Raw genomic sequence first — 56,517 nt, 5'->3', positions numbered from 1 at the left:
GGGCTCGCAGCTGGGCGTCATTCTGGCCGCCATCGCCATGACGATCCTGCCAGAGCTGGCACGCGAGTTTCAGGAATACCGCATGCTGATGTTCGGCGGCGTCATGGTGCTGATGATGCTCTGGCGTCCGCAAGGATTGCTGCCGATGAAACGTCCCCACCTGGAGCTGAAAGCCTCATGAGCGAGAACCTGTTGGATGTATCCGGGCTGATGATGCGCTTTGGTGGATTGCTGGCGGTGGACGGCGTCAACCTGCAGGTGAAGCCGCGCCAGATCCATTCGGTGATCGGCCCCAACGGCGCCGGCAAGACCACGGTATTCAACTGCATCAGCGGTTTTTACAAGCCGACGGGGGGCGAGATCCGCTACCGTGGCAAGGCGATCCAGGGCATGACCGGCCATCGTATCTCGTTGCTCGGTCTGGTGCGCACCTTCCAGCATGTGCGCCTGTTCGCCAATATGACGGTGATCGAAAACCTGCTGGTCGCCCAGCACCGCCATCTGAATACCAACTATTTTGCCGGGCTGGTCAAGTCGCCCTCTTACCGCCGCCGCCAGCGCGAGGCGATGGACCGAGCGGCGCACTGGCTGCAGCAGGTGGATCTGCTGGAATTTGCCAACCGCGAGGCGGGCAATCTCTCCTACGGTCAGCAACGGCGGCTGGAGATCGCCCGCTGCATGGTTACGGAACCGGGGCTGCTGATGCTGGATGAACCCGCCGCCGGGCTCAACCCCAGGGAAACCTCGGAGCTGGATCAGTTGATCCTGCGCCTGCGCGAAGAACAGGACATCTCGGTGCTGCTGATCGAACATGACATGGGGCTGGTGATGGGCATTTCCGACCATATCACCGTGATCAACCAGGGCGCGCCCCTGGCCGAGGGCACCCCGGAGCAGATTCGCGCCAACCCGGCTGTGATCAAAGCCTATTTGGGAGAGAGCTGATGCTGAAGCTGGATAACGTCTCGACCTTTTACGGCAAGATTCAGGCGCTGCATAACGTCTCATTGGAGGTCAACCAAGGCGAGATCCTGACCCTGATCGGCGCCAACGGCGCGGGCAAGACCACGCTGATGATGACCATCTGCGGCGATCCGCGCGCCCAAAGCGGTCATATCGCGTTTGACGGCCGGCCGATCCAGCAGCTGAGCACCGCCGACATCATGCGACAGGGCCTGGCGGTGGTGCCCGAAGGGCGGCGCATCTTTGCCGGCATGACGGTGGAAGAAAACCTGTTCATGGGCAGTTTTTTCCGCAGCAGAAGCGAGGCATCGGTCCAACTGGACCATGTGCTGACCCTGTTCCCACGGCTGAGAGAACGTTTTCATCAGCGTGGCGGCACCATGTCCGGCGGCGAGCAGCAGATGCTGGCCATCGGTCGGGCGCTGATGAGCCAACCGCGCCTGCTGCTGCTGGATGAACCCTCGCTGGGGCTGGCACCGATCATCATTCAACAGATTTTTGAGATCATCGAGCGGCTGCGCGACGAGGGTGTCACCGTATTTCTGGTGGAACAGAATGCCCATCAGGCGTTAAGGATTGCCGACCGCGGATATGTACTGGAGAATGGCCGTATCGTGATGAGTGGCAGCGGCGATGCCCTGCTCAACGATGACAGTGTTCGTAAGGCTTATCTTGGCGGTTAATGGACGACTCACATGCGCTTACTGGTCATCTCCCTGCTGGCTCTTTTTGTCAGCCTGATTTTGCTGATTGTCGGCAACTCCTTCCTGATCACCCTGCTGGGCCTGAGATTCAGCCTGCTGGGTATCGATCCTTCCACCATCGGCATGGTGATGGTGTGTTATTCGGCCGGTTTCGTGCTCGGCTCGCTCTACGCCGACCGGGTGGTGCGGCGCGTCGGCCATATTCGTGCCTTTGCCGTATTTGCCGCGCTGGCCGGCATGGCGGCGCTGATCTATCCGATGACCTACAACGTCTGGCACTGGGGGCTGCTGCGCGGCATCGGCGGTCTGAGCATCGCGGCCCTGTTCATTACCATTGAAAGCTGGTTCAGTGCCGTGGCCACCAACAGCAACCGTTCGACCATTTTTTCGCTGTACCAGATTGCAGCCTACTCCGCCGCCGCACTCGGCCAGCTGTTGATCGGTAACGGCAACCCGATCAACTACGCCCTGTTTTCGCTGGCGGCCCTGTTCATCGTTGCCGGCATCATTCCGCTGTCGCTGTCACGCATGAAATCACCGGAGATTCCGGAGCATACCGAGCACATGTCGTTGCGACAACTGGTCCGTCAGGCACCGCTGGGCGTCATGGCCGCGTTCACCGGCGGTATCTTTCTGGGCTCCTTCTATGCCCTGGTGCCGCTGTTTGCCAACCTGACCGGCATGAAAAACCAGGATGTCTCGATTTACATGTTTGCCTCCATTCTGGCCGCCATGCTGGTCGCCTGGCCCATTGGCTGGATCTGTGATCGGGCCCGCCGCAGCTATGTACTGCTGATCGTGCTGGTACTGGCCAGCGGCGCCTGTGCCGCTAACGTGCTGGTCATCGATCTGGAGTTCCGCTGGCGCCTGCTGGCGCTGTGCGTGTGCATGGGCCTGGCATCCACCGTGTACTCCATCGCCGTGGCCATCACCAACGACATGATGGACAGCAGCCAGATCATCGCGGCCAGCTCCGGCCTGCTGCTCAGCTACGGCGTGGGCAGCGTCGTGGGGCCGCTGCTCAGCTCGACGCTGATGGAACAGTTCGGCCCGGCCGCCCTGTTCCAGACCCTGGCAGCCGCACTGGTCTTGATGGCAGGCTATACCCTCTACCGCCAGTATCAGGTGCCACCGCTGCCAGTGGAGGCCCAGGAACACTTCGTGCCGGCGATTCCGGATGTGCATGCCATCTCCGATATCGACCCGCGTAATGACGAATTCGTGGACACACCAATCGAGGAACTGTTTCATTCCGACCCGGCAACGGTCGATGCCGGCAATGAAGGCGAACTGATGCCGGCACAGGCCGAGGCCGAGGCGGTGGCCGAGCCTGAGTCGGGGTCAGAGCCAGATGATACCGTGCAGGCTCAGCCCGAACGGCCGGATGAAGAACCCCCCGGGCGCAGCGGCAACTGACGCTGTTCCACACACAGAAACCCCGGCCCCGTTGACGTGAAGTCCCAGCGTGACACCTCCAGCTGCGAGCGGCCGGGGGACCACTCAACCAGGTTGAACGAGTTGGCCTTGTGGTCCCGTACCCGATGCGAAACGGCCGTCCCCGCCTGGCCGGTCCAGCAGTGCTCGGGGACACCGGGGTAGCGCTGCGACAGCTGCGCAAAAAAGGGATAATGAATATGCCCGGCCAAGTACAGCTGCATCCCCGCCGCTGCCCAGCAGCGCATGGCGCTTTCGGCCCCGGCCGCGATATTGGCCTCGTCCGACGCCAGCACGGCATCGACCGGATGGTGTCCCACCACGATCTTGACGGCCGCCGAGCTGGCCTTTAGTCGAGCCGCCACCTGCCGTACCATGCGGGTACTGAAGCGACCATCCACGTGCCGGGTCGGACTGGTGGTGTTAACCCCCAGCACCAGCAGCCCCGGCGCCTTGAACACCGGCGCCAGTTCATGTCCGAAGCAGCCCCTGAAATGACGGTAGGGACTGTGCAGACGCTGCCAGAGGTTGAACAGCGGCAGGTCGTGATTGCCCGGCACCGCCAGAATCGGAACGGGCGGCAGCCGCTGCAGGAAGCGGCGGCAGGCGGCAAACTGACCCGGCCGCGCCCGCTGGGTGATATCACCGCTGAGCATCAGCAGATCCGGCTTCAGCCGCTGCAGGCGATCGATCAGGGCCCGCACGACTTCAGGCCGCTCGGTGCCAAAATGCAGGTCGGACAGCTGAATCAGGCGCATTCGTCGCCCTCCACCGGCAGTACGCAGGTATAGGCGTCGGCTTCCACCTCCAGGGTCAGCGGCGAGGGGCAGCGGTGCAGTTCGCCGTCCACCGCCAGTGTCAGTCGGCGACGGCGGGTACTGACCTGCAGGCGCTCGGTGGCAAAGACATCCAGCTCCTGCAGTCGCTTCAGCTCACCGCGCAGCGTGGCCCACAGGTAACGGCACAGTGCCCGGGTACTGTTGGAACGGATCACGAACACGAGCATGCGGCCCTGTCGAATCTGTTCCACTTCCGGCAGATCAAAATTGGCCAGCTGGGCCGGACTGACACTGGCCAGCAGCATCGGCGCCGTTTCCACGCGGCGCTGGCCATCATGCTCCAGCAGCAAGCGCCGTCCGCGCGCCCGCGTCAGAAAGATCCAGATGCCGCTGAGCAGCGAGACCAGGCGGTTGCGCCCGGTCACGGCGCTGACCTTTTCCCGCGCGGCGATAATACGCGGGTATACCCCGATGCTGGCACTGACACAGAACGGCAAACCGTTAACCCGCGCCAGCGCACAGGGCCTGATACTGCCTTCCCGGAGCAGCGCCAGCGCCGCATCCGTCGCCAGCGGAATGCCGCGGTCACGCGCAAAAAAATTGAAGGTGCCGCAGGGAATCACGCCCAGGGGGACATCGGTTCCGGCCAGCAATCCCACCGCCGCATTCAGAGTGCCATCGCCACCGGCCACCACCAGAATCGCGCCCTGTCGTGCACAAAATTCGATCTGCTGGCGCATCTGGGCATGCAGGTCACGACGCGGCTGCAAGCGCACCAGCGCCAGCAGCTGCGCGGCCGGCAATCCGGCGCGAATCCGTGCTTCCAGTTCAGCATCTCGCCGCTCCCCCGCCGCATGGTTAATGATCACCACGAAGCAGCGCCCCTTATCCCGGCTCATGGCTATACTCCTCAGTGAATATGGATTGGTTGACCGGGGAACCTGGTGCCGACCTTTCAGTCAAAGCTGTGTTCATTTTCAAGGAGAGTCACCATGTCAAAATTCCACTCACGTTCAGGTTATCTTACCTCGGTACTGGCAGCCACGGTGCTGCTGTCCGGGTGCAGCACCCTGAGCGGCCCCGCCAGCCACGAAGTTTCCGGCCAGGCTCTCTACCGTGAACGCATCATGCTGCCACCACAGAGCCATCTGGAAGTGAAGGTACAGGACGTTTCCCGCGCCGATGCACCGGCCGAAGTACTGGCCACGCTGGCGCGCGGTGACCTGGCGGCACCGCCGTATGATTTCAGCTTCACGATCCCCGCCGAGCAGATCGAACCCGGCCACCGCTACAGCGTTCGTGCGGCCATCTACAACCAGGACCAGCTGCTGTTTACCACCGACCAGCACTACCCGGTCCTGGCCGGTGAAGACGATACCCAGCTGATGCTGGTGATGAAGCGCGTGGCACGCGAACAAGCTCGCGCCACGCTGCAGAACACCTATTGGAAGCTGATCAGCCTCAACGGCGAACCGGTACAGGTTGTCGAGGGCGAGCGCGAGCCGCACCTGATTCTCAAGCAGGGCAACCGTGTTCAGGGCTTCTCCGGCTGCAACCAGTTCATGGGGCAGTTCGACCAGCAGGACGGACAGCTCAGCTTCGGTCCCATTGCCGGCACCATGCGTGCCTGTGTGCCGAGCATGACCTACGAGCGCCCCTTCCTGCAGCTGATGCAGGGACAAGTCGACTGGTCCATTGAAGGCGAGACCCTGCAACTGAACAACCCCGAGCAGAAAATTCGCGCCCGCTTCAAGGCCATTTACCTACAGTAAAAATGTGTAAGCCTTTCCCTGTGGCCACGACCCTGTCGTGCACGTCCACAGGGAGTGGCTGCCCCCCACCATCACCCTGAATCAGGCCGATCGCCTGGGACCGGCAGCAGCACGCGGCTGCCCAGGATCGCATGCCAACCACAACGTCTGTCTGTTAGTAGACACCTGCAAACCCTCTGCAGAGGGTTTGCAGGCCTCAATCCACAAAAAATGCATTTCCCCTGTAAGGAATCCATCGACTCACCGACTCACTGACAGCATCGATCAAAACGACCTGTGAATAGCAGCAGGTCGACACGGGGTGCTGTCATTACAACAACGAGGTGAACATCATGTCCAATCACACTAAACCCGCCCTGGCCGCTGTCGGCACCGCCCTGCTGCTGGGCCTGAGTACGGCAACCACCGCATCGGTCGCCGGGACGCCGGTCGCCGGGACGCCGGCCTTCGAAAATCCCTTTGCGGCGCAGCCGCTGACCGGTGGCTATGCTCAACTGGCTGAAGCCAAGTGCGGCGAGGCCAAGTGCGGTGGCGAAACACGCCCCAAGGCGGATACCGAAGGCAAGTGCGGTGAAGCCAAGTGTGGCGCCGAGGGCACCCCCAAGGCTGACACAGAAGGTAAATGCGGTGAAGCCAAGTGTGGCGGCAGCCAATAAGCCTGAATGCCTGCGCCCCAATGCACGGGTCGCGGGCACCGCCACGGGAGCACACCATGCATCAACACTTCTCTCATGCCTTACAGGGCACCGGCCTCGGGCTCAGACGCGCCATGCTGGCCGAGCTGCCGGACACCGACCTGAGCGACCTCGACTTTTTTGAAGTCGCGCCGGAAAACTGGATGCAGCTGGGGGGACGCCTGGGCAAGGCTTTGCGAGCCCTGACCGAGCGCCACGCCTTCAGCGCCCATGGCCTGTCACTGTCGCTGGGCGGGCCAGAGCCGCTGGACATGGATTTTGTCGATCAGGTCGGCCGATTCCTCGATCAACACGGCATCCGCCTGTACAGCGAACACCTGAGCAGCTGCAGCGACCATGCCCAACTGTATGACCTGATGCCGATTCCCTTTACCGCTGACGCGGTCCGGCATGTGGCGGCCCGCATTCGCCAGGTGCAGGACCGGTTGCAGCGGCGCATCGCCGTTGAAAACGTCAGTTACTACACCCCGCTCGCCGGCGAGCTGAGCGAAGCCGAATTCATCAACGCCGTGGTAGCTGAAGCCGACTGCGACCTGCTGCTGGACGTCAACAACCTGTACGTCAACAGCATCAACCAGCGCTACGACGCCCACGACTTTTTGCAGCAGATGCCCGCCACCCGCGTGGTCTGCCTGCACATGGCGGGCCATTACCAGGAGGCGGACGACCTGCTGATCGACACCCACGGTGCCGATATCGTAGACCCGGTATGGGCACTGCTGGACCAGACCCTTGCCCGTACCGGACCGGTCGCCACGGTACTGGAGCGGGATTTCAACCTGCCCCCACTGGCGCAGCTGCTGCACGAGGTGCGCCGCATTCGCCAGGCACAGCAGCAAGGAGTTACGCATGACCGCCGCCGAGCCTGAGACCGTGCCTGAAGCCGCCTTCATTCAGCGCCAGCGCCGCTTTGCCGACCAGATCCGCAACCCGGATCAGCCCCTGCCCGCGGGCATCGACGCACGCCGGATGCACGTCTACGTGGAGCTGTTTTTCAACAACATCAGCGGTTTTCTGGCGGGCGCCTTTCCCGTGTACCGCAGCCTGTGCACGGATGCCATCTGGCAGGCTGAGGTGCGTCGCTTCATGCGGGAATACGCTGCCTCAAGTCCCCTGTTTCGCGACCTGGCGCTGGCCTATCGGCAGTATGTGGATAACCTGCGGGCGCCGCAGCCGGAGGACCCGCCGTTCCTGGGTGAACTGCTGCATTACGAATGGGTCGAGCTGGCACTGGATATCGCCGAGGACGACCCCTTCAGTGCGGCAGACCCCGTCTGCGCCGCACAACTGCTGAACGAACATCCGCACCTGTCCCCGCTGGCCTGGCCACTGCGCTATGACTGGCCCGTACACCAGATCAGTCCGGACTTCTGCCCCGACACTCCGCCGCCACAACCGACCTGGCTGCTGGTCTACCGCAACCGCGCCGACGCGGTCCGCTTCATGGAACTGAACGCGCTCAGTGCGCGCCTGCTGGCCCTGCTGCAAGTCCAGCCTGTGCTGACGGGGCTCGAGGCGCTGCAACAGCTTGCCGCCGAACAGCCCGACCTGCCGGATGAAGCCGTCCTGCAGCATGGCCTGGCCCTGCTGCAGCAGTTCTGGCAGGACGACATCCTGCTGGGTACCACACCGGTCCCGCCCACTCATCCCGACCGCATTCCGCGAGGAGGTTGACCATGAACCGCCTGACGACTGCCTACCGTCCACTGCAGGGAATTCTGCAGCAACTGCAGTGGGGGGACGGCCTGGCGCCCCTGCTGCTGCGTCTGTACCTGGCTCCGGTGATGCTGCAGGCCGGCTGGAACAAGCTGAGTCATTTTGAGGAAACGGTGGCCTGGTTCGGCAACCCCGAATGGGGGCTGGGTCTGCCGCTGCCCGAGCTGATGGCTGCGCTGGCCGCCGGCACCGAGTTTTTCGGCGGCCTGCTGCTGTTGATTGGTCTGGCGGTACGCTGGATCAGCATCCCGCTGATGATCACCATGCTGGTGGCCGCCCTCAGCGTACACTTGGACAACGGCTGGCTGGCCATTGCCGACCCGTCCAGCTGGCTGGCCAATGAGCGGGTGATGGAGTCGGCTGAACGGCTGGCACGCGCCCGTGCACTGCTGCAGGCGCACGGCCATTACGATTGGCTGACCGGACGCGGCAGCCTGGTCATTCTCAACAACGGCATCGAGTTTGCCGCCACCTATTTTGTCATGCTGCTGAGCCTGTTCTTCACCGGTGCCGGTCGCTTTACCAGCGTGGATTACTGGCTGGCCCGCCGCACCGGGCTGGGCGTGCACACGCCTTCAGCCTGACAGCGGCAGCAGGTTGGCCAGCCCCAGCAGCCAGAGCACCAGGTTGATGCTGAGAAACGACAGCCCGGTGGCGATCACCAGCGCCGGTGCGCAGAGTGCCGATTGGCCGTAGCGCTGGCTGATCAGTGACAACACGCTGGCCATCGGCATCGCCGCCATGATGATGGCGATAGCCTGCATGGTCGGGTCAAAATCCGGCAGCAGCCAGATCGCCAGCGCCACCGCCGCCGGGTGCAACAGCAGCTTGAACAGTGTCATCTGGCCGATGTCCCGGATCTGCCCCTGCAGCGAGGTGCTGACCAAACTGCCCCCGATCACGAACAAGGCCACGGCCGCGGCCGAACGTCCCAGCATGCCCACCACCTGATTCAATGCCTCCGGCAGCTGCAGCTCCAGCACCGAGACCAGCAGCCCGGCCGCAATGGCCAGCACCAGCGGGTTGGTCAGGGTGCGCCGCAGCATGCCCAGGGTATTGCGCAGGGCGCCGCCCTGACCGCTGAAGAAATCGGCCAGCAGCAACCCCAGCGGAATCAGCAGCAGCAGGTCCACCAGCATGGTCAGCGCCACGGCCACTGCCGCTGCACTGCCGAAGATCTTGCCAGCCACGGCCAGACCGATGAAGGCACTGTTGGCCAGCGTCGACCCCAGGCCCTGAAAGGCGGATGGCCAAAGCCCCAGACCCCGGCCGCGCCAGCTGAAGGCAAACGTGGCCACCAGCAGCACCAGCGACCCCAGGGCATAGGCACGCAGGTATTCAAAATCCAGCGACTCGCTCACCGGGCGCGAGGCCATGGACTGGAACAGCAGAGCCGGCAGGGCCAGCTTGATGACATAACTGCCCAACGATGGTAGCGCTGACTCACTGACCCAGTCCGCCCGCACGGCCAAATAGCCGATGGCCATCAGAATGAATACGGGGGTGGTCAGCAACAGGGTCTGCAACATGGGCGGTATCCGTAACAGGCAGGAGAATGATTCAAGCTGCCATTTTGACAGTTTGCGCAACGCTCTGTGGCGACATTTTTTCACCGCTGGGTTTCATTTTATTCACGGTTGACGCGCTTGCCGGGATACCGGATGATCAGAAGCTCGTTATCAAGGATTTGTCATGCAGCTGACGTTCAACGCTCCCATCATCATCCGACGTGCGGACACTCGATGTGCACCGCCGGTGATGCGTTGCGCGCTGATGCTGCCCTGCCTCTGATCGTTTTCATTCATTTTCCAAGGCCGCAGCATTGTTCTGCGGCTTTTTGCGTTGAGCAGTGCACGCCCGAGACATGGAGTAGTGTGATGTCCGTCCCCCTGTCGTATCTTGCCGTGGTGCTGGTCTGGTCGACCACGCCCCTGACCATTGCCTGGAGCAGCGAATCGGTCGATCCGGTGCTGGCCGGTGGCCTGCGCATGGCCATTGCCGCCGTGCTCGGGATTCTGCTGTTGCGTATGCTGCGCATCCGCCTGCCGCTGCACCGCCAGGCCCAGCGCACCTATGCCAGTGCCTCCATCGGGGTGTTCGGGGCCATGTGCTGCACCTATATTGCCTCGCGCTACGTGCCTTCCGGGCTGATCTCGATCATGTTCGGGCTGGCGCCGATTCTGTCGGCCGTGATGGGCCAGTGGCTGCTCGATGAGCCCCGTTTTGGCGCCTACCGCTGGGTCGCCTGCCTGCTGGCGTTCAGCGGCCTGGGGGTGATTTTTACCGATGACGTGGCACTGGGGCCGCAAAGCCTGCCGGGACTGCTGCTGTTGCTGCTGGCGGTCAGCCTGTTCAGCCTCAGCGGCGTGCTGGTCAAGCGCTGCGGCAGCCAGGTCAACCCACTGGCGCATACCGTCGGTGCCCTGCTCTGGTCCCTGCCCGGCTTTGCCCTGACCTGGTGGCTGATGGGCGCTGCGCCGCTGGAGGTGGACCCGGGCAGCCGCTCCTTCTGGGCCATTCTGTACCTGGCCCTGTTCGGCTCGCTGCTGGGCTTTGTCTGCTACTTTCACGTGCTGCGTCACCTGCCGCCCAGTACGGTGGCACTGGTAACCCTGATCACGCCGGTTTTCGCGCTGATGCTGGGCCACCTGCTCAATGACGAGCCGCTGACCCCGGGCCTGTGGCAGGGCTGCCTGCTGGTGGTCAGCGGCCTGGCGCTGTTTTTCTTCGGCCACCGGCTGATGCCCGCCCGCCGCTGACCACGCCCCATACCCCGCAACCCGGGGCGCATGGGGTAGAATGCCATACTCTTTCACCGCAGCCGGAGACCAACCGTGAACCTCTACCTGCAAACGCTCGGCTATACCGCCGACATTGTGGCCCCGATCTTTTTCATCCTGTTTCTGGGCTACCTGCTGCGCCGGCTCAAGCTGATCGACGATGCCTTTGTCGCGACCGGCTCCAAGCTGGTGTTCGTGATTACCCTGCCGACCCTGGTATTCATGTCCATCTCGCGGATGGATTTTCACGCCGTATTCAACCCGCACCAGCTGGGTTACGTGCTGGTGGCCATTCTGCTCAGCTTCGGGTTGATTTGGTGGCTTGCCGCCCGTTTCATCCAGGCACCGGAAGATCTGGGCGTATTCATCCAGGGCGCATTCCGCAGTAACTACGGCATCATCGGTCTGGCCGTCAGTTTCAACCTGTTCGGCGAAGCCGGCCTGGCCCAGGCCTCGCTGCTGCTGGCGCTGGTTATCCCCCTGTTCAACAGCCTGTCGATCATCTGCTTGAGCGTGCCCATGCGCCGCAGCGACATGAAGCTGAGCCGCACCCTGGTGGAAATACTGAAAAACCCGCTGATCCTGGCCGTGCTTTTTGCCCTGCCGGTTTCCTGGTTCGGCGTTAAACTGCCGGACGTAGTCGCCAAGACCGGCACCTACTTTGCCAACCTGACCCTGCCGCTGGCCCTGCTGACCATCGGCGCCTCTCTCAACCTGAAGAGCCTGCATGACACCTCAGCCCAGGCCTTCTGGGCCACGGCGCTCAAGCTGGTCATCCTGCCGCTGGTGCTGACCTTCGGCGCCTGGCTGTACGGCTTTGACGGTGAGGCGCTGGCAATCCTGATGGTGCTGTTCGGCTGCCCCACGGCCGCGGCCAGTTTCGTCATGGCGCGCGCCATGGGCGGTAACCACCAGCTGGCGGCCAATATTGTGCTGACCACCACACTGGGCTCGGTGCTGACCCTCAGCGCCGGTATCTATCTGCTGCGCCTGATCGGCATGATCTGAGTCGGGCAAGAGAGGGTAAAACCGGATATGTTGAAATCACTGTTCGATAGCCGTCACGAGCGCCTGCTCAAGGCGATTGCCGCCACCGAAACCGATAAGGTCGCCGCGCATCTGGGCAAACTGGACGCCGCGCTGCTGATAGCACCTGGCCGTGAGGGCGAGCACGCCCTGGAATGTGCTCTAGCATGTGGCGAGCCACGCATTCTGGAACTGCTGCTGCAAAAAGCTGCCCGCCCCCTGCCGAATGCCCGCTGCGGCACGCCCTTGGTGTGCTTGGCCCTGCAGCAGGAACACAGCCTGGCACTGCTGACGCTGCTGCTGCAGGCCGGGGTGGACGCCAACCTGGAACACCGGGGCCAGCCGCTGCTTCACCTGTGCGTGGAATATTGCGAGCCGGAGCGGCTGATGCTACATCTGAGCCGCCTGGTGCAGCATGGTGCCGACCTCAATCGCCGCAATGCCGACGGGATGACGCTGTTGCAGCGGCTGCTGCCGCTTGGTGATCAGGCACTGCTGCAGTTTCTGCTGCAGTCCGGTGCCGCGTGTGACGAGACCTGGCTGGAGGCCGTTGAGGACGCAGCGCTGGCCACCCGCTTGAAGCAGGTGCTGGAAGACCAGCGCATTCGACAGCTGATGATGGGGCGATAGCCGGCCGTTTCAGGCCCGCGGTTCAACCCCCAGGCGCGGAATCTCGATCGCCGGGCAACGGTCCATGACCACTTCCAGCCCGGCGGCCTCGGCGCGCTCGGCGGCATCTTCGTTGATCACGCCCAGCTGCATCCATACCGACTTGGCGCCGGTTTCGATCGCTTCATCCACCACGTAACCGGCATCCACCGAATTGCGGAAGATATCCACCATGTCTACGGGGCCGTCGATCTCGGCCAGTGACGACACCACCGGCTGGCCCATCAGCTCCTGCCCGGCCAGTGCCGGGTTCACCGGGATCACTTCATAGCCGCTGTTGAGCAGGTAGGACATGACCTGGTAGCTGGCACGGTGAGACTTGGCGCTGGCACCCACCAGGGCGATGCGGTGACTACGCTCGAGCAGTGCTTTTATGTTGTTATCCTGCATGCTGCGTGTTTCCTTTACAGATTGAACATTCGGGATCGGGTCTCAGCCGCAGGCTGCGCCACTGCATGCGCTTGCCATCCAGCAGCAGCAAACGACCGGTCAGGGGTTCGCCCACGCCCGCCAGCAGTTTAAGCGCTTCCATTGCCTGCATGCTGCCGATAATGCCCACCAGTGGCGGGAATACGCCGGACGTACTGCAGGTCATGGCTTCGTCTTCACCGCCACGGCCATAGAGACACTGGTAGCAGGGCGAGTCGGGCTGACGCGGATCATAGACGCTGATCTGGCCGTCAAAACGGATGGCGGCTCCGGATACCAGCGGCTTGCCGGCGGCAAAGCAGGCCCGGTTGAGGGCAAATCGGGTAGTGAAGTTGTCGCTGCAGTCCAGCACCAGATCCACCTGCTCGACCTGCGCCTGCAGGGCATCGCCGGACAGACGCTCGGCGAGCGGCGTGATGCGGATCTCGGGATTGATCGACTTGAGTGTGGCCGCCGCCGAGGCAACCTTGTCGTCGCCGCAGGCACTCTGGCTGTGGATAACCTGGCGCTGCAGGTTGCTCAGCTCCACCTGATCATCATCCGCCAGCACCAGTTCGCCGACACCGGCCGCCGCCAGATAGGCTGCCGCGGGACCGCCCAGCCCTCCCAGGCCCAGAATCAGCACCCGAGCGTTGCACCAGGCCGCCTGGCCGGCAATATCCACTTCCGGCAGCATGATGCTGCGACTGTAGCGCAGCAGTTGCTCGTCATTCAGCATCGTTGTCTCCCTTATCCACAGGCCGGCAGCCCAGCGTCACCCGGTCATTGCCGCCCAGATCCTGTACCGTCTGCACCCGGGCATAGCCGAGTCCGGTCAGCAGCGCACGCACCGCCGCGCCTTGATCATAGCCGTGCTCAAACAGCAGCCAACCGCCGCAACACAGGTGGTCGAGCGCCTGCTCGGCAATCTGGCGGATATCCGCCAGCCCCTTGTCATCGGCCGTCAACGCCGTCAGAGGTTCAAAACGCACATCGCCCTGCTGCAGGTGCGGATCTTCGGGATCGATGTAGGGTGGGTTGCTGACGATCATGTCGAACCGGCCCGTCAGCGGCACACACCAGCTGCCCTGCAGTATTTCGACATTGGTCAACTGATGTGACCGGGCATTGTCCCGTGCCAGCGCCACGGCGCCGGGGTGCAGGTCGGTGGCGACGAGCTGCCACTGCGGGCGCTCGCTGGCCAGTGCCAGCGCGACGGCACCGGTGCCGGTGCCCAGATCGGCGACTCGGGCCGGGCCAGCCGGCAACCGTTCCAGCGCCTGCTCCACCAGGGTTTCGGTATCGGGGCGGGGAATCAGGGTATCGGGACTGACCTTCAGTCTCAGGGTCCAGAAATCGCGGTAGCCCAGCAGGTGGGCCACGGGTTCGCCCTGCTTGCGCCGGGCCAGCAGCTGTTCAAAACGGGCCTGCTGCGCGGCATCGAGGGTTTTATCCGGCCAGGTAAACAGAAAGCTGCGCGGCCGGTCGAGCACTTCGCACAGCAGCAGTTCGATATCGGCCCGCGGGCTGTCGCTGAGTCCAGTCAGCTCGGCGGCGCGCGCCAGGGCCGCTGCCACGCTCACGTCAGTCATTGGCCAGACTGCTGAGCTGCTCGGCCTGGTATTCGTTGCGCAGTGGCTGGATCACCTGACCCAGATCGCCGGCCATGACTTCGTTCAGGCGGTACAGGGTCAGGTTGATCCGATGGTCGGTCAGCCGCCCCTGGGGAAAGTTGTAGGTGCGGATGCGTTCGGAGCGGTCACCGGAGCCGACCAAACTCTTGCGCGCGCTGGCCTGCTCGGCCTGCTGCTTGTCGAGCTCGGCCTGCTGCAGGCGCGAGGCCAGCAGCGCCATCGCCTTGGCGCGGTTCTTATGCTGGGAACGCTCCTCCTGACACTCCACCACCAGCCCGGTGGGCAGGTGGGTGATGCGGATCGCCGAGTCGGTCTTGTTGACGTGCTGCCCGCCAGCCCCGGACGCGCGATAGGTATCCACGCGCAGATCGGCCTTGTTGATCTCGATCTCGGCGGACGCATCCATCTCCGGCATCACTGCCACGGTACAGGCGGAAGTGTGGATCCGGCCCTGGGACTCGGTCTCCGGCACCCGCTGCACCCGGTGGGCACCGGACTCGAACTTGAGCTGAGCGTAGACATCCTCGCCGGCCACCCGACTGATGATCTCCTTGTAGCCGCCATGCTCACCATCGCTGGCGCTGATCACCTCGATACGCCAGCCCTGCTGCTCGGCATAGCGCGAGTACATGCGGAACAGATCGCCAGAAAAGATCGCCGCCTCGTCGCCGCCGGTACCGGCGCGAATTTCAAGGAACACATTGCGGTGATCGTTGGGATCGCGCGGCAGCAGCAAAATCTGCAGTTCCGCCTCCAGCCGTTCGATCTCGCCACGCGCGGTATCGATTTCATCCTGCGCCATGGCACGCATCTCGGCATCATCTTCGTGCAGCATCTCTTCGGCGGAGGCCAGATCATCCTGTGCCTGCTGCCACTGACCAAAGGCCTGCGTCAGCGCCTCAAGGTCGGAATACTCGCGCGAGTAATCACGAAAGCGGTTCTGGTCCGCAATCACGTCCGGTTCACTGAGCAGCGCCGCCAACTCTTCGTGACGGTCGCACAGTTTCTCCAGTTTGGTTTTGATCGATGCTTTCATAGCCGCCTGGGCTCCTGTGCCGCGACGCTCAGCCCTTGGGGTCGGCGTCGTTCAGCTGATAAAGTTCCTGCACCAGCTGCAGCAGGTCAGAGCGCCCTTCGGACGAAGCCCGACGCAGCTGAACCGTCGGCTGGTGGAGCAGTTTGTTGGTCAGGCCGTGGGCCAGCCGCTGCAGCACCTCTTCCGCCGGCTTGCCGTTACGCAACTGACGTTGGGCCTTGGCCAGCTCCTGCTGGGCCACGTCATGGGCCTGGGACCGCAAGCGTGTCAGTGTCCCCACAGCGCCCAGCTCACGCAGCTGGCGCATATAGTCCGCCTGACCATTTTCTATGATGGCCTCGGCCTCCTGGGCGGCACTCTGACGCTCGCGCTGGTTTTCTTCAATCACCTCGCGCAAGTCATCCACGGTGTACAGATAGACGTCGTCCAACTCACCGACCTGGGGCTCGATATCGCGCGGAACCGCGATATCGACCATGAAGATCGGGCGGTGCTTACGCTTTTTAAGCGCTGCTTCCACCGCCCCTTTGCCCAGAATCGGCAGCTGACTGGCGGTCGAGGCGATCAGGATATCGGTCCGGGGCAGTTCGTCGGGAATCTGGCTCAGTTCGATGGCGTGACCGTCAAACTCTTCCGCCACGGCCAGCGCCCGCGCCAGCGTGCGGTTGGCAACGGTAATCTGCTGGACTCCGGCACGCTTGAGGTGACGCGCCACCAATTCGATGGTTTCACCGGCGCCGATCAGCAGCGCACGGCTGGTCGCCAGGTCGGCAAAAATATGTTGCGCCAGGCTGACCGCGGCATAGGCCACGGACACCGGGTTCTGGCCGATGGCCGTACGGGTGCGCACTTCCTTAGCCACCGAGAAGGTGCTGCGGAACAGGCGCCCCAGTTCAATACTGGCCAACCCTTCTTCTTGTGAGACAGAATAGGCTGATTTCAATTGCCCCAAAATCTGGGGTTCGCCCAGTACCAGCGAATCCAGGCCACAGGCCACCCGCATCACGTGACGCACGGCATCCTCGTCCCAGTAGGCATAAGAGCAGCGCTTGAGCTCTTCCACCTCCAGCCCGTGGTACTGGCCCAGCCATTCCAGCAAGGCACGGGTGCCCGCCAGCTCGGTCGAGCAGTAGAGTTCGGTCCGGTTGCAGGTGGACAAGATTGCCACCTCGGACAATTCGGCCTTAAGGCGCGCCTCGTGCAGCGCCTCCGCCAGCTTTTCGGGCGCAAACGCCACGCGTTCGCGCACCTCCACCGGAGCCGTTTTGTGGTTGATACCTAACGCCAGCAAAGCCATAGAAGGTTCGCATCACCCCATTACAGACAAGCGCGTAATCATACACCTTTGCTGGCGCAGGATTAACCCACTTGCTTCTCGATCACGTACGAAGGAACCTGCAGCTTCGATTGCAGACCAACATCAAGTAAGAGCCCCAACCGGCATGACAGCCGGTCGGACCCTGCTCTATAGTGAGCATTCAACCCCCAGCAGGATTGCCAACGTGTACCGACTCAGCAAACAGCCTCTGATCATCAGCCTGCTGGCCGGCGTACTGCTCGGCGGCTGCAGCAGTCAGATGCGCCCGCCCGTGACCGCCGCCAGCACCGAGCCCTCTCCACCCGCACCCGCCGTATATGTGCCGGGCGAGCTCAATGCCGACAGTTTGTTCGCGCTGCTGAGTGCAGAGTTGGCCGGCAAGCAGGGCCGCTTTGACCTGGCGCTGGAACACTATCTGCGCGAAGCCCGGCTGACCGGCGATGCCGGCATCGCCGAACGTGCCACCCGCATCGCGCAGTTCCTGCGCAAGCCAGACGCCGTCAAAGCCGCCAGCGAGCAGTGGAGCCGGAATGACCCGGCCGCGCTGGAGCCGCTGCATATTCACGCCAACATACTGCTGCATGAAGGCCGTTTTGACGACGCACTGCCGCTGCTGCAGCGCCTGCTGACACAGGGGGGCGACGAAGCCCTGAGCCTGATCGGCGGCCGCATCGAGGAGATGAGCACCACCACTGCTGAACACTACTATGGACTGCTGACCGAACTGCAACAGCAGGACCCGCAGCGCCTCGACCTGCTGTTGACCCGCGCCCTGTTGCTGAAGCAGCAAGGCCAACCTGAAGCGGCGGCGCAACTCCTGGATCAGGGCCTGAAGCAGGCACCGCAACAGGCTGATCTGGCTCTGCAGCGCGCCGAATTGCACCGGCAGCAGGACGAAGCCGCCCGCGGCCTCGTGCTGATCGAGCGCGCCCTGCGCAAGGACCCGGACAACAACCGCCTGCGTGCCGCTCAGGCACAGCTACTGCTGCTCAGCGGCCAGCCCAGACGTGCCTGGCGCGCCATGAACACCCTGCTCAACCGCCAGGATAACCCGCAGCTGGGCTACTATTTCGCACTGTTGCTGCTGGAACACGAACGCTGGCAGGAGAGCCAAACCCTGCTGGAACAGTTGCTGGAACAGGACCCCGATACTAGCGCACCACACTTTTATTTGGGCGTGATTGCCCAGACCAACAACCAGCCGCAACAGGCCCTGCGTCACTACCTGCTGGTTGAAGACGGCCCCAACCTGATCCAGGCTCACGCCCGCGCCCTGGCTCTGTACGATAACGCCCGCCAGGCTCCTGAGGTCGAGGCCCTGATCGATGCCGCCATCGAGCAGCACCCTCAGGAGCGGGAATCGCTGACCATTCTACTGGTGGAATGGCTGCAACGGCAGACCATGACCGATACCGCCCGCGAAGTTCTCGACCAGGCCCTGGCCACCGCCCCCGACAGTGTCAACCTGCTGTATACCCGGGCCATGCTGGGTAATGCCGAACGCGCCCAACAGATGATCGATGACTTGCGTCTTGCCCTGTCACTAGCCCCTGGCAATCCCATGTTGCAGAATGCGCTGGGCTACACGCTGACCGAATATACCGACCGGCTGGACGAGGCCCACACGCTGATCAGCCAGGCCTTGGCACAGCAGCCGGACGATGCTGCCACTCTGGATTCGATGGGTTGGGTGCTGCACAAGCTGGGCCGGCATGGCGAGGCGCGGCATTTTCTCCAGCGCGCCTATGACACCTATCCCGACCCAGAGGTTGGCGGCCACCTGATACAGGTCCTGTGGACACTGGGAGAGAAACAGGCGGCACGCAGCCTGCTTAATGACAGCCTGGCCACCAACCCCGACAACGAACATCTGCTGGAAGCCGCCGGTACCATTGGAGTGACCCCCTGATGCTGCGCCTCCTCTGCATGCTGGCACTGATCATTGCCCTAAGCGGCTGCAGCCAACTGCGCCAACAGCCTGAAGCCCCGCTGGTATTCGATGCCCGACAGGCCCAGGCATTGCAACAGTGGAGCGCCGAGGGGCGCATCGGTATCCGCTGGAGCCAAGACAGCCAGAGCGCCAATCTGTATTGGCACCAGGCGGATGCGCAGTATCGCATCCGCCTGACCGGCCCACTGGGTCAGGGTGGGCTGCGTATCGACGGAACACCGAACAGCGTCAGCCTGAAACGTTCAGGCGACAATACCGTTCACCACGCCGCCACTCCCGAAGCCCTGATGCAGGAACTGCTGGGCTGGCACCTGCCATTAACCCAGGCACGCTACTGGATTCGCGGCCTGCCCGCCCCCGACAGCCGCTTCGAGCAGCTGACCGAACAGCCGGTACGCAGTTTTAAGCAGGCCGGCTGGCACATTGAATATCCTCGCCTGACCCGAGCCGCCGGTCGCGTGTTGCCGGCCAAGCTGCGCCTGCGCCGGGACGACCTGCGCATCATCGTGATCATCAATGAATGGGCCACCCGGACAGAACTTTGATCGTTTCGGGCAACAATTTCCGCTCAGGGGTTGATTTTACCCCAAGGCTTGTAGAGAATATGCGCCTTCTTGGAGCGTGGTCCACACCACAGGAGACGACTGGGGTATCGCCAAGCGGTAAGGCACTGGATTCTGATTCCAGCATGCGCAGGTTCGAATCCTGCTACCCCAGCCAATTACCATGACTGACTTCCTCTCTACTACATCAAACTCCGACGCAATCGAGAAGGTAATCGCCGTGTCTAAAATGATGGTCTTCACCGGCAATGCAAACCCGGAGCTGGCTCAGAAAGTTGTCGAACGCCTCGATATTCCCATGGGCAAAGCACACGTAGGCCGCTTCAGTGACGGCGAAGTCAGTGTTGAAATCCAGGAAAACGTGCGCGGCAAAGACGTTTTCATCATTCAGTCCACTTGCGCACCGACCAATGACAACCTGATGGAGCTGATTGTGTTCGCAGACGCCATGCGTCGCGCCTCGGCTACCCGTATCACGGCTGTTATTCCCTATTTCGGCTATGCCCGCCAGGATCGTCGCCCGCGCTCAGCGCGTGTGCCGATCAGCGCCAAGGTTGTGGCCAGCATGCTCGCCAACGTCGGCATCGACCGTGTTTTGACCGTCGATCTGCACGCCGACCAGATCCAGGGCTTCTTCGACATCCCGGTTGATAACGTGTACGGCTCGCCGATCCTGCTCGATGACATCGTCGATCAGCAGTACGACGACGTGACCGTAGTGTCCCCGGACGTGGGTGGCGTTGTCCGTGCCCGCGCCGTGGCCAAGCAGCTCGACTGTGACCTGGCGATCATCGACAAGCGTCGCGAGCGCGCCAACGAATCCCAGGTGATGAACATCATCGGTGATGTGTCCGGTCGTACCTGCATCCTGGTTGACGACATGTGTGATACGGCCGGCACCCTGTGCAAGGCGGCTAAGGCACTGAAGGAGAAAGGCGCGGCCCGCGTGGTGTCCTACGTGACTCACCCGGTCCTGTCCGGCCCGGCTATCAATAACATTATCGCGTCTGAGCTGGATGAAATGGTGGTGTCCGATACCATTCCGCTGTCCGAGCAGGCACAGAAGTGCGACAAGATTCGTCAGCTGTCGCTGTCACCGCTGCTGGCGGAAGCCGTGCGCCGTGTCTGTAATGAAGAATCCATTAGTGCGATGTTCCGCTAAGCGAACCGAGCGCTGACCCACGGGGGAGTGCCCCGTGAACTGTCCGGCTCCTGAGGAGCCACCACATGCTGCATGTTTCTGGTCGCGGAGGCATGCAGCTTTAATATATAAGGTATATCCAACATGACTAAATTTACTGTAAACGCTGTTGCCCGTGACGATCAGGGAAAAGGTGCGAGCCGCCGCCTGCGTCGTGAAGGCTTGCTGCCGGGCATCATCTACGGTTCTTCCGAGCCGAAGGCAATCTCTGTTGTTGCCCGTGATCTGTACCGCATGCTGCTGGAAGACGGCTTCTACTCCACTATCCTGACGCTGAACCTGGATGGCAAGGACGAGCCGGTCATCATCAAGGACCTGCAGCGTCACCCGTCCAAGCCGCTGGTTCTGCACGCCGATTTCCAGCGCATCGACGACAACCAGAAGATCAAGCTTCAGGTGCCGCTGACCTTCGTTAACTTCGAAAAGTCTGCTGCTGCCAAGGCCGCTGCCAAGTTCGCTCAGGAAGCGGCTACCGTTGAAATCTTGTGCCTGCCGAAGGACCTGCCGGAAGCACTGGAAGTCGACCTGTCCGAAATCGCTCTGGGCCAGATCGCTCACCTGTCCGACATCTCTCTGCCGGAAGGTGTTGAAATCGTTGCCCTGCGTCGCGGCGAAGACCACGACCAGAGTATCGGTTACTGCTACGCTCCGCGTGGCGCGCGCGCTGCCAAGTAAGCGCTGACCTCAGGTACTGGCATGAAGGACCGGATTCAACTGATCGTCGGTCTCGGCAACCCCGGGACAGAATACAGCCAAACCCGCCACAATGCCGGTGCCGAGCTGGTGGAGCAGCTCGCTGCCCACCAGCACACCGCGTTACAACCGGAGAAAAAATTCTTCGGCCTCTACGGCAAGGTCCTTATCGACCACCGCCCCGTCCATCTGCTGATTCCCACTACCTACATGAATCGCAGCGGTCAATCGGTTGCGGCACTTGCTAACTTCTACAAAATTCCCGTCAGCGACATCCTGGTCGTGCACGATGAGCTGGATATCCAGCCCGGTACCGCGCGCCTGAAACAGGGCGGTGGCCATGGCGGCCACAACGGTCTGCGCGACATCATCAGCAAGCTGGGGAATGACAAGAATTTCTACCGTCTGCGTGTTGGCATCGGCCACCCCGGCAGCGCGGCTCAGGTCTCCGGTTTTGTCCTGAGCAAGGCGCCCGTGTCCGAACGCGACAGAACGCAGGCGGCGATCGACGAAGCGCTCAACGTTCTGCCAACCGCCATCAGTGGCGACTGGGCCAAGGCGATGAACCGCCTGCACAGTTTCAACGGCTAACACCAACTACAGGATCTAAGCATGGGTTTCAAATGCGGTATTGTCGGCCTGCCTAACGTCGGCAAATCTACGCTCTTCAATGCCCTGACCAAAGCGGGCATCGACGCCGAAAACTTTCCTTTCTGCACCATCGAGCCGAACTCAGGCATCGTGCCCATGCCGGACCCGCGCCTGAATGCGCTGGCCGAGATCGTGAAGCCCGAGAAGGTGCTCCCGACCACCATGGAGTTTGTCGATATCGCTGGCCTGGTTGCCGGCGCGTCCAAGGGTGAAGGTCTGGGTAACAAGTTCCTGGCCAACATCCGCGAAACCGATGCCATCGCGCACGTGGTGCGCTGCTTCGAGGACGACAATGTCATCCACGTTGCCAACCGCATCCACCCGCTGGAAGATATCGAGACCATCAACCTGGAGCTCGCACTGGCGGATCTGGATTCCTGTGAGAAGCAGCTGCAACGTGCTCAGCGCACGGCCAAGGGCGGCGACAAGGATGCCATTGCCACCAAGGCGCTGCTGGAAAAACTGATCCCGCACCTGGAAGAAGGCCAGCCGGTCCGCGCTCTGCCACTGGACGAGGCCGAGCAGAAGCTGGTACCGAGTCTGCACCTGCTCACCACCAAGCCGACCATGTACATCGCCAACGTGTCCGAAGACGGCTTCGAAAACAATCCTCACCTGGACAAGGTGAAGGAGCTGGCGGCATCCGAGGGTGCAGAAGTGGTGGCCATCTGCAACAAGCTGGAATCCGAAATCGCCGAACTGGAAGACGACGAGAAAGTCGAGTTCCTGCAGGAGATGGGCATGGACGAACCCGGTCTGGACCGCGTCATTCGCGCCGGTTACAGCCTGCTGGGCCTGCAGACCTACTTCACCGCCGGTGTGAAGGAAGTCCGAGCCTGGACCGTCAAAATCGGTGCTACCGCACCTCAGGCCGCCGGCGTCATCCATACCGATTTCGAGAAAGGCTTCATCCGTGCCGAGGTCATCAGCTATGACGACTTCATCGAGTACAAGGGTGAACAGGGTGCCAAGGACGCCGGTCGCTGGCGCCTGGAAGGCAAGGAATACATTGTCAAAGACGGCGACGTAGTCCACTTCCGCTTCAACGTATAAGCCCTGGGCCTGACACCGACTCCAGTGCCAGGCTCCGTCATGGCAGGCTGCAGCATATTGCGCCTGCCATGATCGATATGCTCGAACTAGAAGCGTACACTCGTATGAATATACCCCCTCCTGCACCTCACTCTCGTCCGAGTGCTCGACCCGGTCGCCAAAGCTGATATCAGTATTTTCCGAAACCGGGACAGCCAGCCCCGCGTCCAGCACAATCGTGTTTTAGGCAATCGGCGCGCCCTTGATCGTGAAGCCGCTGTCGCCGCCTAGGAAACGGGGCTCACTGACCGTTTCAATATCCTCCATGGCGCCAACTGATAGAACCCTGCACACGCACCGGCAAGGGGTCCACGCCCAGCAACAGCCCCCGGCTTTGGCTATCCAGTGTCGCGATGCCAGTTTTGCTATTCGGTTCAGCGTCACTGTACAGCATGTCGAACCATAGACCACTGCGCTCATCCTTGGGTGCATACTGCAGCCGCTCCAGTGCCGCCAGGCGAATGCCGTCGTTCTACGTCGCCAGCTGAGCACGGGCACTGGCATGCAGCTCACCCGACAACACAGTCAACGCCCCCATTGACAGAAGCCGCCCATCGTTTTCTGACCAGTGGCACCCGAGCTAGCCTACAACCAGCCAGCCAACGGCATCCGCTTCACCGCCATCGTGGACCTCCAGGGGGGGCGTCTCCACCGGCACCCATCGCAAGTATCCCTTTCTCCTGCCATCGCGCGCGCCGCTGCCACTCTTTCCGATAATGGACTCATAACGGGTCATGGGCCGCCCGCCCCGATCTTCAGGGTGCCGTTAGAGATGGCGGTATCATCAGTGTAGGTGTTTGTGCCGGTCAGTGTCAGAGCACCAAGATCGTGGCTCGACTCGTTTCCCGTGTCGTAGTCGAAATTCAGCAGCAGGTCCGTGCCTGAGCCCAGCGCCGAATTGTACGCCCAGTTGCCATCAACCGACCCGTTCCCGGGAGCCCCGGTAAAGGCTTCATCCACCGCCCCGGCGGGTGGTGCTCGCAGCAGCAGGCCGCCGAGCAGGACGGAGGCTTTGGTGTTTCCCTTGCGGCGGCTGATCTCGGCAACCGCCCTCCAGACCTGAAGCGCCTGATTCCAGGCAACACGATAGGCTTGGTTCATGAGTATCTCCCTGTAAACCCTTGCTGGCCCAATGGCTGGCCCGGAGGTTAATCCTCGATCATCGTCAAACAGGTGTTGGCCCACTATCGGAAATCCGCAAACCAGGCCAGCCCCTAAGCGTTAATCCGGGCGTTGCGCGAGGGTTTCCGGTGGCCACTGCCCGAACACGCGTTTGTACTCTTGGGAAAATTCACCCAGGTGCCCCCAGCGTAGGGTGACCCGAGTTACTGTTGTGTAGGACGGCAGTGCACGCACGGGAATTGATCGAGCCGGAAGAGACTCCGGTCAAGGTGGTTGCAAATGCAGTGGGCTACAGCCATGTCAGCAATTTTTCCACGGCCTATCGTGATTATTTGGGCGAAACGCCGGGGCAAACACTGCGGCTGAGCACCATCGATACGATGCGCTGATGAGTAGCTGGCAGACACCATTGGTAGAACCTATTATGTCATCGAGACACGGCAATCGACCCCCGTGTTTGCGCCCGATTATGACCATCCTTAATTTTTTTAAACTTCTTTGCTTTCAGGGTGTTGACAGAAAACCGAATAAAGGGAATAATCTGCGGCCTTGAAAGCACACGGCAATGTAGCTCAGTTGGTTAGAGCAACGCATTCATAATGCGTGGGTCGCAGGTTCGAATCCCGCCATTGCCACCACTTTCAAGATTGCTGGGGTATCGCCAAGCGGTAAGGCAACGGGTTTTGATCCCGTCATGCGCAGGTTCGAATCCTGCTACCCCAGCCACTTATGTGTGGCAATATAGCTCAGCTGGTTAGAGCAACGCATTCATAATGCGTGGGTCGCAGGTTCGAATCCCGCTATTGCCACCATCTCTGATACTGGGGTATCGCCAAGCGGTAAGGCACTGGATTCTGATTCCAGCATGCGCAGGTTCGAATCCTGCTACCCCAGCCATCTTCTGAATTCCCTCCTTTCTTGGCACATAACTTTCTTTGCATGGCTTATTGCCAGCTGACATCGCTCTCCTAACGGCTTAAGCTGTGTGCAGATATTCTGCAACGCCTTCAGCACAGGGACTCGACATGAGCGGCTCCAGCGATGAAATCCTGCATGCACTGGCTCAGCATGATGCCCCCGGCCACACACGTACGACTCTCAACCTGCTGTTCACCAACTGTGATACGCTCCAGACCGATCATATTCTCGGTCAGCTGCGCACGGCTCATTACGCCCCCCGCGGGCAGGCCTTTCACAACTTGAACGAACTGCAGCAACTGTTAAGCCGCCACTCGTGGGATATTTTAATCATGCGCTGGCAGCCCGACCAAACCAGCGACCTGTCGCCCACCGCCGTGCTGGAATGCCTGAACCACATGGACCGGGACCTGCCCGTCATCCTGCTGCTGCCGGGCGATCACTACCCCTATCCCACCGAATGGTTTGCCTCAGGCGTGCGCGCACTGGTACCCGAACACAACGGCCACCTGCTGCTGTTATCGCTGGAACGGGCCTTTCAGGGGCTGACCACGCGTCGTGAGCTGGCCATTGCCCGGTTACAGCTCAAGCAACTGCAGGAACGCTGTGAACGGCTCATGGCGACGTCCAGCCAAGCCGCTTGCCTGGTGCGCAACGGCAGGGTCCATTACGCCAACCCACCCTTCACCCGGCTGTTCGGCTACCGCCGAGACGGGCAGCTGCAGGGCCACTCGCTGGCCGGGCTGTTCCCGGAAAACCAGCGCCCGGATCTGGAGCAGTGCCTGTACCGCTGCGCCCAGGAGCAAACCAGCGTACAGCATCACCTGAGCGCCCTGCGCCCGGATGGCACCTGCTTCAAGGCACTGTTCACCATCATGCCGGATACCTTCCCGGACGCTAGCGGTTTCCACCTCGCGGTGACAACGGAGCCGGGCACGGAGCAGGCCACCAACAGCCACCGCCACCCCGTCAGCGGCTTGCACGACCAGCAGCGCCTGATGGAAGCACTGGACAGTGCCTGCCAGACCGCGCATCGCGGTGGTGAAGACCGCAGCCTGCTGTTGCTGAACCTGGATCATCTAGAGGTGATTCAGCACGAGGTCGGCCCGGATGGCACCCGGCAGATCCTGGGCGACATTGCTACCCTGCTCAAGCGCGAAGTCGGCCCTGCCCACCTGATTGCCCAGCTGAACGATGACCGCTTTGCCGTTCTGATGCACTGCGCCGCCCCCGATCAGGCCGAAGCCCTGGCTGAACGGCTGTGCCAGTCGGTCAGTCGACACATCTGCGAGGTCGGTTCAACATCCATTCATACCACGCTGTCGATTGGTATTGTCATGATCAATGACAGCGCACCGGATGCCCAGACACTGCTGCAGCGTGCCCAAGCCGCTGCCGAGCACCTGCACCATGGCAACCGGCCAGGCAACGGTGTCAGCCTGTACCACAAAAACACGCTCTTGCCAGCCGAGCAAGATGCGCGCATGGGCAAACGCCTGCGCAATGCCCTTAGGCTGAACCGCTTTCGTCTGTTGTTCCAGCCTGTGGTCCCGCTGTGCCTGGAGCCGCCACAGCCTTATTATGAGGTGCTGATGCGCCTGATCAGTGACAGTGAACGTGCGCTGTCGCCAACCGCATTTGTGGCACAGGGCATCGCTGCAGACGTGCTGGTGGAAATGGACCAGTGGGTCATCAACACGGCGCTGACCCAATTGGCCGAGCATACACGGGCACAGCACCCGGTGTTTCTATTGATCAACCTGTGCGGCGCCTCGCTGGGCCATCTTGGACTGTTGGCGTGGCTACAGGCACGACTGGCAGAACATGCGACTCCGCCACAGCAGCTGATCTTTCAGATCAGCGAAAGCGATGCCGCCGTGAATCTGATGGGAGCCCGCAGCTTTACACGACAGCTGCGCCAGCTCGGCTGCCGTGTCTGTCTCAAACATTTCGGCAGTTCGCCCAACTCGGAGCACGTGCTGCGCGAGCTGGAAACGGACTACATCAAACTCGACGGGTCTTATATTCAGGATCTTGAAAAGCGCCGCCTCAAGCCGGAAACGCTGTTGGAAGTCCTGCATCCACTGCAGCAGCACGACAAGCTGATCATCGCACCACTGGTGGAAAGTACCCGGGTGATCAGTACGCTCTATGGGGCGGGTGTTCACCTGATCCAAGGCTATTACCTGCAACAGCCCCGGGAGCAGATGGATTATGACTTCTTCGGTGAAGGCCCGCTCTGAACACGGGCCCTGCTACGCTCAGAGCAGGCTGTCGCGGTCACGAAAGCCGATCAAGTAGAGAATGCCATCCAAACCAAGCGTAGAGATCGCCTGCTTGGCACTTTTGCGCACCAATGGCTTGGCACGGAAGGCGATCCCCAGACCGGCAATGGACAACATCGGCAGGTCGTTGGCGCCATCGCCCACCGCGATGGTCTGCTCCAGGCGTACCCCTTCTCGCTCGGCGATCTCGCGCAGCAATTGCGCCTTGCGCTCGCCATTGACGATCTGGCCGGTGACCTCACCGGTAACCTTGCCGTCCTGAATGTCCAGTTCGTTGGCATAGACATAGTCAAAGCCCAGCTTGTCCTGCAGGTAGCGACCAAAATAGGTGAAGCCACCGGAGAGGATCGCGGTCTTGAAGCCCAGCGCCTTGAGGTGCCCCACCAGCTCCGCCGCCCCTTCGGTCAGTGGCAGGCGCTCGGCAATACGCTCCAGTACCGCTGCATCCAGCCCTTTAAGCAGCGCCACACGGCGCCGGAAGCTTTCATTGAAATCGATTTCGCCGCGCATGGCCGCCTCGGTAATTTCGATCACCTGATCGCCAACACCCGCTTCTTTGGCCAACTCATCGATCACCTCTGCCTCGATCAAGGTGGAATCCATGTCGAAGACCACTAGGCGACGATTACGGCGATAGATATCGTCTTTCTGGAATGCGATATCCACATCCAGATCACTAGCGGCCTTAAGGAACTCCTCCCGCAGCGCCGCCGCGTCGGCTGGCATGCCGCGCACGGAAAACTCGACACAGGCCCGAGTACGGGGACAGTTTTCTGCTTGCAGGGAAATGCGCCCGGACAGGCGGCTGATGTTGTCGATGTTTAGGCCATGGTCGGCAGCAATGGCCGTGACGCGCGCGATATGTTCGGCACTGACCTGGCGCGCCAACAGGGTGATAATGTGACGCGACTTACCCTGTCCTTCCACCCAGTTTTCATAGGCACCGGCATCCACCGGTTCAAACCGAACCTGCATGTTCATTTCATGTGCCTTGAACAGCAGGTCACGCAACAAGGGAGAAGACTCCAGCTCAGTCGGAACCTGAATCAGCACACCCAGTGACAGGGTGTTGTGGATAACTGCCTGGCCGATATCGAGAATGTTGATATGGTAGCGGGCGAGAATACCGGTAATGGCCGAGGTTACGCCCGGGCGGTCGTCACCGGATAGTGTCAACAGGATGATTTCGTTCATCGCACCCTTCCGTTAAATGAGGCATCGCTGGCCAAGCCAGCTCCAGGCTGCGATTATACCAGAGGGAATACCGCCCCCGCATTGTCGCCCCTTCATTACTGACCGGGATGCCAGCCGTGGCCGAGAACCTGTTTGCATCACTCAACCTGTCAGCCGCCTCTGTCATGCTGCTGATTGCCCTGGTGGCCATGCTGGAGTCACTGGCCTTCATTGGCCTGCTGCTGCCGGGCGTGGCGCTGCTGTTCGGCTTGGCCTTTGCAGCAGGCTCCGCTGATATTGCCCTGCCCGGCTGTCTGCTGGCCGCGTTTATCGGTGCCGTGACCGGCGATGGCCTAAGCTTTCTGCTCGGCCGCAAGGCGGCCCCTTGGGTCAAGCGCTGGCCCAAGGTACGTCGGCATCCAGAATGGTTGCAGCATGGCGAAGCCTTCTTTCACCGCTGGGGCGGGCTGAGCATTGTCAGTGGACGCTTCATTGGTCCCATTCGCCCTATCATTCCCTTTGTGGCCGGTAGCTGCGGCATGTCGCCCTGGCGCTTTACTGCCTTCAACCTGGTGTCGGCACTGGGCTGGGCGCCCCTGTATCTGCTGCCCGGCTATCTGACCGGTCAGGGCACCCACGCACTGCCATCGCGGCTGCTGCCACTGCTGTGGAGCCTGGCGGTACTGGTGTTCATGCTACTACTGTTGCAGCAGGTACACCGTCAACTGCATCCCGAAGCCGGTTTGTACCGTTACCTGCGCCAGCACCTGCCCAAGGACTGGCCGCCGGCCCCGGTGCTGATGCTGGGCTTTGCTCTGCTGCTGTTTATAGTCATGACCCTGCTCAGCCTGAGCGATTTGGGCCACAGCCTCAACCGGCAACTGCTACCGCCGCTGCAGCAGGCCGGCGCACATTGGGGCCTATGGCCTCTGGCCATTACCCTGCTGGGCGACCCCGGACTGTGCCTGGCACTGGCCGCACTCAGTGCCGGCTACGGGCACTGGCGGCATGCTCAAATACAGGGCTGGGGTGTTTTGGTCGGCGTCGGTACGGTGTTGGGACTGAATATTTTGCTCAAACTGCTGTTCGAACAGCCCCGGCCGCCGGGAGCGGCACTGACAACCTTCAGTTACCCCAGCGGGCATGCGGCCGGCATCTCGGCCCTGGTCGGCATGAGCGTGGCTTGGGTGGTACATAACCGTCACCATGGCCTGCGCCACCTGGGCTACCTGCTGGCGGCGCCACTGATTCTGCTGGTGGCGCTGTCACGCCCGGTGCTGGGGGTACACTGGCCACTGGATGTTATCGCCGGCTGCGCAGAAGGTCTGGCGGCGGCGGCGGCCTACCGACTGTGGCTGTATCGCCACCCTGCCCCTCGACCGGTATCCATGGCCTGGCTGCTGCTGTTGCTGGGCACCGCCATGCTGTACAGCGGCGCTCGCCTGCAGGCGGCGGCGGCGCTGTATCTGGGATGATACCGGCGGACAGGGCCAGAGTAGATGCTCTCAGCCCTTGCGCTTCTGACGCGCCTTGGGTGGATGCTTGGGCTTGTGTGCCTTTTTGCGTTTCTGCTTGGGCGCTACAGGACTGTCCTGGCGGGCACCTGAGTGCCCTTCAGGCTTTTTTCCGCGACGACTCCCGCGCTTCTTGCCCGGTCGGCCGTCGTCGACCTGCCCTTTGGCCAGTTTTTCACGCTGGCTGGGCTTTTTCGGCTTGGCCGGCGCATTCTCGACAACCACTTCAAAGTCGATCTTGCGTTCATCCAGGTCCACCCGCACCACGCGCACATCCAGACGATCACCGAGTTTGAAAACACGGCGGGTACGCTCACCCACCAGTCGCTGCTTGGCCGCTTCAAAATGGTAATAATCACTGGGCAGTGCTGTGATGTGCACCAGGCCTTCCACGTACAGGTCGTCCAGCTCAACAAATACGCCGAAGCCCGCCACCGCCGAAACAACACCGGAGAAGATCTCGCCGGTTTGCTCCTGCATGTATTCACACTTGAGCCAGGCCACCACGTCACGGGTCGCGTCATCGGCCCGGCGTTCCGTCATCGAGCAATGCTCACCCAGGGCTACCATCTGCTCGAGGGTATAGCCCTTGCTGAAAGCCGGATTGGGAGTGAACGGCTTGGGCCGCTCCACACCCTTGACCTTGGCTTCACCATGGATGGCGCTGCGAATCGCTCGGTGCACCAGCAGGTCGGGATAACGGCGGATCGGCGAGGTAAAGTGGGTATACGCCTTGTAGGCCAGGCCAAAGTGACCGTGGTTGTCCGGGCTGTACACCGCCTGCTGCATGGAGCGCAGCATCATGGTTTGGATGATGTGGCGGTCGGGACGCCCTTCGATGGCTTCCGCCAGCTTCAGGTAATCCTTGGGCTCGGGACTGTCTCCACCGGGCAGGTTCAAGCCCAGTTCGCCGAGGAAGGCGCGCAGGTTTTCCAGCTTCGCCGCCTTGGGACCGTCATGGATACGGTACAATGCCGGCTTGCCGTACTTATCGAGGAAACGCGCCGTGGCCACGTTGGCGATGAGCATGCATTCCTCGATCATCTTGTGCGCATCGTTGCGGTGCACAGGAATAATCTCATCGATCTTGCGCACCTGATCAAACACAATACGGGTTTCAACGGTTTCAAAGTCGATGGCACCACGCTCGTCACGTGCCTTGCGCAATGAACGGTACAGGGCGTGCAATTGATCGATATGCGGCACGACTTCAGCGTACTCGCCACGCCAGCGGGCATGTTCTTCATGCTCCGAATCCACCATGGCTCCCACCTTGTTGTAGGTCAGGCGTGCCTTGGAATTGATCACCGCTTCGTAGAACTTGTAACCGGACAGCTTGCCGGCACGGCTGACCGTCATCTCGCACACCATAGCCAGGCGATCAACGAGTGGGTTCAGGGAGCACAGGCCGTTGGAAAGCAGCTCGGGCAGCATGGGGACGACAAACTCGGGGAAGTACACCGAGTTGCCGCGCTTGACCGCTTCCATATCCAGCGGCGAATCCGGCTGTACGTAGTAGGACACATCGGCGATAGCGACCCAAAGGCGCCAGCCGCCAAAGGTCTTCTTTTCGCAGTAGACGGCATCATCAAAGTCCTTGGCGTCTTCGCCGTCGATGGTGACGAATGGCAGGTCACGCAGGTCAAAACGGTTCTGCTTGTCCGCTTCCCGTACTTCCGGATCCAGATCACCGATCTGCTGATGCACATCATCGGGGAACTCGTCCGGAATTTCATGGTTGTGGATCGCAACCTTGATCTCCATGCCTGGCGCCATGCGGTCACCCAACACTTCGACCACCCGGCCACGGGCCGGCTGCTTGCGGGTGGGGTGCTGGATGATCTCCACCACCACCAGCTGGCCGTCCTCGTACTCCAGTCCGGTGGTCGGGTCCGGGATCACCATCACCTGATTGGTGATACGCTGGTTTTCACAGATCAGCGAACCGAAGCCGCCCTGACCGTCAAAGCGGCCCACCAAACGGCGGGTGCCACGTTCCAGCACTTCTACGATCTTGCCTTCACGGCGGCCGCGCTGATCGATGCCTACCGCCTGTACCAGCACCCGGTCACCGTCAAACACCTCACGCATGTTGCGCGGGCTCAGAAAAAGGTCGTCGCCGCCTTCATCCGGCTTGAGAAAACCGAAGCCGTCACGGTGGCCGATCACGCGTCCGGCAATCAGGTCCATCTTGCGGATCAGGCCATACTCGCCCTTGCGGTTGGAAATCAACTGGCCGTCGCGGCACATGGCGATCAAGCGGCGACGCACGCCCTCGATGCCATCTTCATCTTCGATACCCAGCTCGCGACACACCAGCGGATGACTGATCGGCGCCCCCCACTTTTCCAGAAAATTCAGCAAAAACTCGCGGCTGGGGACCGGCTGGTCATACTTTTCAGCTTCTTGCTGCAGGTTGGGATCTTTGTCTTTCCAATACTTGCTCATTCAACATCCAATAATATCTGTAACAGCGGTTAGACTGCCAGAGTGGACCATTCACTCAGAATAGTCGGTCAATCCATAAAAAATAAAGCCGGCAATGCCGGCTTTACGAGATCAGGGAAGCTCTTCGGTTTCTTCGCCGTCTTCCTTTTGCGGCGGCAACAGATCTTCCCGGGTCACATTCAGCGCCAGCAGCGCATTGGCAGCCACGTAAATCGATGAATAGGTACCGATCAATACGCCCACCAGCAGGGCCATGGCGAAACCGTGAATCATTTCGCCACCAAAATAGAACAGTGCCACCAACACTAGCAAGGTAGTGATGGAGGTCATCAGGGTACGGCTCAGCGTCTGACTCAGCGAGGCATTCATCACCTCAACGGCATCCCCCTTGCGCATGATACGAAAATTCTCGCGAATGCGGTCATACACCACAATGGTGTCGTTGAGCGAGTAACCGATCACGGCCAGTACGGCAGCCAGTACGGTCAGGTCGAATTCCACTTGCAACAGCGAGAAAAACCCGAGCACCACCAGTACATCATGCACCAGTGCCAGCACCGCGCCAAGCGAGAACTTGAACTGAAAGCGGAATGCCAGGTATACCATGATCATGAACAGGGCCAGCAGCATACCCAGACCGCCCTGCTCGCGCAGCTCTTCGCCCACCTGGGAGCCGACAAACTCGTTGCGGCGCAATTCCAGTGACTGGTCGGATTCGGACTGCAGCGCCTGTAGCACCTTATCACCCAGCTTGGGGTCATGATCAGCCTGCAAGCGGATCAGCACGTCACGGGGCGAACCGAAGGTCTGCACCACAACATCTTCGAAACCGGCCGTTTCCAGCTGGTCACGCACCACTTCCAGATCGGCTTCACGCTCATAGCCGATCTCGACCAGGCTGCCGCCGGTAAAGTCGAGACCGAACTTGAGGCCGTTGACCGCCAGCGAGCCGATCGAAACCAGCATCAGAATCAGGGAGAACGCCAGCGCCAGCTTACGTACACCCATGAAGTTGTAAATCTTGCTCGGATTAGCCATGGGTCTCTCCTCAGATCATCACTTTCTTCAGCGTGCGGCCGCCGTACACCAGGTTAACCAGGGCACGGGTCACCAGCAGCGCAGTGAACATGGAGGTTAGAATGCCAACCGACAGGGTTACGGCAAAGCCCTTGACCGGGCCTGTCCCCATGGCAAACAGAATCACCGCCGCAATCAAGGTGGTGATATTGGCATCCAGGATGGTGGTAAAGGCACGCGCAAAGCCGGAGTGGATCGCGGACTGTACCGGCAGGCCGTTACGCAACTCTTCCTTGATACGCTCGAATATGAGCACGTTGGCGTCCACCGCCATGCCCACCGTGAGCACGATACCGGCAATGCCCGGCAACGTCAGCGTGGCCGAAAGCAGCGACATCACCGCCACCAGCAGTACCAGGTTCAGCGTCAGAGCCACGTTGGCCAGCAGACCGAACACCTTGTAATACACCAGCATGAACACCAGCACCAGTGCGAAACCGATCTGTACCGAGAGCGTACCCAGCTCGATGTTCTCGGCTCCAAGACTCGGACCAACAGTGCGCTCTTCCACGAAGTAGATCGGCGCTGCCAGAGCACCGGCACGCAGCAGCAGCGCCAGTTCGGAGGACTCCTGAGCGCTGTCCAGACCGGTGATGCGGAACTGGTTGCCCAGCGTGCTCTGAATGGTCGCTAGGGAAATGATACCTTTTTCGGTAAACGGAATGCGTTTCTCGACCCGTTCGCCATCAATGGTTTGCACCAGCGTGCGCTGTTTGTGCTCCACGAACAGTACCGCCATGCGGCGCTGAATGGCATTGCGCGTGACACGGCTCATCAACTGGCCGCCCTTGGCATCAAGAGTAATGGACACCTGCGGCATTCCATTCTCGTCAAAGGCCGCCTGGGCATTGGCAACACTGGAGCCGGTAATGATCACATCACGTTCCAGGGTGGCCTTGCGCTCCGGCGTATTGCGGAACGGATATACCTCGGTATCGGCACGGCCGGCATCCGGCCCCGCTTCCAGACGGAACTCCAGGTTGGCAGTCTTGCCGATGATGCGCTTGGCTGCCGCGGCATCCTGCACGCCGGGCAGCTGCACTACGATACGGTTACGGCCCTGGCGCTGTACCAGCGGCTCCGCCACGCCCAGCTCGTTGACACGGTTGCGCAGCGTCGTCAGGTTCTGCTTGATGGCGTAATCTTCGATCTCGCGGATGGTCTGCTCGGTCAGGTTGACATACAACCAGGCGTCACCATCCACGTCTTGGCTGTCCACCAGAAACTCCTGATAGCTGCGCAACAGCAGGCTGGAGGCGGCATCACGGGTATCGGCATCGACGAAGCGAATGGCCAGGCGGCCATCGTCCAGGTGCTCGACTACACGGTAGCGTAGTTTCTCGTCACGCAACTTGCTCTTGATCTCGCTGACATACACGTCAAGACGCTGGCCGACGGCCTGTGCCATGTCCACTTCAAGCAGGAAGTGCACGCCACCGCGCAGGTCAAGGCCCAGCTTCATTGGTCCGGCACCCAGACTGCTCAGCCAGTCGGGTGTCGTTGGGGCCAGGTTGAGCGCGACGACATAACCACTCCCCAGTTGATCTGCGATCACCTCCTTGGCCTTGAGCTGCGCATCAGAACCGATCAGCCGGATCAGGCCGACGCCATCCTGCTGCATTTCAGTGGCCTTGACCTCGATGCCAGACGCCTTCAGGGCCGTCTCGATGCGCGTCAGTGTCGCCGGGTCCACGGCGGCCGTATTGCGGCTGCCGGACACCTGAACGGCAAAGTCATCGGGGTACAGGTTGGGGGCTGCATAGAGACCGGCAATGGCCAGCACCAGCAGGATCATCAGGTTTTTCCACAGGGGGTAGCGGTTGAGCATCGTGCTCCATCCTCACCAAAAACGAAAGCGCCACCTGAACAGTGGCGCCGGATCACTCAGACAGGGCGATCAAATGCCCTTGATCGTACCCTTGGGCAGCTCAGCCGCCACGTGGGCTTTCTGGAACTTCAGTTCGGTGCCTTCGGACACCTCCAACACTACATAATCGTCAGTCAGACGCGTGACTTTGCCGATAATACCGCCAGCGGTGATCACTTCGTCACCTTTGGCCAGGCCTGCGATCAGGTTTTTGTGCTCCTTGGCACGCTTGGCCTGGGGGCGCCACATGAAGAAGTAGAAAATCAGACCGAAGCCGACCAGAAAGATGATGTTGAACATGCCCGCATCCGGGGCAGCCGCAGGGGCGTCGGCGGCCAGGGCCGGAGAAATCAGAAAACTCATTCAGGTTATACTCCCGATTACAGTCGATAATGTACGTGTTATGCACTCAGCGGCGGCGTTTCCTGGCCGCGCTGACGATAGAATTCGTCTACAAAGTCGCTCAATTTACCCTGTTCAATAGCGTTGCGCAAACCAGCCATCAGCTCCTGGTAATAGTGCAGGTTGTGGATGGTATTGAGCTGTGCACCCAGAATTTCGCGGCACTTGTCCAAGTGGTGCAAATAAGCACGACTGAAGTTCTGACAGGTATAACAGCTGCAGGTTTCATCCACCGGTGCGGTATTGGTCTTGTTGGCCGAATTGCGGATCTTGACGATGCCGTTGCGGGTGAATAGAAAACCGTTGCGGGCATTGCGGGTCGGCATCACGCAGTCGAACATGTCGACGCCACGACGCACCCCTTCCACCAGGTCTTCCGGCTTGCCCACTCCCATCAGATAGCGCGGCTTGTCTTCCGGCATTTTCCACGCCAAGTGGTCCAGCACCCGCTTCATATCCTCCTTGGGCTCGCCCACGGACAAGCCGCCGATGGCGTAGCCATCAAAGCCGATCGACGTCAGGCCTGCCAAGGACTCGTCACGCAAATCTTCGTACATGCCGCCCTGTATAATGCCGAACAGTGCCGAGGGGCTGTCACCGTGGGCATCCTTGGATCGCTGCGCCCAACGCAACGACATGCGCATGGAGTCCGCTGCCTCTTTGTGCGTGGCCGGATACGGCGTGCACTCGTCAAAGATCATCACGATGTCGGAGCCCAGCTCGCGCTGCACCTGCATGGAGCTTTCCGGGGTCATTAACACCTTGTTGCCGTTGACCGGCGACTGGAAGGTCACGCCTTCTTCGGTGATCTTGCGCATCTTGCCCAGGCTGAACACCTGAAAGCCGCCGGAGTCGGTCAGGATCGGCCCCCTCCAGTTCATGAAGTCATGCAGGTCGCCATGTTGCTGCACGATGTCGGTCCCTGGGCGCAGCATCAGGTGAAAGGTGTTGCCGAGAATGATTTGGGCGCCGGTGGCCTCGATGTCGCGCGGTGTCATCCCCTTGACGGTGCCATAAGTGCCCACCGGCATGAACGCCGGGGTTTCCACCACCCCACGCGGGAAGGTCAGACGGCCGCGACGGGCCTTGCCTTCGGTGGTGGTGGTTTCGAATTTCATGAAGCATTCTTTTCTCACAGGGACTCCTCGTCCGTCGCCTCGCGACGGGTCAGAAACATGGCATCGCCATAACTGAAGAAACGGTAACGTTCGGCCACGGCCTCGGCGTAGGCATCCATGATCGCCCGGTAGCCGGAAAAGGCGCTGACCAGCATCAGCAGGGTGGACTCCGGCAAGTGGAAATTGGTGATCAGCGCGTCCACCGTGCGGTAGCGATAGCCGGGGTAAATGAAGATATCGGTATCGCCGTAAAACGGCTGGATCTCGCCGGTCTGACTGGCGGTTTCCAGACAACGTACGCTGGTCGTCCCCACGGCAATCACCCGGTTGCCCCGTGCTTGAGCTGCCTTGACCGCCGCACAGGTTTCCTCGGACACCTCGATATACTCGGCATGCATGTGATGCTCGTGGATGTTATCCACCTTCACCGGCTGAAACGTACCGGCGCCCACATGCAGGGTCACAAACGCCTGCTCCACGCCCATCGCCTTGAGCTGTTCCAGCAGCGGCTCATCAAAATGCAGACCGGCTGTCGGCGCCGCCACAGCACCGGGCTTACGGTTATAGACCGTCTGATAGCGCTCACGGTCCGACAACTGATCTTCACGGTTCATATACGGCGGCAGCGGCATATGGCCATGCTCTTCCAGTGCGCTGACCAAATGACCGTCCAGATTGGTGAAACGCACCTCGAACAGATTCTGCTGACGACCGGTGACTTCAGCCTCAAGCCCACCTTCCAGCGTCAATGCAGTGCCCGGTTTGGGAGCACGGCTGGAACGGATATGCGCCAGCGCTTCGCTGTCAGAGGTCACGCGTTCGATCAACATCTCGATCTTGCCGCCGCTGGCCTTCTGGCCGAACAGACGGGCCGGAATCACGCGGGTGTCATTGAACACCAGCAAATCGCCGGGCTGCAGCAAGGAAGGCAGATCGGCAAACTGGCGATGCACGCGCGCGCCGCTGTTGCCGTCAACACAGAGCAGCCGGCTGGCACTGCGCTGCTCCAGCGGATAACGAGCGATTAGCTCTTCGGGCAGCTCGAAGTGGAAGTCTTTTACCTGCATGGGACGTCATCAAAACCGATTGTGTAAAGCCGTAATCCTACCTCAATAACAGCTTTTTTTCAGTGTTGATTGACGATTGCCACTGGTCGACTATAATATGCGCCTTGCTTGTGACCCAAGCAGCTCATCGCAGTGCCAGTGTGGTGAAATTGGTAGACACGACGGATTCAAAATCCGTTGCCTTAACGGGCGTGCCGGTTCGAGTCCGGCCACTGGTACCACCTCTTCAAATCATTGAAGAAGCACATTAAAAGTCTTTATATCAAGGACTTAGAAAGTAAGCGGAACCGAAAGGTAGCCGCTTTTTTTGTGCCTGCTGATTTATTTTTCCAACTGCATCATGTGCACACCCGGTTGCGCCCCTGCGACTTGGCACGATCCAGCGCGGCTTCGGCCCCAGCCAGCAGTACCGGCATGTCCGGCACTCCCCCGCTGCTGCTGGCAATGCCAATGCTCAGCGTTATGTCACCGAATTCCCCCGGCACAACCGACTCTCCGGCCAGAGACTGCTGCAGACGCTGGCCCAGGTGCTCTGCCTGCAGTTGACTGGTTTCCGGCAGCAGAATGGCAAAAGCGCCCTCGCGATATTCGCCCAGACAGTCACTATCCCGCAGGCGCTCGTGCAACCACAGGGCGACGGCTTCAATCACTCCATCACCGGTCCGTCGACCATGGCAATCGTTGATACGCCGAAAATGATCGATATCCAGCAGCATCACGCTCAGTGTGCTGCCGTAGCGTCCGCTCCGACTGAGCTCGGCCTGCAACCGTTGCTGCCAGAGCGCCCGCGCCAACAATGCCGCTGTTCCCACCGGCCTCTGCAACGATGCCGAGAAAACACGCGGACGCAGGCCAAGCAACAACAGCCCCAGTGCCACCCCAACCAACAGCAACAGCGTAACGGGATGAGTCAAGACAGTGACGGACACGTGGCACCTCCCGGGTCTGGCCATCTCGGTCTAAGTGTAGAGGTTTTGCCATTCGAAAGCCTTGAGACCGTTGAAATGGCTGGCACAGAGCGATATAATACTAAGGTCTAACACACATATTGGGGAGTGTTGTTATGAACATGAAGCACTACACCGGAATTCCGTACGAGGATCAGCGTATCCACCAGGAGCTGGTGGCCATGGGCTATACCGATTGCTCTCGGGAGCAAGGCCCCGGTGCTTTGGCCCGACTGCTCAAACAGGCTGGCGACTTGCTGACCTGGATGCGCTGGAAGGGCGAGATTGCTGTCAGCGGTCACCGTATCGGTGCCCATGTGACTCGTCACATGGAGTCGGTTACGACTGCCTGACGCCCTCAGGGTGTTGATACCTGATCTGTTGTTTGTTGTTTAGACCCGCAAGGTTTTCCTTGCGGGTTTTTTTATGCTTGCACTACAGTGGCCAGGGCACGGCAACGCAATCCGACTCCACTTTCGATGCGTAAACGACGACACACCCTGTGGAGAAGTTGCCGTGTCTGTATCCCCGTCGTTACGCCTGATTCTGGGCGACCAGCTCGGATTCGATCTGTCCAGCCTGCGGGATGCCGATCCCGATCGGGATCTCATCCTGATGTGTGAACTGCGCGCCGAAGCGCAGTACGTGCGTCACCACAAGAAAAAGCTGGTCCTGGTTCTGTCCGCCATGCGCCACTTTGCCAAGGCCTTGCAGGCCCGCAGTTTCAGGGTCCGTTACCGCCGGCTCGACGAGGCCGACAATTCCGGCAGTTTTACCACCGAGATCGAGAAAGTGCTGCAGCAATCCGGCTGTCGGCGCTGCATCCTGACCGAACCGGGTGAATACCGACTGCGCCAGCAGTTCGAACACTGGCAGACTGAGCATCCCGAATACACCTTGGAAATGCGCGAGGACGATCGCTTCCTGTGCAGCCACGCCGATTTTCAGCGCTGGGCCAAAGGCCGCAAGCAGCTGCGCATGGAGTACTTCTATCGCGAGATGCGCCGGCGTTACGGCATCCTGCTGGAAGAAGACCAGCCACTGGGCGGGAAATGGAATCTCGATCATGATAATCGCCAGCCACTGCCCGCTGACCGCCAGCCCCCTGCCCCGACGCGTTTCACGCCGGACGCCATTACCCGCGACGTGATGACACTGGTGGAACAGCACTTCGATGATCACTTCGGTGTTCTGGAAAACTTTGACCTGGCCGTCACCGCCGAGCAGGCGCAGCAGGTGCTGGATGACTTTGTTGAGCAGCGGCTGCCGCTGTTCGGTGACTATCAGGATGCCATGCGCCAAGGCGACCCTTGGCTCTATCACTCCCACCTTAGCTTCTATATCAACCTCGGGCTGCTGGACCCACGGGCAGCCATCGAGGCCGCCGAACAGGCCCTTTACCGTGGCCTGGCGCCGCTGAATGCCGTGGAAGGTTTCATTCGCCAGATTTTGGGTTGGCGCGAGTATGTGCGTGGGCTTTACTGGCTGAAGATGCCGGAGTACCGCAGTCGCAATTTTCTTCACGCCACGCGACCGCTACCCCGCTTTTATTGGGATGCCGATACGCCCATGAACTGCCTTCATCAGTGTGTGGAAGATACGCGCCAACATGCGTATGCGCATCATATTCAGCGGTTGATGGTGCTGGGCAACTTCGCTCTGCTGGCCGGGCTGAATCCGGATGAGGTCAACGAGTGGTATCTGTTGGTGTACGCCGATGCCTATGAGTGGGTCGAACTGCCCAACGTACACGGCATGGTGCTGTTCGCCGATGGCGGTGTACTGGCCAGCAAACCCTATGCGGCCGGTGGTGCCTATATCAACCGCATGTCGGATTACTGCCGCCAGTGCCATTACAACGTCAAGCAGAAACACGGCGATCGGGCCTGTCCGTTCAACTATCTGTACTGGGATTTTCTGCAGCGCAACGCCGCTCAGCTACGCCGCAACCCGCGCCTGGGGTTAGCCTATCGCAACCTGGAACGGATGTCGGATACACAGCGCCAGCAGATCGAAGAGAGTGCGCGCATCTTTCTCGAGCAGCTGGACTGAGCGTCAGCGCAGCAGTACGCCTAGACTCCCTGCCGGCAGCTCGTCAAGCGATGTCTGACGATGCTCGATGAGCTGATTCTTGCGCAGCCGTTTGGCTGCATCCAGCGGGATCCGCTCGGTCAGGCGCAGGTAACGATCCACCATTTTCAACCGCGCCTCACGCTTGCCGGCATGATCACGGGCTGCCTCCATGAACAACTGAGCCAGGTTGAGCAGGGCCGCAGCATTGCCGGGGTCATACTCGATGGCCAGACCAAAATAACGGATCGCCTGTGTTGTCTTGCCTGCCAGGTAGTGCTTCACCCCGAGGCGATTGACCTTATCGCTCATGCCTTCGTCGCGCGGCTTACCGGTCGCCGGCTCCAACGCCTGCGGCAGCGCTTCCGGCTCCAGCACGGGCACTGCGTCGCCTGACAGAATCAGGCGCTCGCGTTCCAGCAGCAGCGGCTGTTCCAGCTGCGCGTTGTGGCGTTCCGCTTCTTCGCGATGCTTGCGTGCTTCATCCACTTCATGCAGATCCTGACACACTTCAGCGCGCAACAGGGCCGTGCGCACCTTGAGCTCGGTATCGCGGGGAAAGTTGAATTCCGCATTGTTAAGCAGACTGTCCAGATCATTGTGCAGCTCGATGCGACGCCGAGGCTCCGCACTCTGCAACTCCAGACGGCGGATATTGGCCAGGCGCAGGTAGGGTTCAGGCGAACGATAGCAACTGCGCCGCCCCAGAGCGATCGACTTGCGATAGGCGCCTTCCGCCAGTGACAGTATTCGAGTCTGAGTGGCTACCCGCCCCAGTTCCATCTGCCGCGGAATGCCCAACGGCGCCTTGGCCGTCGCTGAGCGCAGGATGTCACAGGCTCCCTCAAGGTCCCCGCTTTGCTCATGTACCTGCGCCAGCAGGTCATAGGCCGCAATCAATAGTGGATAACTTTCAATCAGGCTTTCCAGCAGATCCTGGGCTTCCGCCAGGCGATGCATCGCCACCAGAGACTGCGCCATGCACAGCCCCACCTCCTTGTCGGGCGCCTGCCAGAATACCGCTTCCAGTACGGCATAGGCCTCATCCGCCCGCCCCAGCTGCAGCAAAAGGCTGGCTTTGAGCCGGCGGGCGTAGTCACTGTTGGGGTCCTGCCTCGGAATATCATCGCAGGCCAGGACAGCCCCTTCTAGGTCCCCGGCTTCCACGGCCTGCTCAACAGCGCGCAAGCTATCCTTGCGCCTTACCAGCTGGTCCAGACGATGCTTGAGCTCTTCAATGGAAAAGGGGCGCGTCAACAGATCATCCGGACGGCTGTCAATGGCATGCAGCACAACCTCCTGGGAGGCATCGCTGGTCATGAAGATCCAACCGGATGTCGGCCGCATGAAACCACGAAAACGCGCCTCTTCCAGCAGTTGCATGCCAGTCACGGCGTCACTGCTGTTATGTCCCAGCAGGATAATGTCGAACGGCTCGTCACGGATCAGGCCCAGAACCTTTTCATTGACCGTGACCGCCTTGAGGTTGCGAACCCCCAGCTCTCGCAGCATGTAATAGATAGTCGAGCGCAGGTTACCGCTGCTGTCGATCAACAGAACGCTTTTGTTGGAATAATCAATGCTGCGAAAACCCACTGCGGCCAATCCACCCTGCATCAGTGCCATGGTTCGGAAAAAGAAGAAACAGTATACAGAGGGAAGTTGGATGCCAGAAGCAAGGGGAGGTACGCCAATAAAAAAACACCGAGCGCGGGGTGTCAACACTCGGTGACGAAGACAGTTCTATGCTGTGAAATGACTATAGGACAGCTCACGGCTCTGTCGCATGACCCGGGTCAAGTATCCACGCGTTTGACAAGGTTGTTATCGACTAAGACCATCGCCTAAGCCTCTGTCATGCTGTTTTGCTCTAGAATGTCGACAGTAGAGGAGTATGCTAGCGCTATGACCACGGCATTTATTACCCACAAGGATTGCATGCTGCACAATATGGGACCGGAACATCCGGACACCCCGATGCGGCTTGCTGCGATCAACAAGGTGCTGGAGCGCACCGGCCTGATCGACCATCTCGATCAGGTCACGGCAGTCCCGGTAACCGATGAGCAGATTGCGCTGGCGCATCACCGCTTGCACCGCAAGCGCCTGGAAGCCAAGCTGCCCGAGTCCGGCATCGTGTACACGGACGACGACACTGCCATGTGCCCCGATACCCTTCACGCCGCCAGCCTGTCAGCCGGTGCGGTGGTGCTGGCCACCAACCGGGTCTTGGCAGGCAAGGCCGAGAACGCCTTCTGTGCCGTGCGTCCGCCAGGTCACCATGCCGAATACAACCTCGCCATGGGCTTCTGTTTCTACAATAATGTCGCCATCGGTGCCGCCCATGCACTGGAACAGCCTGGCATCGAGCGCGTGGCCATTCTTGATTTCGACGTGCACCATTGCAACGGTACTGTGGATATTTTCAAGGATCGTCCGGAAGTGCTGGTCTGCTCCACTTTCCAGCATCCCTACTACCCCGAGCGCTACCACGAGATCGACCGGCCCAACATTATCAACTGTCCGATCGCCGCTCATACCGCACCGGACATGTTCCATGATGCCATTCAGCAGCGCTGGCTGCCGGCCTTGGCCGAACACCGCCCGGACATCATTTTCATCTCTGCCGGGTTCGACGCTCATCGCGAAGATCCGATGGCTGACCTCAACCTGGAAGAAGACGATTTCCGCCAGGTGACCCAGGTCATCAAACAGTTTGCCGACCAACACTGCGGCGGCCGTATCATTTCCGTACTGGAAGGCGGTTATAATCCGGTTCCTCTCGCCTTCTGTGTACAGGCTCACCTGGAAGTGCTGGCCGGCTTCTGAACTTCCGGCTCAGTCGATCAGCGGCACTTCCGGGAAGTCGATTTTCGGTTGTATCAGATTGTTGACCCAGTTGCTGTAACTGTTCAGCCCCACCCAGCTGGTGATTTCGACCAGGGCAGCATCGTCCAGCCCCATCTGACGTGCGGCGTTGAGGCTTTCATCAGGCAGATGCCCGCGCTGCTCCAACACATCCAACGCAAAATCCAATATCGCCTGATCCACTGGATCGGTTGCCTGCCCTTGCTGTGCCTGACGTGCAGCCTCGGCATCAACCCCTACATGCTTGGCCGACAGCGTATGTCCGCTGACACAATAATGGCAACCGTTGGCATTGGCTATCGCCAACGAAATCATCTCCCGCTGCGCCGCCGTCAAGCGGCTGTGCTCGGATAGACTTTCTTCAAACGCCAGATATCCGTTCAGGGCCGCACCATGATTGGCCAAGCCGGCAAAGAAATTGGGCAGCATCCCCAGTTGTCCGCGGATGGCTTTCAGTGTGGGCGCGCCTTGTTCACACGCGGTTTCAGGACACAACATCGGCATACGTGACATCTTTAACCCTCAGCTAGATTCAAAAAGAAACAGATCTGTACACCCCTTGCATCATAAATGTACAGATCTGTAGCGTCAACGCATTTCACAACCTGCTACCATGTGCACCACATCAATCAGCGGAATCACACCACCATGTCCACACCCCGACGCGAACGGTTGCTGGATACAGCCGAGCAGCTGTTCTATCGCGAAGGCTTTCACGCCACCGGCATAGATCTGATTCAGGCACAGTCCGGCGTGGCTAAAACCACCCTGTACAAGCATTTCAAATCCAAGGATGAACTGATTCTGGCCGTACTGGAGCGCTCCAGCAGCAGGGTCAAGGCAGGATTGGAAGCACGCACCGACCAACTCCAGGGACAAGGAGTCGCACGTATTTTGACCCTTTTCGAGGAGCTCTACACCCTGTGCGAGGAGCCGGACTTCAATGGCTGCCTGTTCAACAATGCCGCCGCCGAGTTCATGTATTCCAATCCGGCAGTCCGTGCTTTAGCCGCCGAGCACATGGCGTGGATGCAGACATTTCTGGCGCGCTTGCTGAAGGAGGAAGGCTTTGAGCCTGAATATGCTCAGATGCTGCTGCCACTGTATGAGGGCCTGCTCACCGTTGCCCGCGTTCAGGAGGCCCGGCAAGCGATCGAGTACAGCCTGAACTCCATCAGGCGCTTGCTACAGACATAAAAAAACGGAGCCATCAGGCTCCGTTCTTAATCGATCGTGCGCCTGGCTGTATCAGCCAACGAACTTGATCATCACACCGGCCGCAACCGCCGAGCCGATAACGCCGGCCACGTTCGGCCCCATGGCGTGCATCAGCAGGAAGTTCTGCGGGTTGGCTTCCAGACCCAGTTTGTTGGATACGCGCGCGGCCATTGGCACCGCTGATACCCCGGCAGAGCCGATCAGTGGATTGATGGCATTGCCACCCTGAAGCTTGTTCATCATCTTGCCCATCAGCACGCCGCAGGCGGTACCGATACCGAAAGCCACAATGCCCAGTACCAGGATGCCCAGTGTCTGCACATCCAGGAACTTGTCGGCAGACAGCTTGGAGCCCACAGACAGCCCCAGGAAGATGGTGACGATGTTGATCAGCGCATTCTGGGCGGTATCACTCAGACGGTCAACTACGCCACATTCACGCATCAGGTTACCGAAGCAGAACATGCCCAGCAGCGGTGCCGCATCCGGCAGCAGCATAGCCACCAAGATCAGCAGCAGGATCGGGAACATGATCTTTTCGACCTTGGACACGTGACGCAGCTGGCTCATGCTGATCTTGCGCTCGGACTCGGTGGTCAGGGCACGCATGATCGGCGGCTGAATCAGCGGCACCAGCGCCATGTAGGAGTAAGCTGCCACGGCAATGGCACCCAGCAGGTGTGGTGACAGCAGGCTGGCCACATAGATCGCGGTCGGGCCGTCTGCGCCACCGATGATACCGATGGCGGCCGCGTCCTGGATACTAAAGTCCAGAATACCGAAGGTGCTCAGCGCCACAGCACCCAGCACGGTCGCAAAGATACCGAACTGAGCCGCTGCCCCCAAGAACAAAGTCTTGGGGTTGGCCAGCAGCGGTCCGAAGTCGGTCATCGCCCCCACGCCCATGAAAATCAGCAAAGGCGCCGCGCCCGAAGCAATGGCAATCGTGTAGAAGTTATACAGCATGCCGTTGCTATAACCGGCATCCTGCGCCACCAAGGAGGCCGCTGCATGAGTACTGGCATTGGAACTATGATATACCTTCGCCAGTTCAGCCACATCGGTGCTGTTTGTGCCCAACACACCAGCCAGACTCTGCAGCACTTCCGGCTTTGCAAAATGGATCGCGTTTTCAACGGCAGACATTGCCAGACCCGCCTCAGGGATATTCGCCAGAATACCGCCGAAGCCGATCGGAACCAGCAGAAGCGGCTCAAAGTTCTTGCGGATGGCAAGAAAGAGCAGCACCAGACCGATAATCATCATGGTCAGCTGACCGAAGGAGATGTTGTAAATCCCCGACGCCAGCCACAGGTCCATCAACTTATCCATGGGGGTTACCTTAGGCCAGGGTCACCAGAGAGTCGCCCACCTGTACGGCGTCGCCCTCTTTGACATCAACAGACACGATGGTGCCGGCACGAGCCGCACGCACTTCGGTTTCCATCTTCATCGCTTCCAGAATCACCAGCACATCGCCTTCCTGAACAGCCTGACCGGCGGCTACCTGAACCTTCCAGATGTTGCCGGCCAGCGGTGCCGGTACTGGTTCGCCGGAACCCGCTGCCGGCGCCGCCGGAGCAGCTGCTGGAGCTGACTGGATGGAGGAAACGTCGCCGCCTTCGGTCACCTGAACCACGTAGTTCTGGCCGTTGACGTTGATGGTGTAAACTTCCGGTCCGTTGTTTTTGTTGGCTGCCATGGGTTTTGCGTCCTCAAGAGTCGGTACAGGTTCAAAAGCGTCAGGATTACCGCGGTTTTCCAGGAATTTAAGGCCGATCTGCGGGAATAGCGCATAAGTCAGAACGTCATCGATCTCGTTCTCGCCCTGCTCCAACTTGATGCCCTTCTCGCTGGCGGTCTGCTTCAGCTCGGCGGTCAGTTTCTCGACTTCCGGCTGCAGCTGATCGGCCGGACGGCAGGTCAGCGGTTCCTTGCCATCCAGCACACGGGCCTGAAGCTCAGCATTGTACGGCGCCGGTGCAGCACCGTATTCGCCCTTAAGGATGCCCTGTACTTCCTTGGAGATGGTCTTGTAACGCTCGCCCATCAGGACGTTGATCACGGCCTGAGTGCCGACAATCTGCGATGTCGGTGTGACCAGCGGGATGTAACCCAGATCTTCACGCACACGCGGAATTTCGGCGAGAACATCGTCGAACTTGTCGGCTGCCCCCTGCTCCTTGAGCTGGCTTTCCATGTTGGTCAGCATACCGCCCGGTACCTGAGCGACCAGGATGCGGGAGTCGGTACCGCGCAGTGAGCCTTCAAACTTGGCGTATTTTTTCCGCACCTCGCGGAAATAAGCTGCAATTTCTTCCAGCGCCAGCAGATCCAGCCCTGTATCCCGATCGGTACCGGCCAGCGCCGCCACCACGGATTCAGTGGCCGTATGACCGTAGGTCATGGACATGGAAGAGATGGCCGTGTCGACACGGTCCACGCCGGCTTCAACGGCTTTCAGGATGGTCATATCCGACAGACCCGCGGTGGCGTGGGCATGGAACTGAACTTCCAGACCGGTCTGAGCCTTCAGACGGGAGATCAGATCAAAGGCATTATACGGCGTCAAAATGCCGGACATATCCTTGATGGCGATGGAATCCGCGCCCAGGTCTTCCAGAGTCTTGGCATAATCGACCCAAGTCTCGATGGTGTGCACCGGGCTGGTGGTATAGGAAATGGTGCCCTGAGCGTGTTTGCCGCAGTTTTTGACGGCCTTGATGGCACGGTCCAAGTTGCGCGGGTCGTTCATCGCATCGAAGATACGGAACACATCCACGCCGTTGGTCGCCGCACGCTCGACAAATTTGTCGACAACATCATCAGCATAATGGCGATAGCCCAGCAGGTTCTGGCCACGCAGCAGCATCTGCTGCTTGGTGTTGGGCATCACCGCCTTCAGTTCACGAATACGGGTCCAGGGATCTTCACCCAGATAGCGGATGCAGGAATCGAAGGTGGCGCCGCCCCAGCTTTCCAGGGACCAGTAACCGACCTTGTCCAGCTTCTCGGCAATCGGAAGCATATCATCGAGTCGCAGGCGTGTGGCAAACAGAGACTGGTGCGCATCACGCAGGACGACGTCGGTAATGCCAAGCGGTTTTTTTACGTCGGACATGAGTTAGCCTTTTTAGCAGAAGTTCTTGTTATCTACCCGCGTTACTTGGAACGGTATTTGTGTACCGCCGCCGAGATGACAGCAACCAGCTCGTCATTGTGAGTGGCGGCACCGGCAGCAGCCGGTTGGGGGCGAGGCGTGGGCGCTTTGGCAACCGGTTCCGGCAGGAAACGGGTCGCCAATCGCGACATGATGCCGGTAGCAAACACCAGCAACGTCAAAAAGACGAAGACGAAACCCATGCCGAAGGCCATCAATGTCAGGCCTTCCGAGAACAGATTATCCATCTATGGGTGCTCCTGTTGTTGTTCGAAACCCTTGGACCCACCGGCGGCTTTTGGCCGCACTCGACTCTTCTGGTACAGAGCCGGAACGATGAGCTGATGTTGAGACTATGTTGCCCAGCTGGTTTACGCTATCAACGAGACTCACATAATCAAATCTATTCTAACGCAAACTCAGGGGGCAATTGCAAGATTGTCGACAATCTGTAATTTTTTTACATTTTGCCCAACAGGAGACGTCTTGCGCGACAATAATGTCGACATTAGCACACAAGGGTTCGATATAAACAACAATTATGCATTAGCCTTTTGGCTAATTTACAAATAGCAGGCAAAAAAAAGCCACTCAGGATTGAGTGGCTGGACGGAAAACTTTTACGTTGGGGTAACCCAGCTCATGCAGATGCTGGGCATGCATCTGTGACATCACGCCCTTGTCGCAGTACAGCAGATACTCGCGCTCCTGCGGCAACAGGGGGAACTCGGTTTCCAGCTTGTAGAAAGGGATGACGCGGGTCTCACAGCCGGGCATGTTGAGCGGCTTGCGCTCCTGCTCGCGCGGCGGACGAATATCGACCAGCGTCTGATTAGCTTCGACGCGGGTCATGGCTTCGATTTCGGCATTGATGTCACGATTTTCGACAATATCATCAATGCTGATCACCTCAGCCTGCTCCAATGCTCGTTCCAGCACCTCGAAGTCAAAATGGGACTCCTCGCCTTCTACCCGCTCGCGACGGGCGTGCGTGGTCGGCTTGTCGGAGATCACGCCACAGTATTCCGGCATCGCGCTGGCAAACTCGAAGGCACCGATACGGCGCGACAGATCAATGATCTCGGGCTTATCCATGGTGATCAACGGACGCAGTACCAGGTGGTCACAGCTTTCGTCGATCAGGCGCAGGTTGGGCAGGGTCTGGCTGGATACCTGAGCCACGCTTTCGCCGGTCACGATGGCATTCAGCTTCATGCGATCCGCCACTTTATCGGCTGCACGCATCATCATCCGCTTGAGGATGACGCCCATGTGGGAGTGATGCACCGACTGCAGGATTTCACCTACCACCTCTTCAAAGGGAACAGTGATGAACTTGACCCGCGCAGAGGCACCGTACTGCTTCCACAGGTACAGGGCCACCTGTTTGACACCGATCTCGTGTGCATGGCCACCCAGATTAAAAAACAGGAAGTGGGTTTTACTGCCGCGACGCATGGTCATGTAGGATGCCACAACAGAATCGAAACCGCCGGAAATCAGTGACAGCACGTCTTCCTGGGTACCCAGCGGATAGCCGCCCTGCCCCTGGTGAATGGCGGTAACGACAAACAGCTTGTTGTCACGGATTTCCAGATCGACCCAAACGTCCGGGTTGCGAACATCGACGCCCGCTGCTTCAGTATGCTGACGCAGACCACCACCGATGTAGCGTTCCAGCTCGACCGAGGTGAAATCATGGTCACCAGTACGCTTAACGCGGACCTTGAAGGTTTTGCCATGCAGGCGTTCGCTATAGGCGTCGCGGGTCAACTGAAAGGCGTTGTCGAAATCGCCCAGCGGATACTCCTGAACTTCCAGAAAGCTTTGGATACCCGGCACGCGCTGCATCACATTGATAATCCGGGCGCACAGGTCAGCGTCCTGTCCCGCAATATTGACCTCAACCTTGTCCCAGAAACCGCTAACCTTGATGTTACTGTCGATGCGTTTAAGCAGAATCTGCAGGTTGCTTTGCAGGCGCTGGATCAAACGACGACGCACAGGACGACTTTTAATCGTAATTTCAGGAAACAGTTTGGCAATGAATTTCATGGTCGTTCCGGGGTAATGAGGATCAGACAGGATGTCCGGACTGCAGTGATTGATAATTCGGAGGGGGAAGGGATGGCGCGCCCGAGAGGATTCGAACCTCTGACCGCCTGGTTCGTAGCCAGGTACTCTATCCAGCTGAGCTACGGGCGCTTACCCAAAAGTGAAGAAAAGATGGCGCGCCCGAGAGGATTCGAACCTCTGACCGCCTGGTTCGTAGCCAGGTACTCTATCCAGCTGAGCTACGGGCGCACACATGTTTTTCACGTATGAAGACTTTTTCATTGAGATGGCGCGCCCGAGAGGATTCGAACCTCTGACCGCCTGGTTCGTAGCCAGGTACTCTATCCAGCTGAGCTACGGGCGCACATCAAAATGGCGGTGAGTGAGGGATTCGAACCCTCGATACCTTGCGGTATACGCCCTTAGCAGGGGCGCGCCTTCAGCCACTCGGCCAACTCACCTCGTCAACACGGCGCATATAGTACAAGACTGATTTTCAAAAAGAAAGTGTTAATTTAAAAAAACTTACTCTTGATCGCCGTCTTGCGTTTTTTCACGCTGAATGCGCTGATAGATCTCTTCACGATGAACAGAGACATCCTTGGGCGCATTCACACCGATGCGGACTTGGTTACCCTTGACACCGAGTACTGTCACAGTGACGTCGTCACCAACCATGAGAGTTTCGCCAACACGGCGGGTTAGAATCAGCATTTGTGGCTCTCCTTAAATTGTCCTGTTGGGCGCTGAATTCTTGATTGCCGAAACAGATTACACCCACCACCCCTACGTCCTTCGACCTTCCAGGTATATGCGAGTGCGGGCTGCTTCAAGCCGCTAGCGGGGGCCTGCATCCGTACTATAGAACAGATGTAGGCCTTCCGTCATCTGATACTGTCGTTACTCGCTGACTGTATCAGCAGCATCCAGATCGAATGCAGAGTGCAAGGCACGAACAGCCAGTTCCAGATACTTCTCTGCTATCACTACTGATACCTTGATTTCAGAAGTGGAGATCATCTGGATGTTGATATTCTCTGCCGCCAGGGCATCAAACATCTTGCTGGCCACACCCGCGTGAGAGCGCATGCCAACACCCACAATGGACACTTTGGCGATCTTGTTGTTCCCGACCGCCTCACGTGCACCCAGCTCTTTCACGACCTGCTCAAGGACCTGCTGAGCTTTATCATAGTCGTTTCTGTGCACCGTGAACGTGAAGTCAGTGGTCTGATCCGCAGCAATATTCTGCACGATCATGTCGACTTCGATATTGGCACGGCTGACCGGGCCCAGAATACGCGAAGCCACACCGGGAATATCCGGCACGCCAACCACGGTCAGTTTGGCTTCGTCACGGTTGAACGCTATACCCGAGATAACCGGCTTTTCCACAGTCTCATCATCCTCTATCGTAATCAGTGTGCCCGGACCGTCCTCGAAACTGGACAGTACCCGCAGCGGCACCTTGTACTTGCCCGCAAATTCCACGGCTCGGATCTGCAACACCTTGGAGCCGAGGCTGGCCATTTCCAGCATCTCTTCAAAGGTAATCTTTTCCAATCGCTGAGCCCCTTCCACCACACGAGGATCGGTCGTGTAGACACCATCAACGTCGGTGTAGATCTGGCACTCGTCGGCCTTCAGTGCCGCAGCCAGTGCCACGCCGGTGGTGTCGGAGCCACCACGCCCCAGCGTGGTGATATTGCCGCTGTCATCGACCCCCTGGAAACCGGCAACGACAACCACGCGCCCCTGCTCCAGATCGGCACGCATGCGGTCGGTTTCAATATCCTGAATGCGTGCCTTGGTGTGATAGCCATCGGTCAGGATGCGCACCTGCGATCCGGTGTAGGAACGCGCGTCAACACCCTTCTGCTTGAGCGCCATGCACAACAATGCAATGGTGACCTGCTCGCCAGTGGCGACCAGAGTATCCATTTCACGGGGGTCTGGACGAGCCTGCATCTCGTTCGCCAGCGCGATCAGACGGTTGGTTTCGCCGCTCATGGCGGATACCACCACCACCACATCATGCCCCTGCTGACGGAAGCCCTTTACCTTTTCGGCTACGGCCTGGATGCGCTCGACCGAGCCCACCGAGGTGCCGCCGTATTTCTGTACGTATAACGCCATTTTACCGTTTCCATTCGGCTGCCGGCCCCAGCGGACCGGCAGCGCCTGTCTGCTTACAGGCTTGCCGCTACCAGTTCGGGCACCGCGTCCAGCGCAGCCGGAACAGCACTGGCATCAGTACCGCCACCCTGCGCCATATCGGGCCGCCCGCCCCCCTTGCCACCCAGGCGCGAAGCCAGTTCGCGCACCAGATCGCCCGCCTTGATCTGGCCGGTCAGGTCCTTGGTGACACCGGCGATCAGGCTAACCTTGTCGTTCTGTGCCGTGATCAGTACCACCACGCCGCTGCCCAACTTGTTCTTGAGCTGGTCCAGCGTATCGCGCAGCGCCTTGGGTTCGATGCCCTCCAGCTTGGCGGCCAGTACCTTGACTCCCTGTACATCCTGCACCTGGCTGAGCAGATCGCCGCTCTGGGCACTGGCCAGCTTGGCGGTCAGACGCTCGATTTCCTTCTCCAGCTGGCGACTGCGTTCGTTCAGACTCCGTACCTTTTCCAGCGCCGTCTCGCGCGAACCTTTTACCAGCGCGGCCACATCGTTCAGGGCACGTTCGCTGTCGTTGATCCAGGCCAGAGCCCCTGCACCGGTCACCGCTTCAATACGACGCACGCCCGACGCAATGCCGCTTTCCGCCACGACCTTCAGCAGACCGATATCACCGGTTCGCTTGGCATGCGTACCGCCACAGAGCTCAACCGAGAAGTCACCGCCCATGCTCAGCACGCGCACTTCGTCATCATACTTTTCACCGAACAGGGCCATGGCCCCTTTGGCCTTGGCATCTTCCAGCGCCATCAGCTCGGTTTCCACCGCCGAGTTGGCACGGATCTGGGCATTCACCAGGGCTTCAACTTCGGCCACTTCGACATCGGTCATCGCTTCGAAATGCGCAAAGTCAAAACGCAAGCGCTCAGCATTGACCAGTGAACCTTTCTGCTGCACGTGATCACCCAGCACGGTGCGCAGCGCGGCATGCAACAGGTGCGTCGCCGAGTGGTTCAGGGCCGTTGCCTGACGCTTGGCCATATCCACCTCGGTCACGACCTGGTCGCCGGTCTGCAGCACGCCCTCCGCCAGGGTACCGTGGTGCAGGTGGTGACCGCTTTCCTTGGTACAGTCGGTCACGTCGAACTGACCGCGATCCCAGCGCAGCACGCCCTGGTCCCCGGCCTGACCGCCGGACTCGGCGTAGAAGGCGGTATTCTTCAGCACCACAACCCCGGTCTCGCCGGCCGACAGCTGGTTGACCTGCTCGCCATCACGGTACAGCGCCACCACTTCGGAACGATCTTCCAGGCGGTCATATCCGGTGAACGCGGTGCTGCCGTCCAGCTTGATCTGGTCATTGTAGTCAACCGAGAACTGGCCGGAAGCGCGGGCGCGCTGGCGCTGGGCTTCCATTGCCTGTTCAAAGCCGTCCATATCCAGGGTCAGCTCGTGTTCACGGGCCACGTCGGCGGTCAGATCGACCGGGAAACCATAGGTGTCGTACAGGCGGAAGACGGTCTCGCCCGGAATGACTTTGCCATCCAACTCGGCAATCGCCTGGGTCAGCAGCTGCATGCCGTGATCCAGTGTCTTGGCAAACTGCTGTTCTTCCTTCAGCAGGATACGCTCCACCTGAGCCTGCATTTTTGCCAGTTCCGGATAGGCATCGCCCATCTCCTTGACCAGCGGCGCCACCAGCTTGTGGAAGAACGGCTCAGTTGCACCCAGCTTGTTGCCGTGGCGGATGGCACGACGCATGATGCGACGCAGCACATAACCGCGACCTTCATTGGACGGCAGCACACCATCGGTGATCAGGAAGGCACAGGATCGGATGTGGTCGGCGATGACCCGCAGCGACTTGCTGTCAAGGCTGTCCAGCCCCAGGACGGCCGCAGTAGCCTTGAGCAGGTTCTGGAACAGGTCGATTTCATAGTTGCTGTGAACCCCCTGCATCACGGCCGCTACGCGCTCCAGGCCCATGCCGGTGTCGATGCTCGGCGCGGCCAGCGGCTCCATGGTGCCGTCGGCCGAACGGTTGTACTGCATGAACACCAGGTTCCAGATTTCGATGTAACGGTCACCGTCTTCATCCGGGCTGCCCGGAGGGCCACCAGCCACATCGGGACCGTGGTCAAAGAAAATCTCGGTACAAGGGCCGCAGGGACCGGTATCGCCCATGGCCCAGAAATTGTCCTCACCCAGTTTGGAGAAACGCTCCGGGTTGATACCCATCTCATCTTTCCAGATTTTCTCCGCTTCGTCATCGGTGTGATGCACGGTCACCCAAAGGCGCTCTTCAGGCAGCCCCAAACGCTGGGTCAGGAACCCCCAGGCAAACTTGATCGCTTCACGTTTGAAGTAATCGCCGAAACTGAAGTTGCCCAGCATTTCGAAAAAGGTATGGTGACGGGCGGTGTAGCCGACGTTTTCCAGGTCATTGTGCTTGCCACCGGCACGGACGCAGCGCTGGGAACTGGTGGCGCGGCTGTAGGGACGCTTGTCGGACCCGAGGAACACGTCTTTGAACTGTACCATCCCCGCATTGGTGAACAGCAGCGTCGGATCGTTACCCGGAATCAGCGGGCTGGAGGCGATGATTTCATGCCCCTGCTGGTTGAAGTAGTCGAGAAATGCCTGGCGGATTTCCGCACTTGTCATGTAGTTCATATAAGGTCCGTTGCGTCTGTACTGGTTGGCACGACAGGACCGCTTTCTGGCGGACAAAAAGCGGTCGTTTGTACGCAAAAATTAGCCGACAAGTATATAACGCGGGCAAAAAATGTACGATAGCTTTTGTACCCGCTTTGCGCCCCGGACCCGTTGAATTCAGTCTGTTTCTTCCCCTTGGCACCTGATGGCGTGACGGGCGTCTTCAAACGAGAAACCGCGGTTGACCAGAAAGCGCATGCGCTTGCCGTAGTCTTTCTGATCTTGCACCGGGCGATCCCCAAAGCGGCGCTGATGACAGTCGCGTGCCAGTGCACGGCTGTCCGTTTCCTGAGCGTCCAGTACCGCCGCGATCCGTTCGCGCGCGATCCCCTTGCGCTGCAACTCCTGACGAATGCGCATCTGCCCGTAACCCGAGCTCAAGCGACTGCGGACAAACACCTCGGCGAAACGCGCATCGCTCTGGTATCCGTTCTCTTCCAACTGATCGAGCACCCTCACCAGCATGGCATCATCCTCGACCCGCCCGCCGAGCTTGCGCTGCAGCTCGGCACGGCTGTATTCCCGCCGCGCCAGCAGCGCGACGGCGGCATTGCGGATATCCGCTTCAGTTTCCAGTGGCTTGGCCATTGATGACTCCCAAACGAAACAGGGGCCACAAGGGCCCCTGCATGTACAAACCTGCGGTCAGATTAAAGATCCAGCTGACCGGCTTCCTCGGCACCTTCAGCCACTTCTTTCGGTTTGGGCAGGTTAAGCAGGCGCGCGCGGATTTCGTTTTCGATTTCCTCCGCCACTTCGGGATGATCTTCCAGGTATTTGGCGGCATTGGCCTTGCCCTGACCGATCTTGTCACCCTTGTAGGCATACCAGGCTCCGGACTTGTCCACCAGCCCCTGCTGCACGCCCAGATCGACCACCTCACCCATGTGATAAATACCCTGGCCGTACAGGATCTGGAATTCGGCCTGACGGAACGGCGGCGATACCTTATTTTTCACCACCTTGACGCGGGTTTCGTTACCTACCACCTCATCGCCCTGTTTCACCGCACCGGTACGACGAATATCCAGACGTACGGACGCATAGAACTTGAGCGCGTTACCACCGGTGGTGGTTTCCGGGTTGCCGAACATAACACCGATCTTCATACGGATCTGGTTGATGAATACCAGCATACAGTTGGACTGCTTGACGCTACCGGTCAGCTTGCGCAGTGCCTGGGACATCAGACGGGCCTGCAGACCGACATGAGAGTCACCCATTTCGCCTTCGATCTCGGCCTTGGGCACCAGCGCCGCCACAGAATCGACGATGATCACGTCCACCG

53 protein-coding genes and 10 tRNA genes (2 of these 63 running past the window's edge) are annotated in these 56,517 nt (G+C 60.0%); 31 read left to right on the top strand and 32 right to left on the bottom strand.

Going from position 1 to position 56,517, the window contains the following annotated elements; translation table 11 throughout:
- The 4 genes in view from KTN04_RS04415 to KTN04_RS04400 are tightly spaced (at most 12 nt apart) and all read left to right on the top strand, a layout consistent with a single transcriptional unit that may run on beyond the window.
- Positions 1-181, top strand: the 3' end of a protein-coding gene (locus tag KTN04_RS04415; protein WP_217333995.1) for a high-affinity branched-chain amino acid ABC transporter permease LivM. The gene continues 1,076 nt to the left of window position 1, outside the view; only the last 181 of its 1,257 coding nucleotides appear in the window; its start codon lies off the left edge, out of view; the stop codon is at positions 179-181.
- Positions 178-945 (top strand): high-affinity branched-chain amino acid ABC transporter ATP-binding protein LivG, encoded by a 768-nt coding sequence (gene livG, locus KTN04_RS04410; protein WP_217333994.1) that lies wholly within the window; start codon positions 178-180, stop codon positions 943-945. The genes KTN04_RS04415 and livG overlap by 4 nt, the downstream gene beginning before the upstream one ends.
- Positions 945-1,646: an ABC transporter ATP-binding protein gene (locus tag KTN04_RS04405; protein WP_217333993.1), complete on the top strand. Its 702-nt coding sequence runs from the start codon at positions 945-947 to the stop codon at positions 1,644-1,646. The genes livG and KTN04_RS04405 overlap by 1 nt, the downstream gene beginning before the upstream one ends.
- 12 nt (positions 1,647-1,658) lie before the next feature.
- Entirely contained in the window at positions 1,659-3,083 is a 1,425-nt protein-coding gene (locus KTN04_RS04400) for an MFS transporter (protein WP_217333992.1), read from the top strand.
- On the opposite strand, the gene KTN04_RS04395 is transcribed toward KTN04_RS04400, so the two are convergent.
- Both KTN04_RS04395 and KTN04_RS04390 read right to left on the bottom strand, forming a co-directional pair.
- On the bottom strand, positions 3,035-3,859 hold the full coding sequence (locus tag KTN04_RS04395) for a metallophosphoesterase family protein (RefSeq protein ID WP_217333991.1): 825 nt from the start codon (positions 3,857-3,859) through the stop codon (positions 3,035-3,037). The genes KTN04_RS04400 and KTN04_RS04395 overlap by 49 nt on opposite strands.
- Positions 3,850-4,779 carry a diacylglycerol/lipid kinase family protein gene (locus KTN04_RS04390; protein ID WP_217333990.1) on the bottom strand — a complete coding sequence of 310 codons (930 nt, stop codon included), beginning with the start codon at positions 4,777-4,779 and terminating at the stop codon, positions 3,850-3,852. The genes KTN04_RS04395 and KTN04_RS04390 overlap by 10 nt, the downstream gene beginning before the upstream one ends.
- A gap of 93 nt (positions 4,780-4,872) precedes the next feature.
- On the opposite strand from KTN04_RS04390, the gene KTN04_RS04385 reads away from it, so the two are divergent.
- From KTN04_RS04385 to KTN04_RS04365, 5 genes are all read left to right on the top strand, one after another.
- A complete protein-coding gene (locus KTN04_RS04385; RefSeq protein ID WP_217333989.1) occupies positions 4,873-5,652 on the top strand; it encodes an META domain-containing protein in 780 nt (259 codons plus the stop codon).
- Between the two features lie 332 nt (positions 5,653-5,984).
- Entirely contained in the window at positions 5,985-6,308 is a 324-nt protein-coding gene (locus KTN04_RS04380; protein WP_217333988.1) for an HvfA family oxazolone/thioamide-modified RiPP metallophore, read from the top strand.
- A 56-nt stretch (positions 6,309-6,364) separates the two neighbouring features.
- Positions 6,365-7,216: an HvfB family MNIO-type RiPP peptide maturase gene (locus KTN04_RS04375; RefSeq protein WP_217333987.1), complete on the top strand. Its 852-nt coding sequence runs from the start codon at positions 6,365-6,367 to the stop codon at positions 7,214-7,216.
- Positions 7,197-8,021, top strand: a complete 825-nt coding sequence (locus tag KTN04_RS04370; protein ID WP_217333986.1) for an HvfC family RiPP maturation protein — start codon at positions 7,197-7,199, stop codon at positions 8,019-8,021. Before KTN04_RS04375 ends, KTN04_RS04370 begins: the two co-directional genes overlap by 20 nt.
- Positions 8,022-8,023: 2 nt before the next feature.
- A complete protein-coding gene (locus KTN04_RS04365; protein WP_217333985.1) occupies positions 8,024-8,647 on the top strand; it encodes an HvfX family Cu-binding RiPP maturation protein in 624 nt (207 codons plus the stop codon).
- Here KTN04_RS04365 and KTN04_RS04360 read toward each other — a convergent pair.
- Positions 8,639-9,592, bottom strand: coding sequence for an AEC family transporter (locus KTN04_RS04360; protein WP_217333984.1), 954 nt, complete (start codon positions 9,590-9,592; stop codon positions 8,639-8,641). The genes KTN04_RS04365 and KTN04_RS04360 overlap by 9 nt on opposite strands.
- A 348-nt stretch (positions 9,593-9,940) precedes the next feature.
- Between KTN04_RS04360 and KTN04_RS04355 the strand changes: the two genes are divergently transcribed.
- From KTN04_RS04355 to KTN04_RS04345, 3 genes are all read left to right on the top strand, one after another.
- The gene (locus tag KTN04_RS04355) at positions 9,941-10,822 is read left to right on the top strand and encodes a DMT family transporter (protein ID WP_217333983.1); all 882 of its coding nucleotides are present in this window, start codon (positions 9,941-9,943) and stop codon (positions 10,820-10,822) included.
- A 75-nt stretch (positions 10,823-10,897) separates the two neighbouring features.
- The gene (locus KTN04_RS04350; protein WP_217333982.1) at positions 10,898-11,851 is read left to right on the top strand and encodes an AEC family transporter; all 954 of its coding nucleotides are present in this window, start codon (positions 10,898-10,900) and stop codon (positions 11,849-11,851) included.
- Positions 11,852-11,878: 27 nt separating this feature from the next.
- Positions 11,879-12,499 (top strand): ankyrin repeat domain-containing protein, encoded by a 621-nt coding sequence (locus KTN04_RS04345; RefSeq protein WP_217333981.1) that lies wholly within the window; start codon positions 11,879-11,881, stop codon positions 12,497-12,499.
- A 9-nt stretch (positions 12,500-12,508) separates the two neighbouring features.
- Here the strand turns inward: KTN04_RS04345 and KTN04_RS04340 are convergent, their stop codons facing one another.
- Genes KTN04_RS04340 through hemA form a run of 5 tightly spaced genes read right to left on the bottom strand, consistent with a single transcriptional unit; the run spans position 12,509 to position 16,913 of the window.
- Positions 12,509-12,928: a CoA-binding protein gene (locus KTN04_RS04340; protein WP_217333980.1), complete on the bottom strand. Its 420-nt coding sequence runs from the start codon at positions 12,926-12,928 to the stop codon at positions 12,509-12,511.
- Complete coding sequence (gene moeB / locus KTN04_RS04335) at positions 12,918-13,685, bottom strand: molybdopterin-synthase adenylyltransferase MoeB (protein ID WP_217333979.1); 768 nt, start codon at positions 13,683-13,685, stop codon at positions 12,918-12,920. The genes KTN04_RS04340 and moeB overlap by 11 nt, the downstream gene beginning before the upstream one ends.
- Entirely contained in the window at positions 13,675-14,538 is an 864-nt protein-coding gene (gene prmC / locus KTN04_RS04330; RefSeq protein ID WP_217333978.1) for a peptide chain release factor N(5)-glutamine methyltransferase, read from the bottom strand. Before prmC ends, moeB begins: the two co-directional genes overlap by 11 nt.
- Complete coding sequence (gene prfA / locus KTN04_RS04325; RefSeq protein WP_217333977.1) at positions 14,531-15,616, bottom strand: peptide chain release factor 1; 1,086 nt, start codon at positions 15,614-15,616, stop codon at positions 14,531-14,533. The genes prmC and prfA overlap by 8 nt, the downstream gene beginning before the upstream one ends.
- 28 nt (positions 15,617-15,644) lie before the next feature.
- Positions 15,645-16,913, bottom strand: a complete 1,269-nt coding sequence (hemA, locus tag KTN04_RS04320) for a glutamyl-tRNA reductase (protein ID WP_217333976.1) — start codon at positions 16,911-16,913, stop codon at positions 15,645-15,647.
- 205 nt (positions 16,914-17,118) lie between these two features.
- Here hemA and KTN04_RS04315 point away from each other — a divergent pair, with 205 nt between their 5' ends.
- The 7 genes from KTN04_RS04315 (at position 17,119) to ychF (ending at position 23,046) form a co-directional block, all read left to right on the top strand.
- Positions 17,119-18,843, top strand: coding sequence for a tetratricopeptide repeat protein (locus tag KTN04_RS04315; protein ID WP_217333975.1), 1,725 nt, complete (start codon positions 17,119-17,121; stop codon positions 18,841-18,843).
- Positions 18,843-19,430: a lipoprotein insertase outer membrane protein LolB gene (lolB, locus tag KTN04_RS04310; RefSeq protein ID WP_217333974.1), complete on the top strand. Its 588-nt coding sequence runs from the start codon at positions 18,843-18,845 to the stop codon at positions 19,428-19,430. The genes KTN04_RS04315 and lolB overlap by 1 nt, the downstream gene beginning before the upstream one ends.
- A gap of 100 nt (positions 19,431-19,530) precedes the next feature.
- Positions 19,531-19,605, top strand: a tRNA-Gln gene (locus KTN04_RS04305).
- Between the two features lie 63 nt (positions 19,606-19,668).
- Positions 19,669-20,610 carry a ribose-phosphate pyrophosphokinase gene (locus KTN04_RS04300; protein WP_217333973.1) on the top strand — a complete coding sequence of 314 codons (942 nt, stop codon included), beginning with the start codon at positions 19,669-19,671 and terminating at the stop codon, positions 20,608-20,610.
- A gap of 123 nt (positions 20,611-20,733) precedes the next feature.
- Positions 20,734-21,324 carry a 50S ribosomal protein L25/general stress protein Ctc gene (locus KTN04_RS04295; protein WP_217333972.1) on the top strand — a complete coding sequence of 197 codons (591 nt, stop codon included), beginning with the start codon at positions 20,734-20,736 and terminating at the stop codon, positions 21,322-21,324.
- Between the two features lie 21 nt (positions 21,325-21,345).
- Positions 21,346-21,933 (top strand): aminoacyl-tRNA hydrolase, encoded by a 588-nt coding sequence (gene pth, locus KTN04_RS04290; RefSeq protein ID WP_217333971.1) that lies wholly within the window; start codon positions 21,346-21,348, stop codon positions 21,931-21,933.
- Between the two features lie 21 nt (positions 21,934-21,954).
- Complete coding sequence (gene ychF / locus KTN04_RS04285) at positions 21,955-23,046, top strand: redox-regulated ATPase YchF (protein WP_217333970.1); 1,092 nt, start codon at positions 21,955-21,957, stop codon at positions 23,044-23,046.
- Between the two features lie 771 nt (positions 23,047-23,817).
- On the opposite strand, the gene KTN04_RS04280 is transcribed toward ychF, so the two are convergent.
- Positions 23,818-24,186 (bottom strand): ESPR-type extended signal peptide-containing protein, encoded by a 369-nt coding sequence (locus KTN04_RS04280; RefSeq protein WP_217334083.1) that lies wholly within the window; start codon positions 24,184-24,186, stop codon positions 23,818-23,820.
- A 245-nt stretch (positions 24,187-24,431) separates the two neighbouring features.
- Here KTN04_RS04280 and KTN04_RS04275 point away from each other — a divergent pair, with 245 nt between their 5' ends.
- The 6 genes from KTN04_RS04275 to KTN04_RS04250 all read left to right on the top strand — a co-directional run bounded on the left by KTN04_RS04275 (position 24,432) and on the right by KTN04_RS04250 (position 27,368).
- The gene (locus tag KTN04_RS04275; protein ID WP_328515958.1) at positions 24,432-24,596 is read left to right on the top strand and encodes a helix-turn-helix domain-containing protein; all 165 of its coding nucleotides are present in this window, start codon (positions 24,432-24,434) and stop codon (positions 24,594-24,596) included.
- Between the two features lie 172 nt (positions 24,597-24,768).
- A tRNA-Met gene (locus KTN04_RS04270) sits at positions 24,769-24,845 on the top strand.
- Between the two features lie 13 nt (positions 24,846-24,858).
- Positions 24,859-24,933, top strand: a tRNA-Gln gene (locus tag KTN04_RS04265).
- Between the two features lie 9 nt (positions 24,934-24,942).
- Positions 24,943-25,019: transfer RNA gene (locus KTN04_RS04260), tRNA-Met, on the top strand.
- 10 nt (positions 25,020-25,029) lie between these two features.
- Positions 25,030-25,104: transfer RNA gene (locus KTN04_RS04255), tRNA-Gln, on the top strand.
- 128 nt (positions 25,105-25,232) lie between these two features.
- Positions 25,233-27,368, top strand: a complete 2,136-nt coding sequence (locus tag KTN04_RS04250) for an EAL domain-containing protein (protein WP_217333969.1) — start codon at positions 25,233-25,235, stop codon at positions 27,366-27,368.
- Positions 27,369-27,386: 18 nt separating this feature from the next.
- On the opposite strand, the gene serB is transcribed toward KTN04_RS04250, so the two are convergent.
- A complete protein-coding gene (serB, locus tag KTN04_RS04245; protein WP_217333968.1) occupies positions 27,387-28,604 on the bottom strand; it encodes a phosphoserine phosphatase SerB in 1,218 nt (405 codons plus the stop codon).
- Between the two features lie 116 nt (positions 28,605-28,720).
- Here serB and KTN04_RS04240 point away from each other — a divergent pair, with 116 nt between their 5' ends.
- Positions 28,721-30,058 carry a VTT domain-containing protein gene (locus tag KTN04_RS04240; protein WP_217333967.1) on the top strand — a complete coding sequence of 446 codons (1,338 nt, stop codon included), beginning with the start codon at positions 28,721-28,723 and terminating at the stop codon, positions 30,056-30,058.
- Between the two features lie 30 nt (positions 30,059-30,088).
- On the opposite strand, the gene rnr is transcribed toward KTN04_RS04240, so the two are convergent.
- The 6 genes from rnr to queA form a co-directional block, all read right to left on the bottom strand.
- A complete protein-coding gene (gene rnr / locus KTN04_RS04235) occupies positions 30,089-32,545 on the bottom strand; it encodes a ribonuclease R (RefSeq protein ID WP_217333966.1) in 2,457 nt (818 codons plus the stop codon).
- Between the two features lie 111 nt (positions 32,546-32,656).
- Positions 32,657-33,583, bottom strand: coding sequence for a protein translocase subunit SecF (secF, locus tag KTN04_RS04230; protein ID WP_217333965.1), 927 nt, complete (start codon positions 33,581-33,583; stop codon positions 32,657-32,659).
- A 10-nt stretch (positions 33,584-33,593) separates the two neighbouring features.
- Entirely contained in the window at positions 33,594-35,450 is a 1,857-nt protein-coding gene (gene secD / locus KTN04_RS04225; RefSeq protein ID WP_217333964.1) for a protein translocase subunit SecD, read from the bottom strand.
- A 69-nt stretch (positions 35,451-35,519) separates the two neighbouring features.
- Entirely contained in the window at positions 35,520-35,852 is a 333-nt protein-coding gene (gene yajC, locus KTN04_RS04220; RefSeq protein WP_217333963.1) for a preprotein translocase subunit YajC, read from the bottom strand.
- A gap of 38 nt (positions 35,853-35,890) precedes the next feature.
- Entirely contained in the window at positions 35,891-37,009 is a 1,119-nt protein-coding gene (gene tgt, locus KTN04_RS04215) for a tRNA guanosine(34) transglycosylase Tgt (protein ID WP_217333962.1), read from the bottom strand.
- A gap of 14 nt (positions 37,010-37,023) precedes the next feature.
- On the bottom strand, positions 37,024-38,076 hold the full coding sequence (gene queA, locus KTN04_RS04210) for a tRNA preQ1(34) S-adenosylmethionine ribosyltransferase-isomerase QueA (protein WP_217333961.1): 1,053 nt from the start codon (positions 38,074-38,076) through the stop codon (positions 37,024-37,026).
- A gap of 134 nt (positions 38,077-38,210) precedes the next feature.
- Here queA and KTN04_RS04205 point away from each other — a divergent pair.
- Positions 38,211-38,297, top strand: a tRNA-Leu gene (locus KTN04_RS04205).
- A gap of 117 nt (positions 38,298-38,414) precedes the next feature.
- Here KTN04_RS04205 and KTN04_RS04200 read toward each other — a convergent pair.
- Positions 38,415-39,005: a GGDEF domain-containing protein gene (locus KTN04_RS04200; RefSeq protein ID WP_217333960.1), complete on the bottom strand. Its 591-nt coding sequence runs from the start codon at positions 39,003-39,005 to the stop codon at positions 38,415-38,417.
- A 134-nt stretch (positions 39,006-39,139) separates the two neighbouring features.
- Between KTN04_RS04200 and KTN04_RS04195 the strand changes: the two genes are divergently transcribed.
- Both KTN04_RS04195 and KTN04_RS04190 read left to right on the top strand, forming a co-directional pair.
- A complete protein-coding gene (locus KTN04_RS04195; RefSeq protein WP_217333959.1) occupies positions 39,140-39,376 on the top strand; it encodes a hypothetical protein in 237 nt (78 codons plus the stop codon).
- A 163-nt stretch (positions 39,377-39,539) separates the two neighbouring features.
- Positions 39,540-41,075, top strand: a complete 1,536-nt coding sequence (locus KTN04_RS04190) for a cryptochrome/photolyase family protein (RefSeq protein WP_328515957.1) — start codon at positions 39,540-39,542, stop codon at positions 41,073-41,075.
- A 3-nt stretch (positions 41,076-41,078) separates the two neighbouring features.
- Here KTN04_RS04190 and KTN04_RS04185 read toward each other — a convergent pair whose 3' ends face one another.
- Positions 41,079-42,689 (bottom strand): tetratricopeptide repeat protein, encoded by a 1,611-nt coding sequence (locus KTN04_RS04185; RefSeq protein WP_328515956.1) that lies wholly within the window; start codon positions 42,687-42,689, stop codon positions 41,079-41,081.
- A 309-nt stretch (positions 42,690-42,998) separates the two neighbouring features.
- On the opposite strand from KTN04_RS04185, the gene KTN04_RS04180 reads away from it, so the two are divergent.
- Complete coding sequence (locus KTN04_RS04180; RefSeq protein ID WP_217333957.1) at positions 42,999-43,922, top strand: histone deacetylase family protein; 924 nt, start codon at positions 42,999-43,001, stop codon at positions 43,920-43,922.
- Positions 43,923-43,931: 9 nt separating this feature from the next.
- On the opposite strand, the gene KTN04_RS04175 is transcribed toward KTN04_RS04180, so the two are convergent.
- Positions 43,932-44,474: a carboxymuconolactone decarboxylase family protein gene (locus KTN04_RS04175; RefSeq protein ID WP_217333956.1), complete on the bottom strand. Its 543-nt coding sequence runs from the start codon at positions 44,472-44,474 to the stop codon at positions 43,932-43,934.
- 135 nt (positions 44,475-44,609) lie between these two features.
- Here KTN04_RS04175 and KTN04_RS04170 point away from each other — a divergent pair, with 135 nt between their 5' ends.
- Positions 44,610-45,158, top strand: coding sequence for a TetR/AcrR family transcriptional regulator (locus KTN04_RS04170; protein WP_217333955.1), 549 nt, complete (start codon positions 44,610-44,612; stop codon positions 45,156-45,158).
- A gap of 51 nt (positions 45,159-45,209) precedes the next feature.
- Here KTN04_RS04170 and KTN04_RS04165 read toward each other — a convergent pair whose 3' ends face one another.
- The 13 genes from KTN04_RS04165 to recA form a co-directional block, all read right to left on the bottom strand.
- On the bottom strand, positions 45,210-46,511 hold the full coding sequence (locus KTN04_RS04165) for a sodium ion-translocating decarboxylase subunit beta (protein WP_217333954.1): 1,302 nt from the start codon (positions 46,509-46,511) through the stop codon (positions 45,210-45,212).
- Between the two features lie 10 nt (positions 46,512-46,521).
- Positions 46,522-48,300, bottom strand: coding sequence for a sodium-extruding oxaloacetate decarboxylase subunit alpha (gene oadA / locus KTN04_RS04160; protein WP_217333953.1), 1,779 nt, complete (start codon positions 48,298-48,300; stop codon positions 46,522-46,524).
- Between the two features lie 41 nt (positions 48,301-48,341).
- Entirely contained in the window at positions 48,342-48,587 is a 246-nt protein-coding gene (locus KTN04_RS04155) for an OadG family protein (RefSeq protein ID WP_217333952.1), read from the bottom strand.
- A 343-nt stretch (positions 48,588-48,930) separates the two neighbouring features.
- The gene (gene thiI / locus KTN04_RS04150; protein ID WP_217333951.1) at positions 48,931-50,394 is read right to left on the bottom strand and encodes a tRNA uracil 4-sulfurtransferase ThiI; all 1,464 of its coding nucleotides are present in this window, start codon (positions 50,392-50,394) and stop codon (positions 48,931-48,933) included.
- Between the two features lie 73 nt (positions 50,395-50,467).
- A tRNA-Arg gene (locus KTN04_RS04145) sits at positions 50,468-50,544 on the bottom strand.
- Between the two features lie 22 nt (positions 50,545-50,566).
- Positions 50,567-50,643, bottom strand: a tRNA-Arg gene (locus tag KTN04_RS04140).
- 38 nt (positions 50,644-50,681) lie between these two features.
- Positions 50,682-50,758, bottom strand: a tRNA-Arg gene (locus KTN04_RS04135).
- A 9-nt stretch (positions 50,759-50,767) separates the two neighbouring features.
- Positions 50,768-50,855 (bottom strand) — tRNA-Ser (locus KTN04_RS04130).
- A gap of 64 nt (positions 50,856-50,919) precedes the next feature.
- Positions 50,920-51,108, bottom strand: a complete 189-nt coding sequence (gene csrA, locus KTN04_RS04125; protein WP_217333950.1) for a carbon storage regulator CsrA — start codon at positions 51,106-51,108, stop codon at positions 50,920-50,922.
- A 186-nt stretch (positions 51,109-51,294) separates the two neighbouring features.
- Positions 51,295-52,530, bottom strand: coding sequence for an aspartate kinase (locus KTN04_RS04120; RefSeq protein WP_217333949.1), 1,236 nt, complete (start codon positions 52,528-52,530; stop codon positions 51,295-51,297).
- A 53-nt stretch (positions 52,531-52,583) separates the two neighbouring features.
- Entirely contained in the window at positions 52,584-55,178 is a 2,595-nt protein-coding gene (alaS, locus tag KTN04_RS04115) for an alanine--tRNA ligase (RefSeq protein ID WP_217334079.1), read from the bottom strand.
- A gap of 168 nt (positions 55,179-55,346) precedes the next feature.
- Positions 55,347-55,817 carry a regulatory protein RecX gene (locus KTN04_RS04110; RefSeq protein WP_217333948.1) on the bottom strand — a complete coding sequence of 157 codons (471 nt, stop codon included), beginning with the start codon at positions 55,815-55,817 and terminating at the stop codon, positions 55,347-55,349.
- Between the two features lie 62 nt (positions 55,818-55,879).
- Positions 55,880-56,517, bottom strand: the 3' portion of a protein-coding gene (gene recA / locus KTN04_RS04105) for a recombinase RecA (RefSeq protein WP_217333947.1). It continues 406 nt past the right edge of the window; 638 of the gene's 1,044 nt are visible here — the last part of the coding sequence; its start codon lies off the right edge, out of view; the stop codon is at positions 55,880-55,882.

The sequence above is a fragment of the Marinobacterium weihaiense genome (assembly GCF_019061305.1).
GTDB lineage: Bacteria > Pseudomonadota > Gammaproteobacteria > Pseudomonadales > Balneatricaceae > Marinobacterium > Marinobacterium weihaiense.
Note: the sequence above shows the minus strand (reverse complement) of the source record. Positions and strands in the feature narration are given on the sequence as shown.

Excerpts from the sequence above, each read along its gene's own strand:
- KTN04_RS04405 (WP_217333993.1), top strand. The coding sequence starts at position 945 with ATGCTGAAGCTGGATAACGTCTCGACCTTTTACGGCAAGATTCAGGCG.
- KTN04_RS04340 (WP_217333980.1), bottom strand. The coding sequence starts at position 12,928 with ATGCAGGATAACAACATAAAAGCACTGCTCGAGCGTAGTCACCGCATC.
- KTN04_RS04120 (WP_217333949.1), bottom strand. The coding sequence starts at position 52,530 with ATGGCGTTATACGTACAGAAATACGGCGGCACCTCGGTGGGCTCGGTC.
- KTN04_RS04390 (WP_217333990.1), bottom strand. The coding sequence starts at position 4,779 with ATGAGCCGGGATAAGGGGCGCTGCTTCGTGGTGATCATTAACCATGCG.
- oadA (WP_217333953.1), bottom strand. The coding sequence starts at position 48,300 with ATGTCCGACGTAAAAAAACCGCTTGGCATTACCGACGTCGTCCTGCGT.
- pth (WP_217333971.1), top strand. The coding sequence starts at position 21,346 with ATGAAGGACCGGATTCAACTGATCGTCGGTCTCGGCAACCCCGGGACA.
- KTN04_RS04165 (WP_217333954.1), bottom strand. The coding sequence starts at position 46,511 with ATGGATAAGTTGATGGACCTGTGGCTGGCGTCGGGGATTTACAACATC.
- thiI (WP_217333951.1), bottom strand. The coding sequence starts at position 50,394 with ATGAAATTCATTGCCAAACTGTTTCCTGAAATTACGATTAAAAGTCGT.
- queA (WP_217333961.1), bottom strand. The coding sequence starts at position 38,076 with ATGCAGGTAAAAGACTTCCACTTCGAGCTGCCCGAAGAGCTAATCGCT.
- KTN04_RS04170 (WP_217333955.1), top strand. The coding sequence starts at position 44,610 with ATGTCCACACCCCGACGCGAACGGTTGCTGGATACAGCCGAGCAGCTG.
- KTN04_RS04280 (WP_217334083.1), bottom strand. The coding sequence starts at position 24,186 with ATGAACCAAGCCTATCGTGTTGCCTGGAATCAGGCGCTTCAGGTCTGG.
- KTN04_RS04345 (WP_217333981.1), top strand. The coding sequence starts at position 11,879 with ATGTTGAAATCACTGTTCGATAGCCGTCACGAGCGCCTGCTCAAGGCG.
- prfA (WP_217333977.1), bottom strand. The coding sequence starts at position 15,616 with ATGAAAGCATCGATCAAAACCAAACTGGAGAAACTGTGCGACCGTCAC.
- KTN04_RS04365 (WP_217333985.1), top strand. The coding sequence starts at position 8,024 with ATGAACCGCCTGACGACTGCCTACCGTCCACTGCAGGGAATTCTGCAG.
- KTN04_RS04250 (WP_217333969.1), top strand. The coding sequence starts at position 25,233 with ATGAGCGGCTCCAGCGATGAAATCCTGCATGCACTGGCTCAGCATGAT.
- KTN04_RS04195 (WP_217333959.1), top strand. The coding sequence starts at position 39,140 with ATGAACATGAAGCACTACACCGGAATTCCGTACGAGGATCAGCGTATC.
- KTN04_RS04360 (WP_217333984.1), bottom strand. The coding sequence starts at position 9,592 with ATGTTGCAGACCCTGTTGCTGACCACCCCCGTATTCATTCTGATGGCC.
- KTN04_RS04355 (WP_217333983.1), top strand. The coding sequence starts at position 9,941 with ATGTCCGTCCCCCTGTCGTATCTTGCCGTGGTGCTGGTCTGGTCGACC.
- KTN04_RS04375 (WP_217333987.1), top strand. The coding sequence starts at position 6,365 with ATGCATCAACACTTCTCTCATGCCTTACAGGGCACCGGCCTCGGGCTC.
- alaS (WP_217334079.1), bottom strand. The coding sequence starts at position 55,178 with ATGACAAGTGCGGAAATCCGCCAGGCATTTCTCGACTACTTCAACCAG.
- ychF (WP_217333970.1), top strand. The coding sequence starts at position 21,955 with ATGGGTTTCAAATGCGGTATTGTCGGCCTGCCTAACGTCGGCAAATCT.
- KTN04_RS04380 (WP_217333988.1), top strand. The coding sequence starts at position 5,985 with ATGTCCAATCACACTAAACCCGCCCTGGCCGCTGTCGGCACCGCCCTG.
- KTN04_RS04385 (WP_217333989.1), top strand. The coding sequence starts at position 4,873 with ATGTCAAAATTCCACTCACGTTCAGGTTATCTTACCTCGGTACTGGCA.
- yajC (WP_217333963.1), bottom strand. The coding sequence starts at position 35,852 with ATGAGTTTTCTGATTTCTCCGGCCCTGGCCGCCGACGCCCCTGCGGCT.
- moeB (WP_217333979.1), bottom strand. The coding sequence starts at position 13,685 with ATGCTGAATGACGAGCAACTGCTGCGCTACAGTCGCAGCATCATGCTG.
- secD (WP_217333964.1), bottom strand. The coding sequence starts at position 35,450 with ATGCTCAACCGCTACCCCCTGTGGAAAAACCTGATGATCCTGCTGGTG.
- KTN04_RS04400 (WP_217333992.1), top strand. The coding sequence starts at position 1,659 with ATGCGCTTACTGGTCATCTCCCTGCTGGCTCTTTTTGTCAGCCTGATT.
- rnr (WP_217333966.1), bottom strand. The coding sequence starts at position 32,545 with ATGAGCAAGTATTGGAAAGACAAAGATCCCAACCTGCAGCAAGAAGCT.
- KTN04_RS04395 (WP_217333991.1), bottom strand. The coding sequence starts at position 3,859 with ATGCGCCTGATTCAGCTGTCCGACCTGCATTTTGGCACCGAGCGGCCT.
- hemA (WP_217333976.1), bottom strand. The coding sequence starts at position 16,913 with ATGGCTTTGCTGGCGTTAGGTATCAACCACAAAACGGCTCCGGTGGAG.
- KTN04_RS04295 (WP_217333972.1), top strand. The coding sequence starts at position 20,734 with ATGACTAAATTTACTGTAAACGCTGTTGCCCGTGACGATCAGGGAAAA.
- prmC (WP_217333978.1), bottom strand. The coding sequence starts at position 14,538 with ATGACTGACGTGAGCGTGGCAGCGGCCCTGGCGCGCGCCGCCGAGCTG.
- KTN04_RS04155 (WP_217333952.1), bottom strand. The coding sequence starts at position 48,587 with ATGGATAATCTGTTCTCGGAAGGCCTGACATTGATGGCCTTCGGCATG.
- secF (WP_217333965.1), bottom strand. The coding sequence starts at position 33,583 with ATGGCTAATCCGAGCAAGATTTACAACTTCATGGGTGTACGTAAGCTG.
- csrA (WP_217333950.1), bottom strand. The coding sequence starts at position 51,108 with ATGCTGATTCTAACCCGCCGTGTTGGCGAAACTCTCATGGTTGGTGAC.
- livG (WP_217333994.1), top strand. The coding sequence starts at position 178 with ATGAGCGAGAACCTGTTGGATGTATCCGGGCTGATGATGCGCTTTGGT.
- serB (WP_217333968.1), bottom strand. The coding sequence starts at position 28,604 with ATGAACGAAATCATCCTGTTGACACTATCCGGTGACGACCGCCCGGGC.
- KTN04_RS04175 (WP_217333956.1), bottom strand. The coding sequence starts at position 44,474 with ATGTCACGTATGCCGATGTTGTGTCCTGAAACCGCGTGTGAACAAGGC.
- tgt (WP_217333962.1), bottom strand. The coding sequence starts at position 37,009 with ATGAAATTCGAAACCACCACCACCGAAGGCAAGGCCCGTCGCGGCCGT.
- KTN04_RS04180 (WP_217333957.1), top strand. The coding sequence starts at position 42,999 with ATGACCACGGCATTTATTACCCACAAGGATTGCATGCTGCACAATATG.
- KTN04_RS04110 (WP_217333948.1), bottom strand. The coding sequence starts at position 55,817 with ATGGCCAAGCCACTGGAAACTGAAGCGGATATCCGCAATGCCGCCGTC.
- KTN04_RS04370 (WP_217333986.1), top strand. The coding sequence starts at position 7,197 with ATGACCGCCGCCGAGCCTGAGACCGTGCCTGAAGCCGCCTTCATTCAG.
- lolB (WP_217333974.1), top strand. The coding sequence starts at position 18,843 with ATGCTGCGCCTCCTCTGCATGCTGGCACTGATCATTGCCCTAAGCGGC.